Annotated in this window: 56 protein-coding genes (1 of these 56 cut by a window edge); 29 read left to right on the top strand and 27 right to left on the bottom strand. The window is 66.7% G+C overall.

Annotated elements, in window-relative coordinates; all coding sequences use genetic code 11:
* The 6 genes from IAE24_RS22985 to IAE24_RS22960 all read right to left on the bottom strand — a co-directional run.
* A protein-coding gene (locus IAE24_RS22985) for a YgiQ family radical SAM protein (protein WP_192366751.1) crosses the window boundary here: on the bottom strand, positions 1-1507 show its 5' portion. It extends 989 nt beyond the left edge of the window; the window shows 1507 of its 2496 coding nt (coding positions 1-1507); the start codon lies at positions 1505-1507; its stop codon lies off the left edge, out of view.
* Between the two features lie 75 nt (positions 1508-1582).
* Positions 1583-2575 (bottom strand): AraC family transcriptional regulator, encoded by a 993-nt coding sequence (locus IAE24_RS22980; protein WP_043822934.1) that lies wholly within the window; start codon positions 2573-2575, stop codon positions 1583-1585.
* Between the two features lie 67 nt (positions 2576-2642).
* Entirely contained in the window at positions 2643-2882 is a 240-nt protein-coding gene (locus IAE24_RS22975; protein ID WP_013802204.1) for a hypothetical protein, read from the bottom strand.
* Positions 2879-4615 (bottom strand): FAD-dependent monooxygenase, encoded by a 1737-nt coding sequence (locus tag IAE24_RS22970; RefSeq protein ID WP_199960354.1) that lies wholly within the window; start codon positions 4613-4615, stop codon positions 2879-2881. The genes IAE24_RS22975 and IAE24_RS22970 overlap by 4 nt, the downstream gene beginning before the upstream one ends.
* 101 nt (positions 4616-4716) lie before the next feature.
* Positions 4717-5583, bottom strand: a complete 867-nt coding sequence (locus IAE24_RS22965; RefSeq protein WP_013802202.1) for a helix-turn-helix transcriptional regulator — start codon at positions 5581-5583, stop codon at positions 4717-4719.
* A gap of 236 nt (positions 5584-5819) precedes the next feature.
* Positions 5820-5990 (bottom strand): hypothetical protein, encoded by a 171-nt coding sequence (locus tag IAE24_RS22960; protein ID WP_012205835.1) that lies wholly within the window; start codon positions 5988-5990, stop codon positions 5820-5822.
* A 196-nt stretch (positions 5991-6186) separates the two neighbouring features.
* Between IAE24_RS22960 and IAE24_RS22955 the strand changes: the two genes are divergently transcribed.
* Positions 6187-6786 carry an IMPACT family protein gene (locus IAE24_RS22955; protein WP_013802201.1) on the top strand — a complete coding sequence of 200 codons (600 nt, stop codon included), beginning with the start codon at positions 6187-6189 and terminating at the stop codon, positions 6784-6786.
* 21 nt (positions 6787-6807) lie between these two features.
* Here the strand turns inward: IAE24_RS22955 and IAE24_RS22950 are convergent, their stop codons facing one another.
* Entirely contained in the window at positions 6808-7986 is a 1179-nt protein-coding gene (locus IAE24_RS22950; RefSeq protein ID WP_199960355.1) for a M20 aminoacylase family protein, read from the bottom strand.
* A gap of 10 nt (positions 7987-7996) precedes the next feature.
* A complete protein-coding gene (locus tag IAE24_RS22945) occupies positions 7997-8980 on the bottom strand; it encodes a tripartite tricarboxylate transporter substrate binding protein (protein ID WP_199960356.1) in 984 nt (327 codons plus the stop codon).
* Positions 8981-9114: 134 nt separating this feature from the next.
* On the opposite strand from IAE24_RS22945, the gene IAE24_RS22940 reads away from it, so the two are divergent.
* Positions 9115-10065 (top strand): LysR family transcriptional regulator, encoded by a 951-nt coding sequence (locus IAE24_RS22940; protein ID WP_199960357.1) that lies wholly within the window; start codon positions 9115-9117, stop codon positions 10063-10065.
* Positions 10066-10619: 554 nt separating this feature from the next.
* On the opposite strand, the gene IAE24_RS22930 is transcribed toward IAE24_RS22940, so the two are convergent.
* Both IAE24_RS22930 and IAE24_RS22925 read right to left on the bottom strand, forming a co-directional pair.
* Positions 10620-10883: a hypothetical protein gene (locus tag IAE24_RS22930; RefSeq protein ID WP_141831769.1), complete on the bottom strand. Its 264-nt coding sequence runs from the start codon at positions 10881-10883 to the stop codon at positions 10620-10622.
* 40 nt (positions 10884-10923) lie between these two features.
* On the bottom strand, positions 10924-12138 hold the full coding sequence (locus tag IAE24_RS22925; protein ID WP_141831767.1) for an HAF repeat-containing protein: 1215 nt from the start codon (positions 12136-12138) through the stop codon (positions 10924-10926).
* A gap of 294 nt (positions 12139-12432) precedes the next feature.
* Between IAE24_RS22925 and IAE24_RS22920 the strand changes: the two genes are divergently transcribed.
* Complete coding sequence (locus IAE24_RS22920) at positions 12433-12927, top strand: hypothetical protein (RefSeq protein WP_199960358.1); 495 nt, start codon at positions 12433-12435, stop codon at positions 12925-12927.
* 235 nt (positions 12928-13162) lie between these two features.
* Entirely contained in the window at positions 13163-14587 is a 1425-nt protein-coding gene (locus tag IAE24_RS22915) for a dihydrolipoyl dehydrogenase (protein ID WP_199960359.1), read from the top strand.
* 28 nt (positions 14588-14615) lie between these two features.
* On the opposite strand, the gene IAE24_RS22910 is transcribed toward IAE24_RS22915, so the two are convergent.
* Entirely contained in the window at positions 14616-16436 is a 1821-nt protein-coding gene (locus tag IAE24_RS22910) for an ABC transporter ATP-binding protein/permease (protein ID WP_199960360.1), read from the bottom strand.
* Positions 16437-16721: 285 nt separating this feature from the next.
* On the opposite strand from IAE24_RS22910, the gene IAE24_RS22905 reads away from it, so the two are divergent.
* The 3 genes from IAE24_RS22905 to IAE24_RS22895 are packed head-to-tail and all read left to right on the top strand — an operon-like array spanning position 16722 to position 18965.
* The gene (locus IAE24_RS22905) at positions 16722-17333 is read left to right on the top strand and encodes a chromate transporter (RefSeq protein WP_097202225.1); all 612 of its coding nucleotides are present in this window, start codon (positions 16722-16724) and stop codon (positions 17331-17333) included.
* Entirely contained in the window at positions 17330-17938 is a 609-nt protein-coding gene (locus IAE24_RS22900) for a chromate transporter (protein ID WP_192366741.1), read from the top strand. The genes IAE24_RS22905 and IAE24_RS22900 overlap by 4 nt, the downstream gene beginning before the upstream one ends.
* 46 nt (positions 17939-17984) lie before the next feature.
* Complete coding sequence (locus IAE24_RS22895) at positions 17985-18965, top strand: aldo/keto reductase (protein WP_199960361.1); 981 nt, start codon at positions 17985-17987, stop codon at positions 18963-18965.
* A 44-nt stretch (positions 18966-19009) separates the two neighbouring features.
* On the opposite strand, the gene IAE24_RS22890 is transcribed toward IAE24_RS22895, so the two are convergent.
* Both IAE24_RS22890 and IAE24_RS22885 read right to left on the bottom strand, forming a co-directional pair.
* Positions 19010-19855: an SIR2 family NAD-dependent protein deacylase gene (locus IAE24_RS22890; RefSeq protein WP_043796117.1), complete on the bottom strand. Its 846-nt coding sequence runs from the start codon at positions 19853-19855 to the stop codon at positions 19010-19012.
* Positions 19855-20493: a TetR/AcrR family transcriptional regulator gene (locus tag IAE24_RS22885; protein ID WP_088164529.1), complete on the bottom strand. Its 639-nt coding sequence runs from the start codon at positions 20491-20493 to the stop codon at positions 19855-19857. Before IAE24_RS22885 ends, IAE24_RS22890 begins: the two co-directional genes overlap by 1 nt.
* A gap of 224 nt (positions 20494-20717) precedes the next feature.
* Between IAE24_RS22885 and IAE24_RS22880 the strand changes: the two genes are divergently transcribed.
* From IAE24_RS22880 to IAE24_RS22860, 5 genes are all read left to right on the top strand, one after another.
* Complete coding sequence (locus tag IAE24_RS22880) at positions 20718-21221, top strand: VOC family protein (RefSeq protein ID WP_013802188.1); 504 nt, start codon at positions 20718-20720, stop codon at positions 21219-21221.
* A 68-nt stretch (positions 21222-21289) separates the two neighbouring features.
* Positions 21290-21712 carry a VOC family protein gene (locus tag IAE24_RS22875; RefSeq protein WP_034394280.1) on the top strand — a complete coding sequence of 141 codons (423 nt, stop codon included), beginning with the start codon at positions 21290-21292 and terminating at the stop codon, positions 21710-21712.
* Between the two features lie 47 nt (positions 21713-21759).
* On the top strand, positions 21760-22143 hold the full coding sequence (locus tag IAE24_RS22870; RefSeq protein WP_013802186.1) for a VOC family protein: 384 nt from the start codon (positions 21760-21762) through the stop codon (positions 22141-22143).
* Positions 22144-22151: 8 nt separating this feature from the next.
* Complete coding sequence (locus IAE24_RS22865) at positions 22152-22628, top strand: SRPBCC family protein (RefSeq protein ID WP_199960362.1); 477 nt, start codon at positions 22152-22154, stop codon at positions 22626-22628.
* A gap of 25 nt (positions 22629-22653) precedes the next feature.
* Positions 22654-23055: a DUF1428 domain-containing protein gene (locus tag IAE24_RS22860; protein WP_199960363.1), complete on the top strand. Its 402-nt coding sequence runs from the start codon at positions 22654-22656 to the stop codon at positions 23053-23055.
* On the opposite strand, the gene rlmB is transcribed toward IAE24_RS22860, so the two are convergent.
* Positions 23052-23843, bottom strand: coding sequence for a 23S rRNA (guanosine(2251)-2'-O)-methyltransferase RlmB (gene rlmB, locus IAE24_RS22855; RefSeq protein ID WP_012205857.1), 792 nt, complete (start codon positions 23841-23843; stop codon positions 23052-23054). The genes IAE24_RS22860 and rlmB overlap by 4 nt on opposite strands.
* A 218-nt stretch (positions 23844-24061) precedes the next feature.
* Between rlmB and sstT the strand changes: the two genes are divergently transcribed.
* Positions 24062-25285: a serine/threonine transporter SstT gene (gene sstT / locus IAE24_RS22850; RefSeq protein WP_013802183.1), complete on the top strand. Its 1224-nt coding sequence runs from the start codon at positions 24062-24064 to the stop codon at positions 25283-25285.
* 24 nt (positions 25286-25309) lie between these two features.
* Here sstT and IAE24_RS22845 read toward each other — a convergent pair whose 3' ends face one another.
* Entirely contained in the window at positions 25310-26020 is a 711-nt protein-coding gene (locus IAE24_RS22845; RefSeq protein WP_199960364.1) for an ABC transporter ATP-binding protein, read from the bottom strand.
* Between the two features lie 16 nt (positions 26021-26036).
* Here IAE24_RS22845 and IAE24_RS22840 point away from each other — a divergent pair, with 16 nt between their 5' ends.
* Positions 26037-26702 carry an arylesterase gene (locus IAE24_RS22840; protein WP_034398647.1) on the top strand — a complete coding sequence of 222 codons (666 nt, stop codon included), beginning with the start codon at positions 26037-26039 and terminating at the stop codon, positions 26700-26702.
* 19 nt (positions 26703-26721) lie between these two features.
* Here the strand turns inward: IAE24_RS22840 and IAE24_RS22835 are convergent, their stop codons facing one another.
* The 5 genes from IAE24_RS22835 to IAE24_RS22815 form a co-directional block, all read right to left on the bottom strand.
* Positions 26722-26907, bottom strand: a complete 186-nt coding sequence (locus IAE24_RS22835; RefSeq protein ID WP_084027362.1) for a hypothetical protein — start codon at positions 26905-26907, stop codon at positions 26722-26724.
* A 64-nt stretch (positions 26908-26971) separates the two neighbouring features.
* Positions 26972-27781 carry a DUF2189 domain-containing protein gene (locus tag IAE24_RS22830; protein WP_199960365.1) on the bottom strand — a complete coding sequence of 270 codons (810 nt, stop codon included), beginning with the start codon at positions 27779-27781 and terminating at the stop codon, positions 26972-26974.
* Positions 27782-27893: 112 nt separating this feature from the next.
* Positions 27894-29645: an alkaline phosphatase D family protein gene (locus IAE24_RS22825; protein WP_199960366.1), complete on the bottom strand. Its 1752-nt coding sequence runs from the start codon at positions 29643-29645 to the stop codon at positions 27894-27896.
* Positions 29646-29743: 98 nt separating this feature from the next.
* Positions 29744-30973 carry a PLP-dependent transferase gene (locus IAE24_RS22820; RefSeq protein WP_013802177.1) on the bottom strand — a complete coding sequence of 410 codons (1230 nt, stop codon included), beginning with the start codon at positions 30971-30973 and terminating at the stop codon, positions 29744-29746.
* A 100-nt stretch (positions 30974-31073) separates the two neighbouring features.
* Positions 31074-31544, bottom strand: a complete 471-nt coding sequence (locus tag IAE24_RS22815) for a BON domain-containing protein (RefSeq protein ID WP_199960367.1) — start codon at positions 31542-31544, stop codon at positions 31074-31076.
* Between the two features lie 150 nt (positions 31545-31694).
* Here IAE24_RS22815 and IAE24_RS22810 point away from each other — a divergent pair, with 150 nt between their 5' ends.
* From IAE24_RS22810 to IAE24_RS22795, 4 genes are all read left to right on the top strand, one after another.
* On the top strand, positions 31695-33440 hold the full coding sequence (locus IAE24_RS22810; RefSeq protein WP_099733472.1) for a SulP family inorganic anion transporter: 1746 nt from the start codon (positions 31695-31697) through the stop codon (positions 33438-33440).
* Positions 33391-34254, top strand: a complete 864-nt coding sequence (locus IAE24_RS22805) for a GGDEF domain-containing protein (RefSeq protein ID WP_013802174.1) — start codon at positions 33391-33393, stop codon at positions 34252-34254. The genes IAE24_RS22810 and IAE24_RS22805 overlap by 50 nt, the downstream gene beginning before the upstream one ends.
* Positions 34241-35110 carry a MinD/ParA family protein gene (locus tag IAE24_RS22800; RefSeq protein WP_013802173.1) on the top strand — a complete coding sequence of 290 codons (870 nt, stop codon included), beginning with the start codon at positions 34241-34243 and terminating at the stop codon, positions 35108-35110. Before IAE24_RS22805 ends, IAE24_RS22800 begins: the two co-directional genes overlap by 14 nt.
* 65 nt (positions 35111-35175) lie before the next feature.
* Complete coding sequence (locus IAE24_RS22795; RefSeq protein ID WP_199960368.1) at positions 35176-35967, top strand: sulfurtransferase; 792 nt, start codon at positions 35176-35178, stop codon at positions 35965-35967.
* On the opposite strand, the gene IAE24_RS22790 is transcribed toward IAE24_RS22795, so the two are convergent.
* From IAE24_RS22790 to IAE24_RS22780, 3 genes are all read right to left on the bottom strand, one after another.
* Positions 35964-36518, bottom strand: coding sequence for a flavodoxin family protein (locus tag IAE24_RS22790; protein ID WP_043822976.1), 555 nt, complete (start codon positions 36516-36518; stop codon positions 35964-35966). The two genes, IAE24_RS22795 and IAE24_RS22790, sit on opposite strands and share 4 nt — an antisense overlap.
* Positions 36519-36678: 160 nt before the next feature.
* Positions 36679-37086: a DoxX family protein gene (locus tag IAE24_RS22785; protein WP_013802170.1), complete on the bottom strand. Its 408-nt coding sequence runs from the start codon at positions 37084-37086 to the stop codon at positions 36679-36681.
* A 44-nt stretch (positions 37087-37130) separates the two neighbouring features.
* Positions 37131-37832 carry a pirin family protein gene (locus tag IAE24_RS22780; protein ID WP_180319414.1) on the bottom strand — a complete coding sequence of 234 codons (702 nt, stop codon included), beginning with the start codon at positions 37830-37832 and terminating at the stop codon, positions 37131-37133.
* Positions 37833-37965: 133 nt separating this feature from the next.
* On the opposite strand from IAE24_RS22780, the gene IAE24_RS22775 reads away from it, so the two are divergent.
* From IAE24_RS22775 to IAE24_RS22755, 5 genes are all read left to right on the top strand, one after another.
* The gene (locus IAE24_RS22775) at positions 37966-38904 is read left to right on the top strand and encodes a LysR family transcriptional regulator (RefSeq protein ID WP_013802168.1); all 939 of its coding nucleotides are present in this window, start codon (positions 37966-37968) and stop codon (positions 38902-38904) included.
* A 134-nt stretch (positions 38905-39038) separates the two neighbouring features.
* Positions 39039-40166: an NAD(P)/FAD-dependent oxidoreductase gene (locus IAE24_RS22770; RefSeq protein ID WP_063325447.1), complete on the top strand. Its 1128-nt coding sequence runs from the start codon at positions 39039-39041 to the stop codon at positions 40164-40166.
* Between the two features lie 55 nt (positions 40167-40221).
* Positions 40222-41160, top strand: a complete 939-nt coding sequence (gluQRS, locus tag IAE24_RS22765) for a tRNA glutamyl-Q(34) synthetase GluQRS (RefSeq protein WP_199960369.1) — start codon at positions 40222-40224, stop codon at positions 41158-41160.
* Between the two features lie 64 nt (positions 41161-41224).
* Complete coding sequence (trmB, locus tag IAE24_RS22760) at positions 41225-41980, top strand: tRNA (guanosine(46)-N7)-methyltransferase TrmB (protein WP_233626174.1); 756 nt, start codon at positions 41225-41227, stop codon at positions 41978-41980.
* Positions 41981-42014: 34 nt separating this feature from the next.
* Positions 42015-43037, top strand: coding sequence for a GGDEF domain-containing protein (locus IAE24_RS22755; RefSeq protein WP_088164513.1), 1023 nt, complete (start codon positions 42015-42017; stop codon positions 43035-43037).
* 21 nt (positions 43038-43058) lie between these two features.
* Here IAE24_RS22755 and IAE24_RS22750 read toward each other — a convergent pair whose 3' ends face one another.
* The 3 genes from IAE24_RS22750 to alaS all read right to left on the bottom strand — a co-directional run bounded on the left by IAE24_RS22750 (position 43059) and on the right by alaS (position 48123).
* Positions 43059-44309, bottom strand: coding sequence for a GGDEF domain-containing protein (locus IAE24_RS22750; protein ID WP_199960370.1), 1251 nt, complete (start codon positions 44307-44309; stop codon positions 43059-43061).
* 9 nt (positions 44310-44318) lie between these two features.
* Positions 44319-45410, bottom strand: coding sequence for an ABC transporter substrate-binding protein (locus IAE24_RS22745; protein ID WP_199960371.1), 1092 nt, complete (start codon positions 45408-45410; stop codon positions 44319-44321).
* Between the two features lie 88 nt (positions 45411-45498).
* The gene (gene alaS, locus IAE24_RS22740; protein WP_199960372.1) at positions 45499-48123 is read right to left on the bottom strand and encodes an alanine--tRNA ligase; all 2625 of its coding nucleotides are present in this window, start codon (positions 48121-48123) and stop codon (positions 45499-45501) included.
* Between the two features lie 168 nt (positions 48124-48291).
* Here alaS and IAE24_RS22735 point away from each other — a divergent pair, with 168 nt between their 5' ends.
* Positions 48292-48492 (top strand): hypothetical protein, encoded by a 201-nt coding sequence (locus IAE24_RS22735; protein ID WP_199960373.1) that lies wholly within the window; start codon positions 48292-48294, stop codon positions 48490-48492.
* Positions 48493-48558: 66 nt separating this feature from the next.
* Positions 48559-48918 (top strand): hypothetical protein, encoded by a 360-nt coding sequence (locus tag IAE24_RS22730; protein WP_199960374.1) that lies wholly within the window; start codon positions 48559-48561, stop codon positions 48916-48918.
* A 56-nt stretch (positions 48919-48974) separates the two neighbouring features.
* Here IAE24_RS22730 and IAE24_RS22725 read toward each other — a convergent pair whose 3' ends face one another.
* Entirely contained in the window at positions 48975-50312 is a 1338-nt protein-coding gene (locus IAE24_RS22725; RefSeq protein ID WP_013802160.1) for an MFS transporter, read from the bottom strand.
* Between the two features lie 298 nt (positions 50313-50610).
* On the opposite strand from IAE24_RS22725, the gene cyoA reads away from it, so the two are divergent.
* The 4 genes from cyoA to cyoD all read left to right on the top strand — a co-directional run bounded on the left by cyoA (position 50611) and on the right by cyoD (position 54796).
* On the top strand, positions 50611-51657 hold the full coding sequence (gene cyoA / locus IAE24_RS22720; protein WP_012205882.1) for a ubiquinol oxidase subunit II: 1047 nt from the start codon (positions 50611-50613) through the stop codon (positions 51655-51657).
* A 66-nt stretch (positions 51658-51723) separates the two neighbouring features.
* Positions 51724-53730: a cytochrome o ubiquinol oxidase subunit I gene (cyoB, locus tag IAE24_RS22715; protein ID WP_013802159.1), complete on the top strand. Its 2007-nt coding sequence runs from the start codon at positions 51724-51726 to the stop codon at positions 53728-53730.
* On the top strand, positions 53723-54355 hold the full coding sequence (gene cyoC, locus IAE24_RS22710) for a cytochrome o ubiquinol oxidase subunit III (protein ID WP_199960375.1): 633 nt from the start codon (positions 53723-53725) through the stop codon (positions 54353-54355). Before cyoB ends, cyoC begins: the two co-directional genes overlap by 8 nt.
* Complete coding sequence (gene cyoD, locus IAE24_RS22705; RefSeq protein WP_012205885.1) at positions 54356-54796, top strand: cytochrome o ubiquinol oxidase subunit IV; 441 nt, start codon at positions 54356-54358, stop codon at positions 54794-54796.
* Positions 54797-54907: the final 111 nt, after the last annotated feature.

Raw genomic sequence — 54907 nt, 5'->3', positions numbered from 1 at the left:
TCTGGCAGATGCCGGGGAACACGCAGCTGGGCTTGCGGCAGGCGGCCTCGATCTCGGGGCTCTTGCAGCCCAGGCGGTACATGTTGGCCGTGGGGCCGCCCAGGTCGGAGATGGTGCCGGTGAAGCCCTTGACCTTGTCGCGGATGTCCTCGACCTCCTGGATGATGGACTCCTCGGAACGGCTCTGGATGATGCGGCCCTCATGCTCGGTGATGGAGCAGAAGGTGCAGCCGCCGAAACAGCCGCGCATGATGTTGACCGAGGTGCGGATCATCTCCCAGGCCGGGATCTTGGTCTCGCCCTCATGGCTGCCGCTGGCGTCGGCATAGCTGGGATGGGGGCTGCGTGCATAGTGCAGGCCGAAGACCCAGTCCATCTCGGCCGTGGTCAGCGGAATGGGGGGCGGGTTAAGCCACACATCGCGCGCGGTCACGCCCTCGCCGTGGGCCTGGACCAGGGCGCGGGCGTTGCCGGGGTTGGTCTCCAGGTGCAGCACGCGGTTGGCGTGTGCGTAGAGGATGGGATCGGCCTTGACCTGCTCGTAGCTGGGCAGGCGCAGCACGGTCTTGTCGCGCGGCGGCTGCTTGCCCTTGCCGCGCAGCGACGGATTGGGCACGAACTGGATGGTCTGAACGGCGGCGACCGAGGCACCGTCCGGCTTCGCGGCGGCATCACCCTCTTCCTTGGAGCAGGTCTGGCCCTGGGCCTCGGCCTGCTCGCTGGTGGTCATGTAGGGGTTGATGTGGGGCTCGACCACGCCGGGCTCGTCCACCACGGAGGAGTCCAGCTCGAACCAGCCCGCTTCCGACTCGCGGCGGAAGAAGGCCGTGCCGCGCACATCGGTAATGCTTTCCACGGGCTCGCGAGCGGCCAGGCGGTGGGCCACCTCGACCAGGGCGCGTTCGGCGTTGCCGTACAGCAGGATGTCGCACTTGCTGTCCACCACGATGGAGCGACGCACCTTGTCGCTCCAATAGTCGTAGTGGGCGATGCGGCGCAGGCTGCCCTCGATGCCGCCGAGCACGATGGGCACGTCCTTGTATGCCTCACGGCAGCGCTGGCTGTAGACAATGGCCGCGCGGTCGGGGCGCTTGCCGCCCACGTCACCCGGCGTGTAGGCATCGTCGGAGCGGATCTTGCGATCGGCCGTGTAGCGGTTGATCATCGAATCCATGTTGCCTGCCGTCACGCCCCAGAACAGGTTGGGACGGCCCAGGGCCTTGAAGGCCTCGGCGCTCTGCCAGTCGGGCTGGGCGATGATGCCCACGCGAAAGCCCTGCGCCTCCAGCACCCGGCCGATCACCGACATGCCGAAGCTGGGGTGATCCACATAGGCATCGCCCGTCACCAGGATCACGTCGCAGCTGTCCCAGCCAAGCTGGTCCATCTCGGCCCGGCTCATCGGCAGGAACGGGGCCGTGCCGAAGCGCTTGGCCCAGTACGGTCGGTAGCTGGTCAGCGGCTTGGCAGCGCGATGGAAAAAGGAAACGTCAACGGGGGCGTTCATGATGGGCGGTTCGGCTTCTGGGAGCCTGTGCGGAAGGAACCGGCCAGTGTACGTTTCGGCACTCAACCCTGCTGGCTAAGGGTCTTGCTCCAGCCCCCTGATACGGCCTTCCTGCTGCTGCCAGCCCGACCTCTTTGCGGCCTCCTGCGCCAGATAGGCCTTGGGCGTATGCCCGGACCAGCGGCGGAACGCCCGCGCAAACACCTTGGGAGAGTCGTAGCCCGCGTTCTCTGCGATGCGGGCCGATGACAGCCCGCCGGCCTCCATCTGCTGGGCGGCCAGCGCCATGCGGTGCGCCGTCAGGTAGCCGATGGGGGTGGCGCCCACCAGCTGCTTGAAACGCATGCTGAAGCGGGTGCGCGACATGCCGGCCTCGGCCGCCAGCGTCTCCACGCTCCAGCTGCGCTGCGGCTCCCGGTGCATGCAGACGATGGCGCGGGCAATGCAGGCATCGCCCAGGCCCCGCAGCCAGCCTTCACCCACGGCGGCCTCGCGCGCCAGATGCTCGCGCAGGATGTTGACCAGCAAAAGCTCGCCCATGCGCGCGGCCGACAGGCGCCAGCCAGGGCGCCGCGCCAGCGTCTCCAGCGTGAGCGACTGCATGGTGGCGGCCAGGCAATCGGCCAGCGGCAGATCGCTTGCACGGATGTGGATGAGCGGCGGCAGGATGCGAAACACCGAATGCCGGCAATAGGCTGAAAACCACAGCAGGGCCGAAAACATGTCGGTCGCCTCGCCCCCGCCGCCATGGCTGAAGACCAGCGGATTCTCGTCCTGCGGGCCTTCGGCATGGCGGGAGATCAGCCGCGAGAACAGCTCGCAGGCCATGCCCAGGTCCGAGGCCACCACATGTGCCGCGCCCATGGGCAGCATGACCAGATCGCCCGGCTCGACCCGCAGCGGCTGCATGCCCTCCACCTGTATCCAGTAGGGCGCGCCGCGCGCCATGCGGATCATGGCGCCCGTGACGCCAGTGGACTTCAGGCTCCACGGCGCGGTCAGCGCAAAACGCGCCGTCACGGCGCGCTCTGACCGGCAAATATCGAGAACTTCGCTCAGCACATCCATGGGGTCGTGGCATCCTTGATTCCGGGCCGATGTTAGCCAGCGCCGGCCACGCAACCACCCGGCAGGGCTAGCTGTTTACCCTAGGCTGAAGATCCTGCTGCGCCGCCTGCACCAGCTCGGAGAACTGCCGGGCGCTGCCCAGCCGCTCGGCCGCCAGCAGCGCCAGCTTGACCAGAAACAGCTCGGACTGCTGCGGGCCTGCCGCGTCAATGGCCGTGGCCAGTTGGTCGTAGACGGCCTCCAGACCGGCGATATCCAGGGTGCCGGGCGATTCAAGCGTGTCGGGCGATGTGTGTGCTTGGCTCATGCCTGGGCTCCTTGCGTGCAGGTGGCGTTGTCGAGTGCGGATTGCAGGCGCCGCGCATCCAGCGCCAGCCAGCGTGCGCAGACATGCTGGTCAGGCCGCAGCAGGTAGGCGGCGCCAGAAGGTGGATCGGCGGGCACGCCATGGCGTTCGCGGCAGCGGCCCTGACTATCGGAAAGGGTCAGGTCAGCGCCCTGAACTGGCTGCGGCTGCGCCTGGCTGGAGATGGCCACGATGCGCAGGCCCACGCCGCGGCCGCGCACCACGCGGGCAACCTCGCTCAACGCGGGCGGCACGGCCGAGCCATCGGTGAAATACAGCAGGTCGAAGCCGCCGCCCAGGTGGTCCAGCAGATAGTCGTCCGGCGCCAGGCACACGTTCTGCGGCGGCGCGCCATGGACGGGGCCGCCCTTGAACAAATGGTTGTCGTCGTCCCTGCTGTTGAGGGGCGAGCGGGCGTACTCATGGGGGCGTGATGTGCGCCAGTGGTACAGCGGGCGCACGAAGGCCTGGGTGAGCGACAGCGACAGCACGGCATCGCGCAGCAGCCGGAAGCCGCGCGAAGGCGGCGCCATGAAGCGCGTGCTCTTGCCGGCCTCTTCGACAATCTCGCGCGCAGCGCCCACGCGCTCGCTGCTGTAGCTGTCCAGCAAGCGGGCCGGCGCCACGCCGCGCGCCACCAGGGCCAGGCGCCAGGCCAGGGCCTGGGCGTCCTGGAAACCGGTGTTGGCGCCGCGCACCCCGAAGATGGGCAGCAGGTGGGCCGCATCGCCCGTGAAGACCACGCGGCCGTGCACGTAGTCCGGCAAGGTCAGCGCGCGCGCCGAGTAGACCGAGCTCCAGTCCATCTCCCAGGGGGTGCCGCCAAAGCCGATCATCTCCAGTTGCGCGTCGATGCGCGCCTTGAGCGATTCGGGCTGCAGTGCCTGCTGCGGATCTTCGCCCGCGGGCAACTGGTAGTCCACGCGCCAGATGCCGTGCGGCTCGCGGTGCATGAGGATGGTGTTGCCGGGGTTCCACACCGGATCGAAGAAAGCCAGGCGCTCGGTGGGCAGCGGCAGGTCGATGCGGATGTCGGCAATCACGAAGCGGCCTTCGTATGACGCCCCTTCCATGACCAGGCCCATGGCCGTGCGTATGCCCGAGCGTGCGCCATCGGCTGCGACCAGCCAGTCGGCTTCCAGCGCATACGGCCCCTCGGGCGTGTCCACCTGCAGCCGCGCTTTTGCAGCGGCGCCTTCGCCAGCCTGCTCCACCCGCTCCACGCGGTTGCCCCAACGCAACTCGATCAGCGGATGGGCCAGCACGGCATCGACCAGGTACTCCTCCAGGTACTGCTGCTGCAGGTTGGTCATGGGGAAGAAGCGGTCGTCCTCGCTGTGCGGTGCTTCCATGCGAAACACGCGCTGGCCCCGGTAGAAGGAGTTGCCAAAGCGCCATGGCAGCCCGCTGTCGCTGACCCGCCCGGCCACGCCCACCTGCTGGAGGATCTCCATGGAGCGGCGCGTGAAGACGATGGCGCGGCTGCCTTCGGATACCTGCAGCTCGGACTCCAGCAGCACGCATCGCTGCCCGTGGCGCGCCAGCTCCAGTGCCGTGGTCAGGCCTACCGGCCCCGTTCCGACAATGACGACGGGGTGCCGCTGCACCCCCGGATGCTCCGATGGCAGCCAGGGCCGATGCACCTGATAGCGGTAGTAGATGGACTGCCTGGGCTGGGCATGGGGCTGGTGCATGGGGGTCTCCGTCGTGCGTCTTGTTCAGGGCGCAGTGTAGGCAGCACCGGCCATTGCGATGTCCCCAGATGGGGACAGACTGCGGCGCCCGCTTCCGGGGCTCAGGACAGCGCCTCGGGCGCCATCAACAAGGCAAACAGCTCACGCTGCCCCTGCACGCCCAGTTTGGCGCAGACCCGCTTGAGATAGGTGCGCGCGCTGGACACGGTGATGCCCAGGCGCTGCGCCAGCCGCTCGGCATCAAGCCCCTCGATCACGCAGCGCACCACGTCCAGATCGCGCTGCGTGAGATGGGCAAAGCGCCCGGCCAGGCGCGCCAGCACCAGCCCCGCCAGATCGTCCTGCAGCGCCTGGCCCGCATAGTGCAGGCGCATGGCCTGCATGACCAGGGGCGCAAAGGCTTCGATGCGTGCGATGGACTGCGCATCAAGGCAGCCGTGCTCCTCGCCCCGGTACAGGTTCACCGCCAGCCACCGTGCGCCAGGCTGCAGGGTCAGCAGCGAGAGCCGCTCCACCAGGCGCGGCAACCCATAGCAGACATGGCGGTACTCGGGATGGCTGACATCGCAGGGGCGCTGGCGGTGCAGCCACACGCGCGCGGGAGCCTGGGGGTCGCGCTGCTGCCGCGCAAGTTCGGCCTGCATCACGCGCTGCGCGCCATCGAGCGGATAGAAGCGCTCGCTGTAGTCCTGCGAAATCATGGGCAGCGCCCCCGTGCGTGCCCGGTCGCCAAAACCCACGATGCGCGGCCGTGATCGGCCCTGGAACGAGAAGATGGTGCACTGCGCCAGCGGCACGTGCCGGCCCAGCAAATGCAGCAACTGCCCGGCCACCTCGTCGCTGCTGGCGCTGGAGCGGCCCACCTGCTCCAGCAGCGCCGTCACATCGCCCAGGGGCACGGGCAGGCTGGCGTCGCTGGCGGAGGCAGGCGCCAGCAGCCAATGGCTGCGCCCCGTGTCAGTGCTCATGGTTTCTGCAGGAATGCAAAAAGGCCGGCGCTTCGCGCAGCCGGCCTGGGTGGGTAGGTACGTGGAAATTGGAAACTGGAAATGATAAATCCAGCGCAGCGAGGCAAGAGCCTGCTGCGCCTGGTTCGCGGTCTGTTCGCTTGAGGGTCACCGCCTGTCGGCGGGCCGCTGCACGGTCCAGCCGGACCTGACAGTACTGACGCCGCTGCAGGCCCTTGGCCAGGCGGCACCTGCCATCACCATTCGCCGACGTTGCGGATGCGCTGGTCCAGATCCAGAGGAATGCCGCCGCCAGCGGCTTCATGGTCCTGACCAGCTTGCTCCAGCGCCATGGGCGGGGGACTGAAATGATCGCGGCCAAAGGTGTGTTCGGTGAGAACGGGATCGCGGGAAGGTGGGGTGTTCATGGTTGCGCCTCCTTGACAGAAAGCTTACTGCGAATCTTTCACGATTTCTGTAGGACAAACCTGGATGCAAACCTCTGAAGCTGAAATAACACAAGGTACGCATGCTCACAAATGTGTAGCGCTTCGTAATAAAGGCGTAATGAATCCATGCGCCAAACACCGGACCAGGGACGATCGGGTAAGCTTGCCGCCCTCCATGCCACAGACACTCCGCGCGCCCGCGCACAGCGAACTCATCATCAAGAAAAGCCGCTTCATCGGTTGCGTGCAGCCGATGGCCGACCGCGCCAGCGCCCAGGCGGTGGTCGATGCGCTATGGCGCGAGCACCCCGGCGCCGCCCATGTCTGCTGGGCTCTGCTGGCAGGCGGCCAGTCGGCAGCCGTCGATGACGGCGAGCCCAGCGGCACGGCAGGCCGCCCCATGCTGGACGTGCTGCGCCACCAGGACCTGGAAGGCGTGCTGGCCACCGTGGTGCGCTACTTCGGCGGCGTCAAGCTGGGCGCAGGTGGCCTGGTGCGCGCCTACACCGATGCCGTGGCCCAGGCCCTGCTGACCGCCGAGAAAGTGACACTGCAGCGCATGCAATCGCTGCGCTGCGCCGTGCCCTATGCGCTGGAAGGCCTGGTGCGCCGCGAGATCGATGCAGCAGGCGCCGAGCTGCTCCAGGTCGAGCATGGATCGCTGGTGCAGTTCGATCTGCGCCTGCCGCAGTCGCAGGCTGAAGGCTTTGTGAGCCGCCTCAACGAGAGCGGTCAAGGACGCGTGGGCTGGATGGAAGTCCACCCCGGCGAATGAGATGCGCCGGGCTCAAGCAGTTCAACCGGCCACCAGAAACCGCTGCGCCAGCAGCACCCAGTAGGCGGCGCCCACGGCGATGTTGTCGTCGTTGAAGTCATAGCCCGGGTTGTGCACCATGCAGGCGCCTTGCTCGCTTCCCTCGCCATTGCCAATCAGCAGATAGCTGCCTGGCACGCGCTGCAGCATGAAGGCAAAGTCTTCGCTGCCCGGCAAGGGCGGCGCCTGCAGCGTGACATGTTCCGGGCCCAGCAGCTCCAGCGCGATCTGGCGCGCGAAGTCCGTCTCCTTGGGCGTGTTGACCAGCACCGCGTAGCCGGGTCGCCACTCGAGTTGCGCCTGCACGCCGAAGCTCTCGGCCTGCGCACTCACCAGTTCGCGAATGCGCTGCTCCAGCAGCCTGCGCACATCGGCATCCAGCGCACGCACGCTCAACTCCAGCGCAGCGCTGTGGGCAATCACGTTGTTGGCCTTGCCTGCGTGGATGGCTCCCACGGTCACCACCGCCATCTGCAGCGGATCGATGTTGCGCGAGACGATGGTCTGCAAGGCCATGACGATGCTGGCGGCCGCCACGATGGGATCGGCCGTGCGGTGCGGCATGGCACCATGCCCTCCCACGCCGGTGAGGGTGAGCGTGGCGTAGTCGGAGGACGCCATGGCTGCGCCCTCGCGCAGCGCCAGCCGCCCCTGGGGCAGGCCCGGCATGTTGTGCATGGCAAAGATGGCATCGCAGGGGTGGCGCTCGAACAGCCCGTCTTCCATCATGCGCAAGGCCCCGCCGCCGCCCTCCTCCGCAGGCTGGAAGATCAGCGTGAGCGTTCCGTCGAAGCCGCCGTGCTCGGCCAGATGCCGGGCCGCCGCCAGCAGCATGGCGGTATGGCCGTCATGGCCGCAGGCATGCATGACACCGGCATGCGTGCTGGCGTGGGCGAAGGCATTGGCCTCGGTGATGGGCAGCGCGTCCATGTCGGCGCGCAGGCCCAGACGCCGGTGGCCGCTGCCGCGCACCAGCCGCCCCACCACGCCCGTGCCGCCCAGGCCACGCTCTACCTCGTAGCCCCATTGCTCCAGTTGCTGCGCGACCAGGGCGCTGGTGCGATGTTCCTCGAAGCCGAGTTCGGGGTGCCTGTGGATGTCGCGGCGCACATCGACGAAGGCTGCGGCCGAGCCGCGCAAAGTGTCCAGAAGGGTGTTCATGTGCGGCATCTCACTGGGGTTGCAGGCGGATGGAGCGGGCAATGCTGCGGTAGCGGGCGGTCTCGGCCTCATAGAACTGCGCGGCTTCGGCCAGCGACATGGGCGCCGCGGCCAGCTGCGTCTGCAGGGCCAGTTGCTCGCGCACGCCCGGGTCCTTGAGCATGGCGCCTATCGCCTGGTGCAGCCTTTGCACCACCTCCTGCGGCGTGTCCTTGCGCACCAGGAAACTGGTCCAGGTCTTGTAGGCGAAGTTTTTCAGCTCTCGGCCCTCACGCACCGTGGGCACATTCTTGAGCAGCTCCGATCGCTGCTCCCCCAGCTGGCCCAGGATCTTGAGCCGGCCCTGCTCGGCCAGCGCGCCCATGGCAGCGCTGTAGACGAGCACAGCGAAATCGACCTGCCCGCTGCCTATGTCCTGCAGCAGCGGCGCATTGCCCTTGTAGGGCGCATGCATGAGTTGTATGCCGGCGTCCTGCTGCACCTTCTCCAGAATCAGGTGGTAGAGCGCGCCAATCCCGACGCTGCCGTATGACAGCGGCCGGCTGGCGCTTTTGCGGGCCAGCGCGATCAGCTCATCCACATTGCCGGCCTCCAGGTCCTTGCGGGCGACAAACACCATCACGGCCTCGGCCACGGGATGGACCAGGCGGAAATCCTCGGCCTTGAGCCGCACGGCCGCGTTCGCCAGCGGCGACAGGATCACCTCGTTGGGCGAGCCCTGGAAGACGTAGTGCCCGTCGGGCGGCGCTGCCAGCACTTTTTGCGCGGCCATGGCGCCGCTGACGCCGCCCAGATTCTCCACAATGACCTGCTGGCCCAGCGCCTTGGCCAGCGGCACGCTGAAGATGCGGGCAATGGCATCCGAAGGGCCGCCGGCCGGATAGGGAACCATCAGGCTCACGGGCCTGGAGGACGGGCTCTGCGCACAGGCCAGGCCCGCGCTCAGCAACAGGCCGGCGCCCGTCAGCCAAACGCGCTGGAACAAAAATCTCATCATGTCTCCTTGGTGGATGGCTCCGGCTCGGTCGGCCGGATACGCGGCATCCTAGGAGCCGGGTCATCGAACGTCCAATGCATTGTTGGCTGCATTAGCATGAGTTTCATGCAGACTTCAGGGCGCGAAAAATCATGACGCTGGTGCAGCTCAGGCATCTCATATCGGTGGCGCAGACCGGCTCCTTCAGCCGCTCGGCCGAGGCCATGCATCTGACACAGCCGGCCCTCAGCCGCAGCGTGCGCGCGCTGGAGCAGGAGCTGGGCATACCCTTGTTCGACCGCATCGGCCGCCACAGTGAACTCACACCCTTCGGCCGCGAAATGCTGGGACGGGCGCGCGCCCTGGTGGCCGAAGCCGACGAGCTGCGTGACAGGGGGCGCCAATTGCGCGAGGGTGCGGCCGGCACCGTGCGTGTGGGCCTGGGATCGGGCCCCGGCGCAATATTGATGACGCCGTTCCTGCAGCACATGACCGTGCACCACCCCGGCGTGCGAACCGAGGTGGCGCGCGGCAGCACCGATCTGCTGGTGCACTCGCTACGCGAGCGCCTGCTCGACGCCCTGGTCGTGGACCTGCGCGCGCTGCGGCCCGCACCCGACCTTGCGTTGGACGTCGTGCACGAAATGCGCGCCGCCTTCATGTGCCGCACCGACCATCCACTGGCCCGCCTGCAGCGGGAGCTGCGCTTCGAGGATGTGCAGCGCTACCCCGTCGCCTCCACACCGCTGAGCGACCAGGTGGCCTGGCTGCTGGTGGAGACCTATGGCGCCACGGCCCACCCGGCGCGGTTCGTCACACTGCAGTGCGAGGAGTTGCCCAGCCTTGTGGACGTTGCTCGCAACAGCGACACCGTGCTGCTGGCCGTGCGCGCCGTCGCCCCGGACCTGGCCGAATTGCCCATGGACCCGCCCATGCGCAGCACCGCCCGCTTCGGGCTGGTCACGCTGCGTCAGCGCAGCGAGGCGCCGACGCTGGCAATCCTGCGAGGCCTGATGGGGAAGTTGATGGCCGACGATGCCCCTGCGCCGGAACGGGCGCCCAGCCATGGCGGAAGGCTGGGCCGCATGGCATTGCCAGACTGATTTGATGCTGATGATCACCCATCGAATACCCTCAATGCAAAATCGCAAGCCGGGACAACGAGTCACGTGAAATCAAATAGTTAGCACAGCCTGTTCTCAAGGTCCGATTAATGAAATTTCTTAAAGGAATGCCACAGGCAATAACCAACTTCCAGCTCGTCATTTCTCAATAGCAAAACAGCTTTACAATAATATTGGGAGACAGCTCTAACGAAACCACCATCCGCATGCAGGCTGCTATTTTCCAAATTTATTAGACCATCTTCCGAAAAATAAATATTATTCGCATGCAGCGCGGAGGAGGACATTAAAACACCAAATACCACCATAGTGGACAATGATTTTTCATATCGAACTCTCATTTCATCCCCTTTATCTCATCGTTTTTGAATTGATACTGACGAGCAGGAGTCCACAGATTCTGCACACAGCACGCGTTGTCTGTGGACGCCCAGATGATGGCGCGAAAGCTCTCATCGCCCAGTTCGCTGTAGCAAGCCACCATTGCGGTATCGCCTATATTCACCACAGGCGCATTCATACCGCAAAAATGCTCATATTCCTTTCACCATCAACTGAAATGGCAGTAGTCTGGTTTCACCTATATTCGCAGTCATCATTTCCATCAATTTCGACGACTCGCTCGTTTGCGCCATCATCATCAGTGGCGGCATACTATATGAGCAGCCAAAAGCCTGTGCCGCATTGGAGGAGGAAAAATTCTCGAATGAAATGCCGTTCGCTTGCACAGCAGGGACCCAGAGCCCACACACAACGATTGCCAGTGGGGTTGCAAGTCTTGGATATCGCATCTTCATGGTATTTCCTTTATGCACGGTGTGAGATGAGGCTCCGCCTTCATGGCGCGCACAGGTTCTGCACGAAGGCATGCGTGGCCAATTGCGCGACTTCGCTCCTTCCTGTCATGTAGCAGCCATCCTGGCTCAGTGCCGAGGCCGCACTGTTCTCGCCGCCTGCGAGGGTTCCCTGGTCCACGGTGCCGCCCAAGGGGGTCCAGGTGATGGCGTGCGAACTTCCGTCGGCCAGTTCGCTGTGGCCCGCCACCGTTCCGTTGTCACCGATATCCACCACACGTGCATTCATGCCGCCAGGCAGCGGAGGAATATCGCGGATGACACCGGTCTGGCTGTTCCAGTAATAGGGCATGCTGCGCCCGTCTGCCAACTGGTAGTGCCCAATCACCTCGCCGAGGATGTTGAGATCGACGCCGCTGTTTCGCGCGGGCGGGGACGATATGGACAGCACCTGCGGACTGGAGGACGAGTTGAGCCAGACGACGGTGCGTCCACCTTGGGCACCGAAATCGCAGTAGCCCATGATGCGGGTATTGACAACGGTCTTTGCGCGGCAGAAGACGGCATTGAGAGGCAGGTTCAGGGCCGTGGCCATATAGCCGCCCAGGACTGCGGCAGACCAATAGACAGGACGCGGATGCCCGCTGTTGTCGGGACAGTTGCCCACGATGCCCGGCATGTTGCCGCCCACCACGAAATTGTCCACATCGGACGGAATGCAGTTGGTGCTGTTCAGGCCCAGCAGACCCGCCGGCAGCGCGCGTGCCGTGGTTTCATTGTTGCGCCACATGACAGGGCGGGCAGTGTTGCTGCCGCTCAGGCTGACGCCTGCCACATAGCCGCCCTGGTTGAATGCCGTGGGCATGCTGCGCACATCGAGCGTCAGCGGCTGCAGTGTCTGCACCGTGGCGGGCGTGGCCGCATTCCAGAACACGCCCACGGACACCGAATTGCCGTCAAGGCAGCTGCCCACCACCTGGCCGCTGTTGGTGATGGCCGCCGCGTTGCAGTTGCGCCCCGGCGACAGGCGCACAAGGTCTGCCGCACTGCCCGGCGCCAGCGACACGAAGCCTGCGGACGAGCCGTCGCTCTCTGCACAGGCGCCCACGACATGGCCGCTGTTGTTGATGTCCAGGCCCACGCATTGCGGTCCTGCCGACGTGCCCACGTCCTGCATGGGCAGGGCCTGCGCGGCCGGCAGTGCCAGCAACGCAAGGCACGCAACGGAAAAATTCAAATGCTTTGGCTGAAGGCGCATGAAGGGTTCTCCTGAAAAAGCAAAGAAGTCATTCATGGAAATCGGGCGCCGAACAGGAAATCCGCATGGGGCTTGGCATATGCGCGCCGGTGCAGACGCTATTTCCGTGATCCGCATCCCGGCCCCACGATAGGTATCGCGGTATGGAGCCGTCCATCCGCGCAGCAATCAAAACAACAAAAACAATCAACAAAATCAAAAGCTTGCAAAAGAATCCCCCATCAATAATTGTCTCATCGGCATCCGGGATTCAGGCCATGCCACAGCGCAGCGCCATATGAATGGGAGCTTTCCATGGCAATCAAACACTGCCTGACATCCGACAGCGCATGGCCGAATGGCGCAATTCGCCGCCGCTGGAGTCCCGCAGAACTGCTTGCACTCGAACGCTGGGCCGGCGTCCTGCCCGTGCAGGTGATCTGCCGCCGGCTGAACCGCAGCGAGCGCTCCGTTCGCTGCCAGATGCACAGGCGCGGCCTGAGCACCCGGGTCCGCGAGGGCGTCGGGCTGCGGCAGGTCTGCGAGGACCTGCAGTTGTCCGCCCGGACGGTGAAGGCCTTCATCCTCGATGGCCGCCTGCGCCTGCATAGCGCACAGGTGCACGGCGGGGTGGTGGCGCAGCTTGATTGGTCCCTGCGCCGCTGGCTGCAGACGGCACAAAGCCGCTTGTGCCGTGTCAGCCATTTGAGGGTCACCGAGACATCCCTCAGGCGCTTTGCGCGGGAAGCGGATTTCGGCGCATCAGGCAGCCGCACGGACGCGGCATGGCAACACTGGGCATCCGGCTAGCCCCTGCGCGGCACGGGCCGGGCCTGAATGTCCAGCAGCGGTTTCGGCCCTTCGCCTACGACTGCCGCGAGCGCCAGCATGCAGACTGGCACGCATGTCCCATGGCAGGCGAGGCAGTCATCTCGACCATCTGTCGGCACTTCAGTCGGCACCCCGTCGGCACACCTTTCGGCACATCCACCGGCAGCGGAGACCTCCACGGGACCTGGTGCCACAGTCAAAGGAATCAGACAGCATGAAAAACCCACCCACCACCGCCCTAGACGTGATCATCGTCGGTGCCGGCTCGGCCGGACTGTCGGCGCTGCGCGAGGTGCGCAAGCACACGGAGCATTTCGCCATCGTCAACGACGGGCCCTGGGGAACGACCTGTGCGCGGGTGGGATGCATGCCGTCCAAGTTGCTGATCGAGGCGGCCAACGCCTTCCATGCGCGCCATCACTTCGATACCTTCGGCATACGCGGCGCGAGCGGGCTGCAGCTGGACCTGCCCGCCGTTTTGCGCCGCGTGCGCAAGCTGCGCGACGAGTTCGTGGCAAGCACGATCAAGGCCACGGAGGGCCTGGGCTGGCGGGCCATCGACGGGCGTGCCAGGCTGCTGGCAGCCAATCGGATCGAGGTCAACGGCAAGGTGCTGGCTGCGCGCAAGCTCATCCTCGCTCCGGGCTCCAGCCCCGTGGTGCCGGAGGAGTGGAAGCGCTTTGGCAAGCGCATCCTGACCACGGACACCTTGTTCGAACGCAAGACGCTGGGCCCGCGCGTGGCCGTCGTCGGCCTGGGTCCGCTGGGCGTGGAGATTGCACAGGCGCTGGCACGGCTGGGACTGGAGGTCACGGCGCTGGGGCGCGGCCCGAAGCTGGCGGGATTGTCCGATCCGAACGTTACCGATGCGTTGCGGCATCTGCTTGAGAAAGAGATGACGGTGATCACTGACCATGAAGTGCAGTTGAGCAAGGGCCCGGACAGCAGCATCGTCGTGCGTGCAGGTGACACCCGCATTGTCGTGGACCACGTGGTGGCCGCCATGGGCCGGCGCCCGCAGCTCGAAGGCCTGGGGCTGGAGACGCTGGGGCTTGAGCTGGACGAGCATGGGCAGCCGCCCGTGAGCCGGCAGACACTGCAGGTCGGCGAGCTGCCGCTGTTCCTCGCGGGCGATGCCAATGGCGACCGCCCCTTGTTGCATGAGGCCGTGGACGAAGGCCATATCGCGGGCACCAACGCCATGGCAGAGAACGTGGCCTGCTTCGAGCGGCGCACGCCGCTGTCCATCGTCTTCAGCTCGCCCCAGGCAGCCGTCGTGGGCCAGCCCATGAAGGCGCTGCTGGGTCAGGACTTTGTGGTGGGCCGTGTGGACTTTGCGCACCAGGGACGCGCACGTGCTGCGCAGCGCAACGCGGGCCTGCTTCACGTCTATGCGGACCCGGCCAGCGGCCTGCTGCTGGGCGCGGAAATGTGCGCACCGGGCGGCGAGCATCTGGCCCACCTGCTGGCCCTGGCCGTGCAGCAGCAACTGACCGTGCACGAGTTGCTGCGAACGCCTATCTACCACCCCGTGCTGGAAGAGGGCCTGCGCACCGCCCTGCGCGACGCGGTACGCCAGTTGCGCGAGCCGCCGCCGTCCGACCTGGGCAACTGTGACCCCTTGCCCATGGACGATTGATCGCGCGCGGCCCAGGGCCGCACGCGGATCAAGCCCGGGGCGCGCTCTGCGGTGCGCTTCCTTCCGACAGCGTCCACCCGCCATTGCCATCGACCGCCAGCGCATGGGTATGGAAACCCGCCAGCGTGCTGCGGTGGCCCACGCTCACCAGCATGGTCGAGCGCATCTGCTCGCGCAGCAGGGTGTACAGCGCATGCTCCAGGCCCTCATCCATGGCGGAGGTGGATTCATCGAGAAAGACGATGGCGGGCCGGTTGAACAGCACGCGGGCAAAGGCCAGGCGCTGCTGCTCGCCAATCGACAGGATGCGGGACCAGTCCTGGTTCACATCCAGCTTGTCAGCCAGGTGGGCCAGGCTGACCTGGCGCAGCGCCTGCTGCAGCCGCTCGTCGTCCTGCGGCGATGCATCGGCGGGATAGGCAATGGCTGTGCGCAGGTCACCCAGCGGCAGATACGGACGCTGAGACAGGAACAGCGCCTGGTGGCCGCCCGGGCGGCCCACCGTGCCTTCGGCGTGCGGCCACAGGCCGGCAATGGACCGCAGCAAGGTGGTCTTGCCGCTGCCCGAAGGCCCCTTGATCAGCAGCGCCTGGCCGGGAATGAGCTTCAGTTGCAGGCCGCTGAGCAGGTGGTGGCCATCAGGGCGGCTGACCTGCAGGCCCTCGATGTCCAGGGCGCCGGGCTGCTCTCTGTGGACGACCTGGGGCAGTTCGCGGGTCTGGGCATTGGCATCCAGAAAGCCGCACAGGCGGTCCAGGGCAGCGCGGTACTGGGCGAAGGTGTCGTAGGAGGTTCGGAAGAAGGACAGCGCATCCTGCACCTGCCCAAAGGCCTGCGAGGTCTGCATCACATCACCGAGCTTGATGGCACCGCTGAAAAAGCGCGGCGCCTGCAGCAGAAAGGGAAAGACCACGGCCACCTGGTTGACGGTGAGGTTGAAGCCGTCGAACTTCAGGCTGCGGTAGACCAGGGCCCAGACATTGGCGATCAATGCCGAGAAGCGCGTCAAAAGCGTGTTGCGTTCGATGGCCGCGCCCTGGTAGAAGGCGATGTTCTCCGCATATTCACGCACGCGCACCAGGGCGTAGCGGAAGTTGGCGGTGAGCCTCTCGTTCAGGAAGTTCAGCCGGATCAGCGGCTGGCCCAGGCGAAAGGCGATCAGCGTGGCGATGATCACATAGACGTAGACCGCAAAGACCATGGCCCGCGGAACCTCCACGCCCGCCACGGCAATGGGCGCGGACAGCCCCCAGAGAATGCCCGTGAACGCCACCAGCGAGACCACGGCGCTGACGGCGCCCAACGCCAGGGTCAGCGAGTTCGAGACAAAGGTGTTCACATCCAGCTCGATGCGCTGATCGGGGTTGTCCACGGGCTCGTCCAGGAAGTGGCTGCGGTAGTAGGCATCGCCGCGCATCCAGTCGGTGGTCACGCGCTCGTTGAGCCAGACCCGCCAGCGGATGCGGAACGCCTGGTTCACGTAGTAGTTGAACAGCTCGCGCATCACATGGATGGTGGCCAGCACCGCGAAGATGCCCAGGAATCGCCAAAAGCCCTTCTGGTCCAGTTCCTGCAGCGCGCTGTAGAACCCGTTGTACCAGTAGGAAAACAGCACGTTCATGCGCACCGAGACCAGGGCCAGCACCAGCAGCAGCGTGAACACCAGCAGCGGCCACCAGCTGTTTCTGGGGTGCAGGAACGGGCCGGCCAACTGCCAGAACTGCCGCCCCCAGCGGGTGAATCGAACCAGCAGCAGCGCCACGGCCGCGAAAGCCACGACGGTGATCACTGAGGCCGCCGCCAGCCAGACCAGGCTTTCCTGCAGCGCCTTGCTCCAATCCATGTCCATGCCGGAGATCCTCGGGTTGTGTGGGTGGAGAGAATCTACTCCTGTTCAGGCAGGCCGGCGGGCAGGCCCGGGTGCATGCCGGCAGCAAGCCATCTGCGCTTGCAATGCCCCCATCGCCGTTGCCGATGGGGCCGCTGCCGACGAGGCCGCTGCGCAGGATTAATATTCCGTGCGTGCCACCCCGAGGCAGGCACGGAGACAGGATCGGCCCGCACGGTTCCACCCCATGACAACAGCGATGCCGTCCCCGGGCCCTGCCCGGGCGGCCCAGACACAAGCCAGAACATGCCCGCATCGCCGCCCCAGGCTTCCCCGCCACACGACACCGCCGATGCGCCTGCCCAGCGCCCCGCCCCCTCCAACCTGCGCGACCTGTTCTGGTCCTTCACCTGGCTGGCCCTGCAGGGCTTTGGCGGCGTGCTGGCCGTGGTGCAGCGCGAGCTGGTCGAGAAAAAGCGCTGGCTGACCAACGACGAGTTCGTGGAGGACTGGGCCGTGGCCCAGATCATGCCCGGGCCCAATGTGGTCAACCTGTCCATCACCATTGGCGAGCGCTACTTCGGCTGGCGTGGCGCCGTGGTCGCCGTGTGCGGGATGCTGTGCTTTCCCATGCTGCTGGTGCTGACGCTGACCGTGATCTATTCGCAGCTGGCCGACCACCCCGCCATGGCCGGGGCGCTTCGCGGCATGGGCGCCGTCGCGGCCGGCCTCGTGGCGGGCATGGGGCTGAAGCTGACCAGCACGCTGAGCCGCCACCCGCTGGGGCGCTGGTGCAGCGCGGCCCTGGCGCTGGCCTCGTTCATTGCCATGGCCGTGCTGCGCGTGCCGCTGGCCTGGGTGCTGCTGGTGGTCGGCGGTGCCGGCTGCGTGCTGACCTGGAGAAAGCTCGCCCCATGAACGCCGCCCACCAGATCGCCCTGAACCTGCAGCCTGCCGACTGGCTGCAGTTGCTGCTGTATTTCCTGACGCTGTCGCTGATGGCCGTAGGCGGCGCCATTGCCACGGCGCCCGACATGCACCGCTTCCTGGTCGATGGCCACGGCTGGCTCAGCGAGGCGCAGTTCAGCAGCTCCATCGCCATCGCCCAGGCGGCGCCCGGGCCCAATGTGCTCTTCATCGCCCTGCTGGGCTGGAACCTGGGCCTGAACGCGGGCGGGGGCACCGGGCCGCTGGCATGGACCTTTGGCGCGCTGGGCGTGACCATCTGCATGGTCGGCATCCTGCTGCCAAGCTCCGTGCTGGCCTGGCAGGCCTCGCGCTGGGGCCAGCGCAACAGGAACCGGCGCGGCGTGCGTGCCTTCAAGCAGGGCATGGGGCCGCTGGTCATCGGGCTGCTGCTGGCCACGGGCTGGCTGCTGGGCAGCGCCAGCGGCCGCCCGGCCCAGGACTGGCGCCTGTGGCTGCTGACCCTGGCTTGCGCCCTGCTGGTGTGGCGCACGCGCATCCACCTGCTGTGGCTGCTGGGCGCGGGCGCGCTGCTGGGTGCGCTGGGCTGGATCTGAGAGGTCCTGAGGACTACCCTGGTTTTTTCGTCAAAAGGAGCCGTACATGGCGCAAGCCCCTTCCCTCCGTTCCCTGGGCCGCAGCGGCCTGCAGGTCTCGCCGCTGTGCTTTGGCGGCAATGTCTTCGGCTGGACCGTGGACGAGGCCACGTCGTTCTCGCTGCTCGACGCCTGGCTGGATGCCGGCATGAACTTCATCGACACCGCCGACGTGTACTCGCGCTGGGCGCCGGGCCATGCGGGCGGCGAGTCGGAGACCGTGATCGGCAAATGGCTCAAGCGCAGCGGACGGCGCGCCGACATCGTGCTGGCCACCAAGGTCGGCAAGGACATGGGCGAGGGCCGGGTGGGCCTGCGCCCCGAGTACATCCGCCAGGCCGTGGATGCCTCGCTGCAGCGCCTGCAGACGGACTACATCGACCTGTACCAGTCGCATGACGACGACGCCAGCGTGCCGCTGGCCGATACCCTGGGCGCCTTTGCCGACCTGATCGCCGCAGGCAAGGTGCGGGCCATCGGCGCCTCCAACCACAGCGCGCCGCGCCTGGCCGAGGCCCTGCGCACCAGCGCCGAGCTGGGCCTGCCGCGCTACGAGAGCCTGCAGCCGCTGTACAACCTGTACGACCGCGCCGTGCTGGAGCGCGATCTGGCGCCGCTGTGCGCGGCCGAGCAGGTGGGCATCATCAACTTCTATGCGCTGGCAGCGGGTTTTCTGACGGGCAAGTACCGCAGCAGCGAAGACGCAGCCAAGAGTGCGCGCGGCGGCAAGACCGTGGCCACCTACCTGAACCCGCGCGGCCTGCGCATTGTGCAGGCCCTGGACGCTGTGGCCGCGCGCCTGAACAGCCAGCCCGCGTGCGTGGCCCTGGCCTGGCAGATGCAGCGCCCGTTTGTGACTTCGCCCATCGCAAGCGCGACCTCGCTGGCCCAGTTGCAGCAACTGGTGGAGGCCACGCGCCTGCAGCTGTCGGCTCAGGACGTGGCCGAGCTCAACCAGGCCAGTCAGGAAGAAGGCGCAAGGGACTGACCTGCGCAGGCCAGGGCAGCCTGCCCGCCCTGGCCCGGGGCCTCTCAGCCCGCCAGCAGCGCGGGCAGGATCTGGGCCGATGGGCCGCGCAGGCACTGGTGCGCTGCGTCATCCAGCTCGGAAGGTGCCGGGTTGATGACGGCCACGTGCGCGCCTGCCCGGCGCGCGATTCGGGCCAGCCCCGCTGCCGGATACACGGCGCCCGAGGTGCCGACCACCAGCAGTACCTCGCAGCGCTGCACGGCAGCCTCGGCGGCCTGCCATACGCCCATGGGCAGGGACTCGCCGAACCAGACCACGCCCGGGCGCACCAGGTTGCCGCAAACAGGGCACTGCGGAGGCTCGCCAGGGTTCTGCCCGGCCAGGTCGCAGCAGGCGCGGGGCCGCTCGAGCCAGCGGTCGCGCATCAACTCGCCATGCAGGCACAGCACGCCGGGGCTGCCCGCGCGCTGGTGCAGGCCATCCACGTTCTGCGTGACCAGGGTCATGCGGCCCGGGTGCTGCAAGGCCCACTGCGCCAGCGCATGGTGGCCTGCATTGGGCTGCACTGCCGCCACGGCCTCGCGCCGGTGCGCATACCACTGCCACACGCGCTGCGGATGGGCGCGAAAGCCCGCCTCGCTGGCCATGTCCTGCGGGTTGAACTGCGCCCAGTAGCTGTTCTTGTCATCGCGGAACGTGGGCACGCCGGACTCGGCACTGACGCCTGCGCCCGTGAGCACGGCGATGTGCGCTGCATGCGCGATGCGCTCGCGCAGCTCGTGCAGCTCACCCTGGCCGGGCAGTTCGGCGGCAGCCGCAGGCAGCGAAGTGGGGGAAGGTTCGTCGGGCATTGGAGGGCGAAGGAAAAAAAGCAGGCCATTGTGCGGCAGCGCCGCCCCAGGGCGCATCAAATGCCTTTTTCCACCATCTCCAGCAGGCGCAGCGCCAGCGCACGCCGCTGCTCGGGTGTGGCACGGCGCAGCGGGCCGTCGATCACCAGCAAGGCCATGCCGTGCACGGCCGACCAGGCCAGGAACTCGGCCTGGGGACGGCGCTCGGGCGGCAGCACGCCGGCCTCGGCCATGCTGTCCAGCGCGTAGCCCAGCAGCTCGAACGGGTTCAGGCCCATGGCCGCCGCACGCGTGGTGTCGGGCGGCAGGTCCACGTCGTACTCGACGGAGGCAAAGGCCGTGCGGAACCAGCCGGTCTCCGTCTGGGCAAAGCCCAGGTAGCCCCGGCCCACGGCGGCCAGCAAGGCGCGTGAGCGCAGCAGCACATCGGGCAGGGTATGGGCCTGGGCCATTTCGGCCTCGATGGCTGTGGCCAGTGCGCCCAGGGCGGCGGCGCGCACGGCGTCAAACAAGGCCTGGCGGTTGGCAAAGTGGCGATAGGCGGCATTCGGCGCCACGCCCGCCCGGCGCGTGGCCTCGCGCAGCACGATGGCCTGGGGACCACCTTCGCGCGCCAGTGCCAGGCCAGCCTCGACCAGGGCCTGGCGCAGGTCGCCGTGGTGATATGACTCACGCCTGACACGTCGCTGCGTCACTGTTTTGGTTCCTTTTTTTTTCTGCATGACCACGTCACACGCAAGGGACGACAGCCCTGCCCCGCCGATTTACAGCTTGACACCGAAGCTGACAGCGCCTGATGTGGACAGCGTCCATTTTAGTCCCTAGCATATGTGAACGGCGTACACACGCCGGGCAGAAATCGATAAAAAGCCGGCATCGAACGGCAAAAACGGTTTTCACCGTCACCAAGGAGACAAGCATGGCTTTGCACACCGGCCGCATCCAGCCCTGCCTCTGGTTTGACAACCAGGGCGAGCAGGCGGCGCGCTTCTATACGGAAGTCTTTCCCGATTCCCGCATCACGGCCATTGCCCGCTATGGCGAAGCCGGCCACGACATCCACGGCAGGCCGGCCGGCAGCGTGATGACGGTGCAATTCGAGCTGGACGGCCAGCCCTTTCTGGCGCTCAACGGCGGCCCGATGTTCCGCTTCAACGAGGCCGTCTCGCTGATGGTCAGTTGCGATACGCAGGACGAGATAGATCACTACTGGGGCGCCCTGTCCGAGGGCGGCGACCCGGCGGCGCGTCAATGCGGCTGGCTCAAGGACCGCCATGGCCTGTCTTGGCAAATCGTTCCGGCCCAGATGGCCGGCTGGATGGGGGGGCCCGACATGGCCGCCGCCCAGCGCGTGATGCAGGCCCTGCTGGGCATGCAAAAGCTGGACATCGCCGCTCTTGAGCGCGCGCATGACGGCCGCTGAGGCCTCCGGCGCCCATCCTCCCACTCCTCTCCCCCTCCCCTCGCCACCATCCACTTCAGGAGCGTTCCATGCAATTCATCCCCTATCTGAACTTCAACGGCAACTGCGCCGAGGCCTTTGCCTTCTACGCCAGGCTGTTCGGCGGCACCATCGTGCACCAGAGCACCTTTGGCGAGACACCGGGCATGGAGCAGATGCCCGATTCCGCCAAGGGGCTCATCATGCATGCCCACCTGCAGATCAAGGACCAGGCGCTGATGGCCTCGGACGCCACCGACAACTGCGGTGGCGGCGGCTACCAGCAGGCCCAGGGCATGTGGATCTCGATCGGCGTGGACGACGCCACCGAAGGCGGCCGCATCTTCAACGCGCTGGCCGAAGGCGGCAAGGTGACCATGCCCTTCCAGGCCACGTTCTGGTCGCCGGGCTTTGGCATGGTGACGGACCGCTTCAACACACCCTGGATGGTCAACGTCAAGGGCGAGGCCTGAACAAGGCCGGCCGACACATTGCCTCTGTCACCCAAGAAGGAGTCTTCATGAACGCCAACCCAGTCGTCTGGTTCGAGATCCATGTGCAGGACATGGCGCGTGCGCGCCGGTTCTATGAAACCGTCTTCCAGGGCAAGCTGGAGCATCTGCCCGCGCCAGATGGCTCCGACAGCCAGGAGATGCTGTCCTTTCCGATGGACATGACAGGCCCCGGCGCGGGCGGAATGCTGGTGCGGATGGACGGCGCACCTTCCGGCGGCGGCGGCACCCTGGTCTATTTCGGCTGCGAGGACTGCGCCATCGAACAGGGCCGCGTCGAGGCCGCAGGCGGGCGCATCGAGCAGGCCAAATTCTCCATAGGCCCCCACGGGCACTGCGCCGTCGTGGTGGACACAGAGGGCAACCGAATCGGCCTGCATTCCATGCAATGAGGAGTGCCATGACAGCACAAGACATTCCCGACCATGCCAATGACCTGGTGCTCACGCGCCTGCTGGACATTTCCGCCGACAGGCTCTACCGCTGCTGGACCGAACCCGCGCTGATCCAGCAATGGTTTGCGCCCAGCCCCTGGAGCGTGTCCTGCGTGGACAACGATGTGCGGCCCGGCGGCCACAGCCTCATCGTCATGCGCAGCCCTGAAGGCCAGGAGATGCCCGGCAGCGGCGTCTATCTGGAAGTCATTCCCAACCGCCGCCTGGTCTTCACCGACGCATTCACCCAAGGCTGGGTGCCAGCCGACAAGCCCTTCATGACGGGCATCGTCAGCTTTGACCCCGAAGGCAGCCAGACCCGCTATACCGCCCGGGTGCGGCACTGGAGTGCTGCCGACCGCGCCCAGCACGAAGCCATGGGTTTTCACACCGGCTGGGGCCAGTGCACTGACCAGCTGGCCGAGCTCGCAGCCCGGCTCTGAAGCCGGATTTCACCAGGAGAGAGCCATGCACTACATCGACGGATTCGTGCTGCCCGTTCCCCGGGCCAACCTGCAGGCCTACCGCGAGGTGGCGCAGGCCGCAGGCAAGGTATGGATGGAGTACGGCGCGCTGCAGTACTGGGAATGCGCGGGCGATGACGTGCCCATGGGCAAGCTGACCTCGTTTCCCCAGGCCGTGCAGCTCAAGGAAGGCGAGGTCGTGTTCTTCTCATGGATCATCTATGCGTCGCGCGCGGAGCGCGACCGCATCAATGCCGCCGTCATGAAGGACCCGCGCATTGCCTCCATGGACCCGGCCACCATGCCCTTCGACGCCAAGCGCATGTTCTGGGGCGGCTTCGAGAGCGTGGTGGAACTGGGCACGGGCGAGGGTGCAAGTGCGGGCGCCATCGGCGCGCCGGCCTAGATCTGGTCAGCCGGGGCGGCAGACACGGCAGGCGTGGTGCCCTGGCCGCGCTGGCGCAGCGCTTCGTACAGGCACACGCCGCTGGCCACGGACACGTTGAGGCTGGAGACGGCGCCCATCATGGGGATGCCGATCAGCTCGTCGCAGGTCTTGCGCGTGAGCTGGCGCATGCCGTCGCCTTCGGCGCCCAGCACCAGGGCCGTGGGGCCCGTGAGGTCCACCTCGTACAGGGTCTTGGGCGCATCGTCGCTGGTGCCGATGATCCAGATGTCGCGCTCCTTGAGCTCATTGAGCGTGCGCGCCAGGTTGGTGACCATGAAATAGGGCACGGTCTCGGCCGCGCCGCTGGCCACCTTGGCCACGGTGGCGTTCACGCCCACCGCATGGTCCTTGGGCGCAATCACCGCATGGGCTCCGGCGCCATCGGCCACGCGCAGGCAGGCTCCCAGGTTGTGCGGATCGGTCACGCCGTCCAGCACCAGCAGCAGCGGCTTGCTGATGCCGTCAGCCTCCAGCTGCTCCAGCAATTCGTCCAGCGAATGCACCTGGGCCACCGCCTCCACGCGCGCGGCCACGCCCTGGTGGCCATGGCTGCCGGCCAGCTTGGCAAGGCGTTCGCCGTCGGCCTCGATCAGCCGGACGCCGGCCGACTTGGCACGGTCGAGGAACTGGCGCATGCGCGCATCGCGGCGCGTGGCCTCGTAGTAGACCTCGATGATGGATTGGGGCGCGGTCTTCATGCGCACGCCGACGGCGTGGAAGCCGAAGAGAACTTTGGGGGACGACATGGGGCGCAATTATCCCGCCAATTGAGCGGTGCCCCGGGCCCCGCCTTGCGAAGTCCGTCTGCGCGCAACGGCTCCTGTGGTTTTTACGTAGCCGCTACACTGCGCGGCTTGGCCGCCTTCCAGCAGCCCCTGCACATTGCGGCATGCACCGTAGCCACGGGCATGCCGCTTTGCATTTTTCCATCGCTTGAGTTTTTTCCTTTTCTTTGCCAACCATCATGCTCAAAGCCCTCTTCGCCCGGCTTGCCCGCACCAGCCTGGTCGGCCAGATCGCCATCAGCCTGGTCGCTGGCGGCCTGCTGGCCTGGCTCTGGCCCGAGGCCGCCCAGTCCGTGTCCCTGCTGGGCACGCTGTTCATCTCCGCCCTCAAGGCCGTGGCGCCCGTGCTGGTGCTGCTGCTGGTGGTCTCGGCCACCAGCAACCACCGGCCTGGCCAGGCCACGCAGATCCGCCCCATCCTGTGGCTGTATGTGCTGGGCACCTTTGCGGCGGCCGTGGTCGCCGTGGCGGCCAGCATGGCCTTCCCTTCCACCATCCAGTTCAAGGATGCCGCCCCGGCCCAGGGCGCGCCCGGGCGCATTGGCGAAGTGCTGATGGCCCTGGTGCAAAGCGCCTTCGACAACCCCGTGCGTGCGCTGATGAATGCCAACTACATCGGCATCCTCGCCTGGGCACTGGCCATGGGCATGGCCCTGCGCCATGCCTCGGAGTCCACGCGCACCGTGATGCAGGACCTGGGCCAGGCCATCACCCGCGTGATCCAGGGCGTGATCCGTCTGGCGCCGCTTGGCATCTTCGGCCTGGTGGCCGGCACCTTTGCCCAGTCGGGCCTGGAAAAGCTGCTGGACTACGCGCACCTGCTGGCCGTGCTGCTGGGCTGCATGCTCTTCGTGGCCCTGGTGGTGAACCCGCTCATCGTCTGGACACAGACGCGCCGCAACCCCTATCCGCTGGTGCTGACCTGCCTGCGCGAGAGCGCGGTGACGGCCTTCTTCACGCGCAGCTCGGCCGCCAACATTCCGGTGAATCTGGCGCTGGCCAAGCGCCTGGGCCTGGATGAGGACACCTACAGCGTCTCCATCCCGCTGGGCGCCACCATCAACATGGCCGGCGCCGCCGTCACCATCAGCGTGCTCTCGCTGGCTGCGGCGCACACGCTGGGCATCGAGGTCGATCTGCTGACCGCCATCTTGCTGTGCGTGGTGTCCGCGGTCTGCGCCTGCGGCGCCTCGGGCGTGGCCGGCGGCTCGCTGCTGCTGATTCCGCTGGCCTGCAGCCTGTTCGGCATCTCCAACGATCTGGCCATGCAGGTGGTGGGCGTGGGCTTTGTGATCGGCGTGATCCAGGACTCGGCCGAAACCGCGCTGAATTCCTCGACCGACGTGATCTTCACGGCAGCTGCCTGCGAGGCAGCCGGGCGCCGTGAGGCCGTGGCGGCCTGAGCGCCACCCCTTGCTGGCGTCCGATCAGGCCGCCAGCGCCTGCCCATCTTCGATGCTGGCGACGCGGCCGGCCTCGATGGTCACGCGGCGCTCGCAGCGCGCGGCGATGGCTCGGTCATGGGTGACCATGACCAGCGTCGTGCCGCGTTCGCGGTTGAGCGCGAACATCAACTCCATAATGGTTTCGCCGGTCGCAAAGTCCAGGCTGCCCGTGGGCTCGTCGGCCAACAGCACGGCGGGCTCGACCACGAAGGCGCGGGCCAGCGCCACGCGCTGCTGCTCGCCGCCCGACAGCAGCTTGGGATAGTGACCCAGGCGCTGGCCCAGGCCCACGCGCTCCAGCATCTCGGTGGCGCGGCGGCGGGCCTCGCGGCTGCCCGCCAGCTCCAGCGGCAGCATCACGTTCTCCAGCGCCGTCAGATTGCCCAGCAGCTGGAAGCTCTGGAACACAAAGCCGAGCTTTTGCGCGCGCACGGCGGCGCGTGCATCCTCATCCAGCGCGAACATGTCCTGGCCCTGCAGCCGCACCGTGCCGCGCGTGGGCGTATCCAGGCCGGCAAGAATGGACAGCAGCGTGCTTTTGCCCGAGCCCGAGGCACCGACGATGGCCACGGTTTCCCTTGCGGCAAAACGCAGATCGATATCCCGCAGAATATCCAGTGTTCCGGTCGAATCGCTGACCGACTTGAAGACATGCTCGACTTCGATCAGGGGCTGGGCAGTGCTTTGTGACATGGAGGATGGGAAGACGATGCAAGACAAGCTGCGCGCAATGCGCCGACGCCGCCACTTTATATCGGCCGGCTTGGCCTTCGGCCTGCTGGGTACTTGGACGGCCACGTCCACATGGGCAGCCGAGACGGGCCCGCTGCTGGTGCTGGGCGACTCGCTGAGTGCCGAATACGGACTGGCCCGTGGCACGGGCTGGGTGGCACTGCTGCAAAAGCGCCTGCAGGAGAGCCCAAAGAATGTGCCGCTGGTCAACGCCAGCGTGAGCGGCGAGACCACCTCGGGCGGCCGCTCTCGCCTGCCTGCCTTGCTCAAGCAGCACAAGCCATCGGTGGTGGTGATCGAATTGGGTGGAAACGATGCGCTGCGGGGTCTGCCGCTGCAAAGCACGCAGGGCAATCTGGACGCCATGGTGCGCGCGGCCCGGGATGCCGGAGCCAAGGTGCTGCTGGTGGGCATGCAGGTGCCGCCCAACTATGGCAGCGGCTATACGCGCCAGTTCGAGCAGTTGTTTGCCAAGGTTGCGCAGGAGCAGAAGGTGCCGCTGGTGCCCTTCCTGCTGGCCGGCATCGGTGATGCGGCCGATTCGGCCCAGTGGTTCCAGGCCGACCGCATCCACCCCACGGCCAAGGCCCAGCCGCGCATGCTGGACAACGTCTGGCCCCAGCTCAGCAAGCTGCTGCCCTGAGCTCAGGGCAGGCAGGGTGTCAGTTGCTGCGGCCTTCCTCGCCGGGACGGGCTGCTGCAGGAGATGCCTGCGCATTACCTTCTGAGCCGCCGCCCTCATGGTCGTCGGGTCTTTTTTCAGCCTTGGCCTTCTCCTTCTCTAGCTTCTTCTGCTTCTTGGCCAGTTCGCGCTGGCGTTTTTCATAGGCGTAATTGGGTGTCGCCACAGGTGGACTCCTCTGTTGTTGCAAGCCCCACTGTAGCCGCAAGACGGGGCATGCCAGGAAAACCTCAGGATATGGTGGACGCAGGCACGGCGGAATCGCCCACGCTGCAACGGTATGCATGCCAACTGGCACAACCCAGCAAAGGCCCCACCAGCAGCAGGCCCGCGCCATGCCACCACAGGGCAACCGCTACCAGCACGGTGATGATCGCGGCCCACTGCAACATGACGGCCAGGTTCAGGCCGACCACGCGCATGCTGGTGATGCAGGCCGTGAGCGCATCGCTGCCCCGGTCCAGCATGGCCGGCAGCGCCATCACCATGCTGGCGAACACTAGGGCCGCGAAGGCGCCGCCGACCAGCAGGTAAATGGCCAGGAATTCCCAGTTCTCGGGCCGCGCCACGGCCTGCAGCATGCCGGCCGTGGTCGGCATGCCGGTATCGAAGAACACGGCAAAGACCACCATGGACGCGCGCGCCCAGAGCATCTCCAGCACCAGCAGCACCATGACCAGCATGCCCATGCTGCCCATCTGCGTGTCCCAGCAGGTCAGCGAGCTGCTCAGTTGGGGCGGCAAGCCCCGCTCCAGCCTGCGGCTGGTGTCGTACAGGCCCATGGCCAGGAAGGGGCCGATGAGCAGGCAGCCGCTGGCCATGGCCATGCTGTATTCCGGGCTGGCGCGGAACACCCAGCCGATCAGCAGGGCCATGGCCCAGAAGCACAGGCCGTAGAACAGCGCCACGCCAGGCGCACGCCGCAGATCGCGCCAGCCCAGGGCCAGCCAGCGCCAGGGATCGGCCATGCGCAGCGGTTGCACCTGCAGCATGCCGGCCGGGTTGTCGGAAGCTTTCTCGGGAGCGGGGGATGCCTGCATGCCTGGACCTCCTGGATCAGCGAGTCCAAAGTTATCGCAGCCATGGCACTGCTGCCATGGCGGAAACTACCGAGGCCCGCCCAGACCCCCAGGTCTGTACCCGAGTCTGCACTCAGGCCTGGACCAGCTTGCCCGGCTGGCCGGGCAGCACCTTCCAGGCCGCATCGCGCACAGCCTGGTATTGGCGGCTGAACACGGTGTCCACGTAGATCCACTCGGCCTGGCAGGCCTGCGGCGTGGCCGTGACGATCATGTAGCCACGGCGCGAGGTATCGCAGTACTTGAGCGTGGAGATGAATTGCAGCAGCGCGCCACGCAGCTGGGCCGGGTCCTGGCCCGACAGGTATTCCTCGAAACCCGGCGAGCTGACGGACGAGGTCGCGAACTCCACGCCCACGCCCTGCCCGCTGCGGTCGCGCAGTTCGCTGGCCCAGGCATTGTGGGTGTCGCCCGCCAGCACGACCAGGTTCTTGCCCAGCCTGCGCGCTGTGGCCAGCACGGTCTCGCGTGCCACGGCATAGCCGTCCCAGGCATCGAGGTTGTACGGAATGCTGGGCTGGGCCAGGATGGCCTTTTCCGCCGCCGTCAGGCTGGCCGGGTTCGCCTGCGCCTTGGCCAGCAGCGCCGCGTAGGCCGGCAGCGAGACACCGCTGCCGGGGCTGAGTATGTCCATCAGCAAGGGCGCCGGCAGCTCCATGCGCCCCATCAGCACCTGCTGGCCCAGCACCTGCCAGGTGGCCTGCGAGGCCGCCAGCTGCTGGCCCAGCCACTGGGTCTGGGTGGCGCCCATGAGCTGGCGCGCAGGATTGGCCATGTCGGAGGTGAAGCGTGCCGCGTCCAGGCCCTGGGCGGTGAAGTAGTCGGCGTAGTCCAGTTGTCTGTCGCGGCCGATGACGCGCGTGTCCAGCATGTGCAGCGCCAGCAGGTCGCCGAAGGCGAAGCTGCGGTAGATGATCTCGGGCTGCGCGTTGCGCGTGGGCATCCACTCGTGATAGGCCTTGAGCGCGGCCACCTTGCGCAGTTCGAAATCGCCCTCGGTGGCCGGCTGGTGGTTTTCGGCGCCGTGCATCCAGGTGTCGTTGGAGATTTCGTGATCGTCCCAGACGGCAATCATGGGAGCCGCCGCATGCAGGGCCTGCAGGTCGGCATCGCTCTTGTACTGGGCATGGCGCTGGCGGTAGTCGGCCAGGCTGACGATTTCGTTGGCCGGCAGGCTCTGGCGTTGCATGGCTTCGGCCTTGCCATTGGCATAGCCTCCGCGTGCGTACTCATAGATGTAGTCGCCCAGGTGCACGGTGGCATCCAGGTCGCCCTGGCGCGCGGCATGCGCGTAGACGTTGAAGTAGCCCGCCGGGTAGTTGGCGCAGGAGAACACGGCCAGCTTGACCTGCTGCACGGCGCCCACGGGCAGGGTGCGCGTGCGGCCCGTGGCGCTGGTCATGCCCTGACAGCGAAAGCGGTAGTGGTAGCGCGTGGCCGGCTTGAGGCCCGTGGCGTCGGCCTTGAAGGTGAAGTCCTGGGTGGCGCGCGCCATGGCCTTGCCCGACACCACGATGGTCTTGAAGTCGGCGTCCGAGGCCAGCTCCCACTCCACCTCGATGTCGCTGGAATGGCCCTGGGGTGGCGTCACGCGGGTCCAGAGGATGACGCGGTCGCTCAACGGGTCGCCGCTGGCCACGCCGTGGCGGAACTCGACGGGAATGCTGCTGTCGCCATCGGAGCCGCCGCAGCCGGCCAGTGGCAGCGCCAGGGCCGATGCGCCCATGCCGCGCACGAAATGGCGGCGGCTGGCCACGATGCCGGGCCCATTGGACGCGGTTTTCGCGTGCTGCAGGATATTGGTGATGCTCTCTTTGTGCTTCATGCTGGACCAGGGCCTGGAGGCCCCCGTGGGATGGTATGAAGCCAACGAGCATCGGTGCTGCCGGTGACAGGCGCATGTCACCGGCGCCTGGCGCTCAACTATGCGAACGCAGCGGCCAGGGCCTGCTCCAGGTCGGCACGCAGGTCCTGCACGGCCTCCAGGCCGATGGCAAAGCGCACCACGGTGCCGCTGCGCAGCTGGGGCGTGGGGCAGCTGCGCATGGACGGCAGCTCATAGGGCACGACCAGGCTGATGGGGCCGCCCCAGCTGTAGCCGATCTTGAACAGGCGCAGGCTGTCGCAGAAGCGGTCCACGGCCTGCTGGCCGTGGCGCGGGTCGATGACCACGCTGAACAGGCCGGCCGCCACGCCCTCGCCGCCGCCGGCGGCTCCGCACAGGGCCTTCCAGTTCTCGTGGCCCGGAGCTCCTTCGAGCGCGGGATGCAGCACCTGGACCACGGCCGGCTGCTGCTGCAGCCAGCGCGCCAGCTCGCGCGCGGCGCGGTCCTGTGCGTGGTAGCGCAGCGCAATGCTGGGCAGCGAGCGCAGCACGGCCTCGGTGTCGTTGCCGCCCACGCCCAGGCCCAGCCGCATATGGGCCAGCTTGATGCGCATGTGCAGCGCCTGGTCGCGCGTGATGATGCTGCCCATGAGCACATCGCCACCGCCGCTGGGGTACTTGGTCAGCGCATGGACGGTGGCGTCCACGCCCAGGCTGTGCGAGCCGTCGCCCAGCAGGTCGAAGGGATTGAAGGCCAGGCCCGCACCCCAGGTGTTGTCCAGCACGGTGGTGATGCCGCGTGCGCGGCACAGGCGCACCATGGCGATGAGGTCAGGGAACTCCATGGTCACCGAGCCCGGCGCCTCCAGCCAGACCAAACGCGTCTTGGGCGTGATTTTGGCTTCGAGGTCGGCAACATCCATGGCGTCGTAGCACTGGTGGCGCACGCCGAAATGGGCCAGCTCGCCCTCGCTCAGGGTCTTGTTGGGACCGTAGGCGTTGTCGGGCAGCAGCATCTCGTCGCCGGTGCGCAGCAGGGCCAGGGAGGTGGTGGCGATGGCCGCCAGGCCGCTGGGCACCAGCAGGCATTGCAGGCCGCCTTCCAGCGCGCTCAGGCGCTCTTCCAGCAAGAACGTGGTGGGCGTGCCGTGCAGGCCGTAGGTGTAGCTGCTCTTGTCCAGCCACTGGCGGCGGCGCATGGCCGCCACGTTCTCGAAGATCACCGTCGAGGCCTTGTGCACCGGCGGCTGCGGTGCGACAAAGCCTTCGGGCGGCTGGTAGGGATGGTGGATGAGATGGGTGCTGATCTGCAGGTCGGGTGTGCTCATGCAGCGCATCTTATGCGCTGGGCCACGGCGTTCAGGCATAAAAAAACCAGGCGGACATAGCGCCTGGTTTTCATTGGGGGAGCAAAGCCGGTGGCTGCGATCAGCTGGCCTTGATCTCCAGCATGTTGCTGACGTTGTTCACGCCCTTGACGGCCTTGGCAATGTCGCCGGCGCGCATCTTGAGCGCATCGCTGGGCACCGAGCCGGTCAGCGTGACGGCGCCGGCCTTGGTGTCCACGTCGATCTTGAGCGCGGAGATATCGGGTTCCTTGATCAGGTCGGCCTTGATCTGGGCGGTGATGCCTGCATCGTCGAGCGCGGCGCCCGCCTGGCTCATGGCGTTGTTGGTGGCCGTTTCGGCCTTCATCGCGCCTTCCTCGATCTTGGTGCCGGCGCTGCTCATGGCGCTGTCGATCTTCTGGCCTGCGCTTTGCGCGGCCTGCTGGGACTGCTGGACGGCGGAGTCGAGCTTCTGGCCGGCAGTGTCTTCGGTCTTGCCGCATGCGGCGAGGCCGAAGGCCAGGGCGGACACGGCGAGGATGTGGCAGCAGCGTTGGGTGATGAAAGTCATGCGGTTACTCCTTGAATAGTTGTGAGGCGGTCAACACAGGCCTCGACTTTATTTATGGCCCTGGGACAAACCCATACGACGCCGACGCAAGCGCCTGTAGGACAAGCCCGAACATCCCGGCACCATCCAGTTAGCATGACAATAGCGGCCATGCATTCCCTGGCGCGCTGGTTTCCCTTCCTGGCATGGCCCAAACCCTCGGCAGCCGTGCTGCGCGGGGAGTTCTGGGCAGGTCTCACCGTTGGTCTGATGCTTCTGCCCCAGGGCGTGGCCTATGCGGCGCTTGCCGGCATGCCGCTGATCACCGGCATTTACGCCTCCATCGTCCCTGCCCTGGTGGCCGTGATGTTCAGCGGCTCGCCGCGCCTGGGTGTGGGGCCCACGGCCTTGAGTGCACTGCTGATCGGCGCCTCCCTCACGGGCCTGGCCGAACCCGGCTCCGCGCACTGGGTGGCCCTGGCCGCCTGGATGGCGATTCTTTCGGGCCTGGTGCAGTGGTCGCTGGGCCTGATGCGCGCCGGCTGGCTGCTCAACCTGGTGACCTCGCCCGTGCTCACGGGTTTCACACAGGCGGCAGCGCTGCTGATCCTGGCCTCGCAGTTGCCCACCCTGCTGGGACTGCGTTCGACCTGGAGCGCGGTCTGGAACACGCCTTCGCTGCAGCTTTTCGACTGGCAGTCCATCCTCTACGGCCTTGCCAGCATTGCGCTGCTGGTGCTGGCCAAGCGCTGGCGCGCGGCCTTTCCCTCGGCCATCTTCATCATTGCGCTGACCGGCGTGATCAGCTGGGCCACGGACTTTGCCGATGACGGTGGCGCCGTGGTCGGCCACCTGCCGGCAGGCCTGCCCAGCTTCCAATTGCCGGGATTGCTGAGCTGGGACGAGTTCGGCGCCCTGGTGATGCCGGTGCTGGTGATCTCGCTGGTGAGCTTTCTGGAGACGGCCTCCAGCGCCCAGGTGGAGCACCAGCAGGCCGGCACGCGCTGGAACGAGAACCAGGACCTGGTCGCCCAGGGGCTGTCCAAGATCAGTGCGGGCCTGTTCGGCAGCTTTGCCACCAGCGCCTCGTTCTCGCGCTCGGCCGTGAACCTGCTGGCCGGCGCCAAGACGGGCTGGTCCAACGTGTTCTCCATCCTGCTGGTGGTCATCGTGGTGCTGTGGTTCATCCCGGCGCTGTACCACGTGCCCAAGGCGGCGCTGGCGGCCATCGTGATCACGGCCGTGGTCAACCTGGTCAAGCCGCGCGTGCTGCTGCAGTTGTTCAAGGTGTCGCGCGTGGAGGGCAGCATTGCGCTGGCCACGCTGCTGCTGACCATCGTCACGGCGCCGCGCATGTACTGGGGCGTGTTCGCGGGCATTGTGCTGAGCCTGGGCTACTTCCTCTACCAGCGCCTGCATCCGCGCATCATCGAAGTGGGCCAGCATCCCGACGGCAGCCTGCGCGACCGCAACCTCTGGCAACTGCCGCCGCTGGCGCCGGGCCTGCTGGCCCTGCGCATGGATGCCGAGCTGGACTTCGGCTCGGCCTCGGCACTGGAGCGTCGTATCGGTGACGAATGGGCGCTGCGCCCGGAGACACACCATCTGTGCCTGCTGGCCCAGCCCATCAACCGCATCGACGTGACGGGCGTGGAGACCTTCGTGCGCCTGCAACTGCTGGCGGCCAAGCGCAGCGGCGTGCTGCATGTGGTGGGCCTGAAGCTGCCGGCCGAACAGGTGCTGCTGCGGGCGGGCGCCCTGCACCGCGGACCGCACCTGCGGCTGTACCGCACCGATGCGGAATTCCTCGCCGCCCTTGCCCTGCCGCCGTTCGTGCCTGCACCAGGATCAACATCTGTTACCTCCGATGGTGCAAAAGTCGATGCCGGCGCGGCGACAATCGAGCCTACACACTGATACACTTCACTGGCTTTTCATTCAGCCCTCCGTGACTGCCCCCGCATCCCACCAATCCGTATACCTGCGCGACCTGCGCCTGGCCACAGCCCACGCGCTGGTTACCCACGCTGGTGGGGCGGTCCATCTGCCCACGGATTCGCCGACGCGATATCTGCAGGCGCTGATCGATGAACTGTGCTCGCTGTCGCTGCGCGACCCGCTCACGGGGCTGGCCAACCGCCGCCATTTCCGCACCATTGCCGAGCGCGAGATCGACCGCGTGGCGCGGTCTGGCGAAGCGGCCCTGATGCTGATGCTGGACATCGACCATTTCAAGCAGATCAACGACCAGCACGGCCATATCGTGGGCGACCGGGTTCTGCAGTCGGTGGCCCGTACCCTGACCAATTGCGTGCGCCCCATGGACACGCTGGCCCGCTACGGAGGAGAGGAATTCGCCATCGTGCTGCCCGCCTGCCCTGCGACCTTCGGCGTCTCCGTGGCCGAACGCATACGCAGCGCCATCGAGCGCATGCCGGTCGTCATCTCACCCACGCTGACACTGCAGATCACCATCAGCATCGGCGGCGCCTATGCGCTGCAGTGGATACGCAGCACCACAACCCTGTGGACCGAGCGTGCCGACAAACAGTTGTACCTGGCCAAATCTGCCGGCCGCAACCGCGTGCACATTGAAGAACAACCTGACAGTACGGTAAGCGCGGAGGAAAAAAGCCTGCTTTTCGGACCTTTGTATGCCCCGTCCCCGTTTGACAATGGGCTGAATCCAGATATTGCAACCGATGTGGACCCCGAAGATGGACTCCGCTGATAGCCAGGTGGTAAGCGACAACGCCATTCCCCACCCCTCCCTGCCCGCTGCCGTTCCGATGAGCGATGCCGTGCGCGCCAAGCCGCGCGGACACATCATCGCCGTGACCAGCGGCAAGGGCGGCGTGGGCAAGACCTTCGTTTCGGCCAATCTGGCCGCAGCGCTCACACGCCATGGCCTCAAGGTCCTGGTGCTTGACGCCGACCTGGGTCTGGCCAACCTGGATGTGGTGCTCAACCTCTACCCCAAGGTCACGCTGCACGATGTATTCACCGGCCGTTCCTCGCTGGAGGAAGCCATCCTGCCCGCGCCCGGCGGCTACTCGGTGCTGCTGGCCGGCTCCGGGATGATCGAGTACTCGCGGCTCACGCCCGAGATCCGCCAGCAGTTCACGCACACCATCGAGACACTGGCCCCGCGCTACGACATCGTGCTGCTGGACACCGGCGCAGGCATCTCGGACGTGGTGCTGTTCTCCGTGTCCATGGCCACCGAGGTGCTGGTCATCGCCACGCCCGAGCCCACCTCGCTGACCGATGCCTATGCGGCCATCAAGGTGCTGGCCATCCAGCAAAAGCGCCAGCAGATCCGCCTGGCCATCAACCAGGCGGCACGCCCCGGAGATGGCCGCGCAATCACGGGCCAGCTGCAGCAGGTGCTCAACCGCTTTGTCAACACGGCCTCCGGCGAGCCATTGCGGCTCACGCACCTGGGCGATATTCCGTCCGACCCGGCCGTGCGCGAGGCGGTGATGCGCCGCCAGTTGCTGCTGCAGTCCATGCCCGGCGCACCGGCTTCGCTGGCAGTGGCCCAGCTGGCCAATAAAATCAAGGCCCTGCTGGTGTCGGGCGGCTGATCGGGCCGCCTCTCGCCGGCGCCCCGATCCAACCCGCGGCCTGTGCCGCACCCGCCTGCCTGCCCGTGTCCGACATCCTCAATATTTCCTGCTACAAGTTCACGCCGCTGCCCGATGCAGCGGCGCTGCGCGACACCCTGGCCGAACGCGCCCAGGCCCTGGCGCTCAAGGGCACCATCCTCCTGGCCGAGGAAGGCATCAACTTCTTCCTGGCCGGCCCCGCCCAGGCGGTGCACAGCTTCGTTGACCAGCTGCGCACCGATGAGCGCTTTGCCGACCTGGCCCCCAAGGAAAGCTGGTCCGACACCGTGCCGTTTCGCAAGATGCTGGTCAAGGTCAAGCGCGAGATCATCCGCATGGACCACCCCACCATCCGCCCGGCAGAGGGCCGCGCGCCATCGGTCAGCCCCGCCACGCTGCGCCGCTGGCTGGAACAGGGCCACGATGACGAGGGCCGCGAGGTGGTGACACTGGACACGCGCAACGACTTCGAGGTCGATGCCGGAGCCTTCAAGAACACCATCGACTGGCGCATCACCAAGTTCACCGAATTCCCGCCCGCGCTGCGCGCCCACAAGGCCGAGCTGGCCGACAAGACCGTGGTCAGCTACTGCACGGGCGGCATACGCTGCGAGAAGGCCGCCATCCTGATGCGGGACGAGGGCCTGGAGCATGTCTACCAGCTGGAAGGCGGCATCCTCAAGTACTTCGAGGAAACCGACGGCGCCTTCTATGACGGCGGCTGCTTCGTCTTTGATGAGCGCCGGGCCGTGGGTGCAGACCTGGCCATCACGCCCTTGGCTCCGGCAGAGCCGCTGGAGCCGATACAGCCCACAAGCCCGCTAGGCAAGGCTTAGGCCTTCAGTCGCAGAGCCTGCTGCGCCACGCGCTCGCCGAACACGCGCGCCGTCTCCAGGTCGCCCGGCAGCATTTCGGCGGCCGAGGCATCCGAGGCCGATTGCGCCATGGCGCCGCTGAAGGCGCCTATCCAGTTGAGGTCATTGCGCTGCGCGGCGCGCGCGTTGGACGGCAGCATGCCGCTGCCCACCCACAGGCCGCCATGCTGCATGGCCAGCTGGAACAGGTAGTCCAGCGTGGTCTGCTTGTTGCCGTTGACGCTGGCACTGTTGGTGAAGCCGGCGAACAGCTTGTCCTTCCAGGCCTGCACGAACCACGGCTTGGAAGAGGCATCGGCAAAGCGCTTGAACTGCCAGCTCGGCCCGCCCATGTAGGTGGGCGATCCAAAGATGATGGCGTCTGCCGCCGCCAGCAACTCCCAGCCACCCGCAGGCAACTGGCCGTCGCTGTCGATCGACAGCATGCGCGCGCCTGCGCCGTCTGCCACGGCCTGGGCCATGCGCTGGGTGTGTCCGTAACCCGAGTGGTAGACCACCACGATATCTGCCATACAAGAAATCCAATCCTCGGACGCCCTGCGCAGCCACAGGCCAGCCAGCGCCGCATTCATCAATCCATCCACGCCAAAGGGCCCCGCAGCGCTGCTGCGGGGCCCACTCAAGGCAGTAGCCTAACAAAAATCAGGGCATGGCCAACGCTGCCCGACCCACTCAATGGCGGCGCGCATCCACGCTCCAGCCGCCGGCACCGTGGGCGGCAAAGCCCAGCAGGCCGCCAGTCACGGCGATGTTCTTCCAGAACAGCAGCTGCTGCATCATGGCCGCGTCGGCCGGCACGCTCCAGTAGGCATGGAAGAAGAAGCTGGCCACCAGCGTGAAGAACGCCAGCACCAGGGCCGCCCAGCGCGTGCACCAGCCCAGCAGCAAGGCCAGGCCGCCGACGATCTCCACCACCAGGGCAATGGCCACGCCGATCTGCGGCATGGGCATGCCTACCGATGCGGCATAGCCCACAGTCCCGGCGAAGCCTCCGATTTTCTGAAAGCCCGCAGGCACGAACATCAGCGCGATCAGGATGCGGCCGGCCAGCGCCAGCGGGTTGCTCAGACGGTTCAACATGATGGGTACTCCTCGTGAATCTTCAGAGCGTGCTGCGCACGCTCTCAGGCTTGCAGATCGAAGACCAGGACCTCGGACTGTTCCCCGTCGTGCAGGCGCAGTCGCGGTTCATTCTCCACAAGGGCCGCATCGCCCGTTGTCAGCCGTTGCCCATTGACGCTCAGCGCGCCGCGCACCAAGTGCACATAGGTCTTGCGGCCGGCGGGCAGCTCCAGCTCGGCCTGCTCATCGCCGTCGAACAGCCCGGCATACAGCCGGGCATCGGCATGGACGCTGACCGAGCCCTCGGCGCCATCGGGCGAGGCCACCAGGCGCAGGCGGCCGCGCTTTTCATCGTCGGCAAAGGCTTTTTGCGCATAGCTGGGCGCAATGCCCGTTTCGCTGGGCAGCAGCCAGATCTGCAGGAAATGCGTGGTCTGGCCCGGCGCATGGTTGTGCTCGCTGTGGACCACGCCCGAGCCGGCGCTCATGCGCTGCACCTCGCCGGGCGAGATGGTCTGCTCGTTGCCCATGCTGTCCTTGTGCGAGAGCCGGCCTTCGAGCACGTAGCTGATGATCTCCATGTCCTTGTGGCCATGGGAGCCGAAGCCCGTGCCCGGGGCGATGTGGTCCTCGTTGATCACGCGCAGGTTGCCAAAGCCCATGTGGCGCGGATCATGGTAGCCCGCAAACGAGAAGCTGTGGTGCGAGCGCAGCCAGCCATGGTCGGCATGGCCGCGTTCCCGGGATTTGCGCAGGGCGATCATGTTTTTGTCCCTTTCCAACGTATCAGATCTTCGAAACTCTTGCGTCGATGGCTCCACTGTAGAAGCCGCTGCCGCAGGCAAGGCGCAGCAGGATTGATGGCATCATTCAAAGCTTTTGAAGCCATAACGCCCCATGCCCAGCCCCCGTGACGTGCTCACCCCCGACAGCCTGGCCATGCTCCAGGCCATTGCCGAGGCCGGCAGCTTTGCCGCCGCTGCACGCCAGCTGGGCCTGGTGCCCAGTGCCCTGACCTACCGTGTGCGCCAGATCGAAGATGCGCTGGACGTGCTGCTGTTCGACCGCCGCTCGCGCCACGCCCAGCCCACCGAGGCCGGCCGGGAGCTGCTGCGCGAGGGGGTGCGCCTGCTGCATGAGATCGACACCGTGGCGCATCGCGTGCGCCGCGTGGCCACGGGTTGGGAGCCGCACCTGACCATCGTGGTCGATGGTGCCGTGGCGCGCACGCCGATGCTGGAGCTGGTCGAGGCCTTCTACGCCATGCAGCCACCCACGCGGCTGAAGCTGCGCGACGGCATCCTCACCGGCACGCTGGAGACACTGACCTCGGGCCGGGCCGACCTGGCCATCGGCGTGGCGGTCAACTCCAGCAACGTGGCGGGCCTGCAGGCCTGCGAGCTGGGCGAGCTGGACTTTGTCTTTGCCGTGGCGCCCCACCATCCGCTGGCCACGGCGCCCGAGCCCATTACTGACGCGACGCTGCTGCAGCACCGCATCATCGCCGTGGCCGATTCAGGCCTGCGCGACAGCGCCAGCATGGGCCTGCTCAGCGGCCAGGACATCTTCACCGTGGACTCCATGCAGGCCAAGATCGAGGCCCAGGTGCGCGGCATAGGCTGCGGCTTCCTGCCCCATTTCATGGCCGATGTGTATGTGCAGGCCGGCCTGCTGGTGACGCGCCAGGTCGCCCGGCCCTCGCGCAATGTGCGCGTGCACTACGCATGGTCCGGCGCGCCGCAGCAGGTTCCGCCACGTGCGCTGCAGTGGTGGCTGCAGCAGTTGGAGAGCCCCGCCACGCGCCGCGCTCTCATGGAAAATCATCACCGACATTGAGCTGGCGCACGCCGCCGGGCGGTCTTCGCGGGTGTAGAGTGGTTACAGGTCCCGGCCTGCCACGCCACTGCGGTGCAACAGGCCGGAAAGGACATGCTTCCCGGAATCTGCCACTGCCCGCAAAGGTCTGCTCCATGAACGCTTCCCGCGCTGCCTCCAAGTCCACGGTCAAGAAAAAGGCCACCAAGCCCCCCGAAGCCTCCAAGGCGCGCCCCAAGGCCGGCGCACGCCGCATTGCCGTGATTGGCGCCGGCATGGCGGGCCTGGCCTGCGCACGCACGCTGATGCAGGCCGGCCACGATGTCCATGTCTACGAGCGGCTGCCCCAGGTGGGCGGGCGCATGCGCTCTGTCAACGCCGCGCATGGCGCCTTCGACATCGGCGCGCAGTATTTCACCGTGCGCGACAAGCGCTTCGAGCTGGCCCTGCAGACCGTGCCCGGCCTGTGCCGCCCCTGGAGCGTGAGCACGCTGCGCGTGCTGGATGCGCAGGGCCGCCAGTCCAGCGCTGCACCCGCACCCACCGAAGCCCATTGGGTGGCCACGCCCGACATGCAGGCCCTGCCGCTGGCCTGGGCCGCGCCGCTGTGGGATGCCGACCGCCTGCACCTGGGCCAGCGCGTGACCAAGCTCGAACGCCAGCCCGGATCGCATGGCTGGAGCCTGCATGTGGAGACGACCGAGCCGACCACGCAGATCCGCGCAGGCTTCGATGAAGTGATACTCGCCCTGCCCGCGCCCCAGGCGCGCCAGCTGCTGCAGACCACGCCCCTGGCCCTGTCGCTGGTGCAGGGCATGGCGGCCGTGGAAATGGCGCCCTGCTGGGCGCTGACGCTGTCCTACCCCATGGCCACCGAGGCCGGCCTGTCCACCCTGGGGCCGCAGTGGAATGCGGCCCGCACCACGCATGAGCGCGCGGTCTGGGTGGCACGAGAATCCTCCAAGCCGGGCCGCTCCCAAAGCGAACGCTGGACCGTGCTGGCCAGCCCCCAATGGTCGCAGGAGCACCGCGCCGACGACGCCCCGCGCGTGCTGGCCAAGATGCAGAAGGCCTTTGGCGAGATCACGCGCATCCGCATCCCTCCCCGCCATGCCAGCGTCTACCTCTGGCCCCATGCGCAGACCCTGTCGCCGCTGGGCCGCAGCCATTTGCGAAACAAGGATGCGGGCCTGGGCCTGTGCGGCGACTGGTGCATTGGCCGCCGCGTGGAGGATGCCTTTGTCTCGGGACTGGAAATGGCCCTGGCGTTGGTTGCAGACTGAACCAGGCCACCAGGTCCTGGCAGGGGGCGGCGCAAGGCCTTAACATCCGGCCCCGATGATTCCCGCCGCCCCTGAATCCGCCGAAACCGGCTCCGCACCCGCCCCATCCCCGTATGTCGGCCGCTTTGCGCCCTCACCCACGGGCCTGCTGCATGCCGGCTCCCTGGTGGCGGCGCTGGCCAGCTGGCTGGATGCACGCGCCCATGGCGGCCGCTGGCTGGTGCGCATCGAGGACATAGACCCTCCGCGCTGCCAGCCCGGTGCCGACACCGCCATCCTGAACCAGCTTGCCACCTGCGGCCTGCTGCCGGATGAAGAGCCCGTCTGGCAGTCCCGCCGCCACACCTTCTACGAAAGCGCACTGGAGCGGCTCAAGGCCCGCGGCCTGGCCTATCCCTGCGGCTGCACGCGCAAGGACATCGAGGCAGCCTGGGAAAACCTGGGCTGGGCCCATGAGCGCCATATGGAGCGGCCCTACCCCGGCACCTGCCGCGACGGCCTGCACGGCAAGAGCGCCCGGGCCTGGCGCTTTGCGCTGGACCGCTTCACCCGCCACGACCCCGTGCTGCACTGGCAGGACCGCCGCTTGGGCGCCCAGCAGCAGGATGTGATCCACGGCGTGGGCGACTTTGTCCTGCGCCGGGCCGACGGCCTGTGGGCCTACCAGCTCGCCGTGGTCGTCGATGACGGCCTGCAGGGCATCACCCATGTGGTGCGCGGCGCCGACCTCGCCGACAATACGCCCCGCCAGATGCTGCTGCAGCGCGCCCTGGGCATAGGTCACCCGCAGTACCTGCACACGCCTCTGGTGCTCATGCCCGACGGCGAAAAGCTTTCCAAGCAGCACGGCGCCCCTGCACTGGACCTGAGCGCCCCTGTGACCGCGCTGCGCACCGCAGCCGCCCACCTGGGACTGCCCCAGCCATCACCCCAGGCCGCATTGGGCGAAGCGCTGCAGTTCTGGGTCAGGGGCTGGCGCCATACATACAATTGAGCCCGTGAACCCAATTTCTTCCCCCCAAGCCGAGCAGTCCATGGACGGCGATACCCCGAACACCATGTCCGCTGCCCCCGGTGCGCCGCACGATTCCTCTTCGCCCTCCAAACCTGCGGCCGCCCGTACCGGCCAGCCGCCAGAGGGCGTGGCCCATCCCAAGACCATCAAGAGCTATGTGCGCCGCGCCGGCCGCACCACGACAGGCCAGGCCAAGGCCTTCGAGGAGCTGGGTCCGCGCTTCGTGCTGAACTACCAGGCCGCGCCGCTGGATGCCTCTGCCGCCTATGGCCGCCAGGCACCCCTGATCCTTGAGATCGGCTTCGGCATGGGCGAGGCCACGGCGCACATCGCGCGCGTGCGCCCCGATGACAACTTCCTGTGCTGCGAGGTGCACGAGCCCGGCGTGGGCGCCCTGCTCAAGCGCATTGGCGAGCAGGACATCTCCAACATCCGCATCCTGCAGCACGACGCCGTCGAAGTCATCGACAACATGCTGCCCGAGGCCAGCCTGGACGGCATCCACATCTTCTTCCCCGATCCCTGGCACAAGAAAAAGCACAACAAGCGCCGACTGATCCAGGAGCCTCTGGTGGCCAAGCTGGCGCGCCGGCTGCGTCCCGGTGGCTACATCCACTGCGCCACCGACTGGGAGCCCTATGCGGTGCAGATGCTGGAAGTGCTGAGCGCGGAACCCCTGCTGGCCAACACGGCCGAAGGCTATGCCGCCAAGCCCGACTACCGGCCGCTGACCAAGTTCGAGAACCGTGGCATCCGCCTGGGCCACGGCGTGTGGGATCTGGTGTTTGAGCGCCGCTGAGCCGGTCGCGCCCTCTTCCAATACAAGGCCTCGCATGCAGCCATTGCTACAGAATCTGGTCGAGATGACGGCCCACAGGGACCATCTGCGATTGGAAATCTCGGTGCTGTCCACCCTGTTCAAGCTCAATGGCGTGGTGCAGGTGCGGGCGCTGGAGCTGTTCGCCATGCCCGACGGCAGGCACTGCGTGCGTGCGCGCACCTGGAGCCAGGGCGATCAGGTTATGTCCACCGATGCCGAGGCCTTGTATGACCCGCAAAGCGTGGAGCTGGCCTCCATGCCCGCGCTGCAGCAGGCGCTGCAGCAGCGCGCCCTCATCGCCTCGGCCGTGCAGCCCGATGGCCAGCACGTGCTGTGGCTGCCGCTGTGGCGCCAGGAGACGGCCTACCACTGCCTGGAGATCACGCAGTCCACGGCCTTCTCGCCCAGCCGGCTCGATGTGATCCAGGGCATCTTTGGCGTCTATCACAACTACCAGAGCCTGCTGGACTACAGCGAACGCGATGCGCTGACCGGCCTGCTCAACCGCAAGACCTTCGACGAGCAGTTCCTGCGCCTGTCGCTGCAGGAGCCGCCGATGGCCATGCCCGGCGTGGCCACAGAAGACGTTCCCGGCCAGTGGCTGGCTGCCATCGACATCGACCATTTCAAGCGCATCAACGACCGCTTTGGCCACCTGTATGGCGACGAGGTGCTGATCCTGGTGGCCAACATCCTGCGCAGCTGCTTCGACGCCAAGGACCGTGTGTTCCGCTTCGGCGGCGAGGAATTCGTGGTGCTGCTGCGCTCGGTCAGCCTGGTCAACGCCCGCAAGGCGCTGGAGCGCCTGCGCCACGACGTGGAGAGCTACGAATTCCCCCAGGTCGGCCGCATCACCGTGAGCACGGGCTTTGCCGCCATGGGCACGGGCGCACCCGTGGAGGTGCTGGGCCATGCCGACCAGGCCCTCTACCACGCCAAGGAGCACGGCCGCAACCAGACCTGGTACTACGGCGATCTGATCACCCAGGGGCTGCTGGCACCCCAGGTGAACAGCAACGACATCGAACTGTTCTGAGCCGGCCCGGCGCCGTGCCGTTCAGGTGAGGCCGGCCACGCGCACGCAGTCGCGCCCGGCGTGCTTGGCCTCGTAGAGCATGGCATCGGCGCGCTGCAGCAGTTCCTGCGCGCTCTCGGCGCCCTGCAGTTGCGCCACGCCAAAGCTGGCCGTCGCCGCCAGCGCCAGGCCATGGACCTGTATGGGCGTGGAGCGTATGGCCTCGCGCAGCTGCCCGGCCAGCGCCCAGGCCTGGGCCGCAGCCACACCGGGCATCACGATCAGGAACTCCTCCCCGCCATAGCGCGCCATCCATTGCGCCGAAGGCTCCCGCTCCAGTGCGTGCCGGCAACGCAGCGCCACCTCGCGCAGCACGGCATCGCCTGCGGCATGGCCGTGCCTGTCATTGACCTGCTTGAAGCGGTCCACGTCCACGAACATCACGCTCAGGGCCGCACCCAGGCGCTGGCCCTGGGCGACCTCGGAGGCCAGGCGCTCGTCCATGGCGCGGCGGTTGAGGCATCCGGTCAGCGCATCGGTCAGCGACATGCGCTTGACCTCTTCCACCAGCTCCTCCAGCTGGGCCGTGCGCTGGGCCACCAGCAGGTCCAGATGCTCGATGTGGCCGCGCAGGTCATGCTGCAACTGGCCAAAGCCCTGCACCACCATGTCGATCTCGTCGCGCTGCCCGCGCCGCGCCCGCTCCAGCACCAAGGGCCTCGACAACTCATTGGGCTTGAGGTTGGCCGCAAAGCCCGCAATCTGCTGCAGCGGCTGGCGCAGCTCCCTGCGCATCACCCAGGCCACCATCAGACAGACCAGGGCCGTGAACAGCGCATAGCCCAGCAGCACGCGCAGCGTGGAGTCGCGCAGCACCTCCAGGTAGTGGCCCCGGTTCTCCCAGACCTGCAGTTCGCCCAGCGGCAGGCTGGACTGGCTGTGACGCGGTGCCGGAATGAGCATGGACACGGCGGGCGCGCGGCCATCCCTGGGCTCGCCCGCCTCGTACATCTCGCCCGTGGAGGTGACGCGCAGCTGCACATGCCCCACCAGGGGCAGCTTGCCCAGCCACTGCACCTGCTCGCGCACCAGGGCCGGCTCGATGTCCCACAGCGCGGCGGACAGCGAGATCATGCTGTTGGCCACCAGCGTCTCCATGGAGCGGCGAAACTCCTGCTGCCCCTTGCGGTACTCCCACCAGGCGTGGGCGCCGCCAAACACCAGCATGCAGGCCACGGCCAGCAGCATGATGCGCAGGATCAGCAGGGAGGCGATCGAACGGAAGCGGGGCATGGAAGGCGCTCAGCGCAGCAGGTGCTTGAGCTCGAATCCGTAGCGCCGCAGCCGGGGATTGAGGTGCTTGCTGTAGCTGCGAAAGTCCAGAGGGGCCAGCGGCGCGCTGATCCTGTGCTCGTAGCGGTCGATCTGGGACTTGTCCAGCAGCGTGAACATGGGCCGCACCTGCTCCAGCCCTTCGGAGGCGAAATCGGCGCCGTGCGCATGGTCGTAGAGCATGACCAGGGCCCAGGCGCCGGTCAGGAAATGGCCGCCCGCCAGTGCCGACAGCTCGCCCGTGCGCAGCGCCGTCATGGCGGCGGCCGATGAATTGATGGCGCTGAAGAAGGCATCACGCCCCGGCGAGCCGCCCCGCGCGCGCCAGGCCTGCATGGCGCCAAAGGCCATCTCATCGTTGCCCGCCCAGACCAGGCGAACCTCGGGATAGCGCTGGAACAGCACGGCCGCCTGCTGCTCGGCGCGTTCGCGGCGCCATTCGCCAAAGACTTCCTGCTGCAGCACCACGTCGCTGGCCTCGGCCGCCGCGCGGCGCATGCCGGCATTGCGTTCCACCGAGGAGGGCGTGGAGCGGTCCCCGGCAATGGCCACCATGTGCAGCCGGCCATCGGCCGCACGCGCCTGGCCCGATGCCCGCGCAGCGGCGAACAGTGACTTGGCGGTCAGGTAGCCGGCCTCCTCGGCGCCCGGCTCCAGGCTGCCCAGCCAGTGGCGATAGCGCTCTCGCGCCACGCCGGTCTGGCCGCGCAACGTCTCGGGCACGCCGCTGAAGGCCATGAAGCTGTCGATGCCTGCGGCCTCCAGCGTGCGCAGGATTTCAGGCGCCACGCTGTAGTCGTTGGTAAACATCACGTAGCGGGGCCGCTGCGCCTTGGGCAAGGCGGCAATCTGGCGCGCAATCTCGATGGGGCGCAGGTGGTCGCGCTGGGCATAGCGGACCTGCAGCTGCATGCCCAGGCTGCTGGCCGCGTCCTGCATGGCCTCACTGACCGTGGTCCAGTAGCGCTCGTCGGACCGGCCGGGGTTGATGAAGACCACGCTTTGCGCGGCGGCAGCGGCCGATTGCGCCAGCACGCCCATCACCCAGGCCATGTAGGTCATACGCAGCGCCCACGGCAAGACGCCCCGGTGGAGTCCACCGGGGCGTCCCGAAGAAGGGGCAGCAGGAATCATCTGCCGCGCAGCTGGGTCAGACGCGCTCTGCCACCCAGGCCTGCACACCGGCCAGCGCCGCGGGCAGGCCCGAAGCGTCCGTGCCGCCGGCCATGGCCATGTCGGGCTTGCCGCCGCCCTTGCCGCCGACCTGGCTGGCCACGAAGTTCACCAGATCGCCAGCCTTGATGCGCGAGGTCTCGGCCTTGGTCACGCCTGCGGCCAGCTGCACCTTGTCGCCATCGACGGCGGCCAGCACGATGGCTGCGGCGCCCAGCTTGTCCTTGAGCTTGTCCATGGTGTCGCGCAGGGTCTTGGCGTCGGCGCCTTCCAGCCTGGCGGCCAGCACCTTGATGCCCTTGACGTCCACGGCCTGGCCGGCCAGCTCGTCGCCCTGGCTGGAAGCGAGCTTGCCCTTGAGCGCAGCCACTTCCTTCTCCAGCGCGCGGATCTGCTCCAGCGCACCGCCGATGCGGGTGTTCAGCTCGGCCGTCGGCGCCTTCAGCGCGGCGGCGGCCTGGTCCACCGTGGATTCCAGCGATTGCAGGTAGGCCAGCGCGTTCTCGCCGGTCACCGCCTCGATGCGGCGCACGCCAGCAGCCACGCCGCCTTCGCCCACCACCTTGAACAGGCCGATGTCGCCGGTGCGCTGCACGTGGGTGCCGCCGCACAGTTCGCGGCTGCTGCCGATGTCCAGCACGCGCACGGAGTCGCCGTACTTCTCGCCGAACAGCATCATGGCGCCCGTGGCCTTGGCCGATTCGATGTCCATCACGCGCGCATCGGTGGGCGTGTTCGCCAGGATCTCGGCGTTCACGCGGCGTTCGATCTCGCGGATCTCTTCAGCGGTCACGGGCTGGTTATGGGCAAAGTCGAAGCGCGTGCGCTCGGCGTTGACCAGCGAGCCCTTTTGCTGTACGTGGTCGCCCAGCACTTCGCGCAGGGCCTTGTGCATGATGTGCGTGACCGAGTGGTTGCGCATGGTGGCGGCACGCAGCTGCGTGTCCACCTCGGCCTGCACGGCATCGCCCACCTTGAGGCTGCCGGACTCCAGCATGCCGTGGTGGCCGAACACATCGGCCTTGATCTTGAGCGTGTCCTCGACCGCAAAGCGTGCGCCCGCAGTGCTGATCACACCCTGGTCGCCCACCTGGCCGCCGGACTCGGCGTAGAAAGGCGTGGTGTCGAGCACGACCACGCCGCTCTGGCCGGCCTTGAGTTCCTGCACGGCGCTGCCTTCGGCATACAGTGCCACCACCTTGGCGGCCTCGGCCAGCTTCTGGTAGCCCGTGAAGGCATTGGCATCGCCCGTGTATTCCAGGGCGCGGTCCATCTTGAACTTGCCTGCTGCGCGGGCCTTGTTCTTCTGCTCTTCCATGGCGGTCTGGAAGCCCGCCTCGTCCACGCTCAGGCCGCGCTCGCGGCAGACGTCGTTGGTCAGGTCCAGGGGGAAGCCATAGGTGTCGTGCAGCTTGAAGGCCACGTCGCCGGGCAGCACCTTGGCGCCACCGGCCAGCGCCGCGTCCAGGATTTCCATGCCGTTGGCCAGGGTCTCGAAGAAGCGCTCTTCCTCGACCCGCAGCACTTCGGTGATGCGCGCTTCCTGCTCGCGGATCTTGGGATAGGCATCGCCCATCACGGCCACCAGGTCCTTGACCAGCTTGTGGAAGAACGGCGTCTTCTGGCCCAGCTTGTAGCCGTGGCGGATGGCGCGGCGCACGATGCGGCGCTGCACGTAGCCGCGGCCTTCGTTGGAGGGGATCACGCCATCGGCCACCAGGAAGGCGGTGGCGCGGATGTGGTCGGCGATCACCTTGAGCGAGGGGGTCTCGATGTCGGTGATGTGCGTCTCGCGCGCAGCGGCCTTGATCAGCGCCTGGAACAGGTCGATCTCGTAGTTGCTGTGCACATGCTGCAGGATGGCGGCCAGGCGCTCCAGGCCCATGCCGGTGTCCACGCAGGGCGCGGGCAGCGGCTTGACGTTGCCCTGCTCGTCCATGTCGAACTGCATGAACACGTTGTTCCAGATTTCGATGAAGCGGTCGCCGTCTTCGTCAGGGCTGCCCGGAGGGCCGCCGGCCACGTGCGCGCCGTGGTCGTAGAAGATTTCCGAGCAGGGGCCGCAGGGGCCGGTGTCGGCCATCATCCAGAAGTTGTCGCTCTTGTAGCGGCCGCCCTTGTTGTCGCCGATGCGGATCACGCGCTCGGGCGGCAGGCCGATTTCCTTGGTCCAGATGTCATAGGCCTCGTCGTCCTCGGCGTAGACCGTGGCCAGCAGGCGTTCCTTGGGCAGCTTGTAGACCTCGGTCAGCAGCTCCCAGGCCCACTTGAGCGACTCGCGCTTGAAGTAGTCGCCGAAGGACCAGTTGCCCAGCATCTCGAAGAAGGTGTGGTGGCGGGCCGTGTAGCCCACGTTTTCCAGATCGTTGTGCTTGCCGCCTGCGCGCAGGCAGGTCTGCACCGAGGTGGCGCGCTTGTAGGGGCGCTTGTCGGTGCCCAGGAACACGTCCTTGAACTGGACCATGCCCGAGTTGGTGAACATCAGCGTCGGATCGTTGCCGGGCACCAGGGGGCTCGACTCCACGATGGTGTGGCCCTTGGATGCGAAAAAGTCCAGAAAGCTCTTGCGAATGTCGGCAACGGTGAAAGTGGGTGTGCTCATGGTGTCTAGGAGTTCGGAGCGCGCACGCGGGGCGCTGCCCCTGGCGGGAGGGTGTCCCGTCGGGACCAACGCGCATTATAGGTTTGCCCCATGGTTGCAGCAGCGAGCCCTGCCTGGCCTCCATCACGCACGTGGCCAAAGAAGGCCTCTCCTCCCATTTGCCCGCCCTTGAGCACGATCTCCAACCCGTCACTGACCGGATCGCTGACATGCGCGCGCAACAGCGGCACGCGACTGGCCGGTCCACGGCGCCTGCAGCTGCGGGTGGCGCCCCATCCGGGCCGCAGGGCCGACATTCTTGCGCTGGAGAAATGGCTGGTGCAGGAGATGGGGGAGATGGCTAGCACAGGCGATCTCGCCGTTCCCTGATCCCGCTCAGACTGCGCGCGATGGGCGCCCTGGATAATCGCCAGCCGGAACCACAGCAAGCACACCATGGCGCAACCACAGACACCCGAGCCCCATTCCAGCGAACCGGCCCCCGCTGCCAGCGCCAACGGATCCGATCCGGCCAAACCGCCAACACCGCCGAAATCGCCCAAGCCGCCAAAAAGCCGCATCGTGCCCTGGCTCATCGGCCTGCCCGTGGCCTTCTTCGCTGTGCTCATGCTGGCTGGCCAGTTGCTGTCCACGCCCGAAGGCGAGGCGCGCTGGGTGGAGCGCGAAACCATCAAGATCTGCCGCAAGGAAACCGCGCGGCCAGAGGCCGAGCGCAAGACGCAGCAGTTTGAATCGGTGCAGGACTGCGACAGGCTCGAATTCGACTTCAAGCAGCGCTACGGTGAAAACCCCTGAGGCGGAGGCGCAACGAAAAAGGCCGGCAGAGCCGGCCTTTGATTTGCTGCGCCCGTTCAGTCGCGCGTCTCGATGGCGCGGTTGATGCCCAGCGCCGCCAGCGTGCACAGCGCACCCGACAGCAGATAGATCCCCAGCGCCACCAGTCCGAAGCGCGAGGACACGCCCAGGGCCACCAGCGGAGCGAATGCCGCGCCCACCAGCCAGGCCATGTCCGAGGACAGCGCGGCACCCGTGTAGCGATAGCGTGAGGGGAAGTTGGACGTCACCGTGCCTGCCGCCTGGCCATAGGACAGGCCCAGCAGGATGAAGCCGACGATGATGAACACGTTGTTCCCCATCGTTCCGCTGCCCAGCAGCCAGGGCGCCAGGAAGCTGAAGATGCCGATCAGGCAGGCCATGGTGCCCAGCGTGTTGCGCCGGCCCACACGGTCGGCCAGCCAGCCCGAGACCATGATGGCGGCAGCCGCACAGAAGGCACCCACGATCTGCACCCCGAGCACATGGGTCACCGACTGGTCCGAATACAGCGAGATCCAGGACAGCGGGAAGATGGTCACCAGGTGGAACAGCGCAAAGCTGGCCAGGGCGGCAAACGCGCCGATCACCACGTTGCGACCCTCGTCGCGCATCAGCGGCAGCACGCCCATGGGCTCCAGCTCACGCTGCTGCAGCAGTTCGGTGTAGGACTGGCCCACGACCAGGCGCAGCCGGGCAAACAGTGCCACGACGTTGATGGCAAAGGCCACGCAGAAGGGATAGCGCCAGCCCCAGCTGAGGAACTCGTCGGCTCCCACATGGGCGTAGATGAAGGCAAACAGCCCTGCCGCGAGCACGAAGCCCAGCGGCGCGCCCAACTGGCCCATCATCGAATACCAGCCGCGCCGGTTCTTGGGCGCCGACATGGCCAGCAGCGACGGCAGGCCGTCCCACGAGCCGCCCAGCGCAATGCCCTGGCCTATGCGCAGCAGCGCCAGCACGATGATGGCGTTCACCCCCGCCTGCTGGTAGCTGGGCAGGAAGGCCATGCCCACGGTGCACACGCCCAGTAGAAACAGCGCCAGCGTCAGCTTGGTCGCCCGCCCCCAGCGCCGCTGCACGGCCATGGACAGCGCCGTGCCCAGCGGCCGGGCCACGAAGGCCAGCGAGAAGATGGCGAACGACATCAGCGTGCCGTCGAGCTTGGAAAGGTAGGGAAACAGCAGTGCCGGGAAGACCAGCACGCAGGCGATGCCGAACACGAAGAAGTCGAAGTACTCCGAGGATCGCCCGATGATCACGCCGACGGCGATTTCGTTGGGCGTGACATCTTCGTGGGTGTCGGCGCGGGACAGAGATTCTTTGCTCTCATAGCTTCCGCCGGGGAAGCTTGCAGTTGTGTCGAGGCCGCTCATAGATGGATGCTCCTTGTCTCGTCTCACTGACAGCTCTGTTCTACGCCCTCGCTTGATCTGGCGCAAGGCGGTTTCCACCTCGACCGGCCTCGGTGTTTGTCCTGCTGCGCGCGACGCGAAAATGCGGCCTCCGGACCGCCAGGCACATGCCGTGCACCCGCCCAGGTAGCAGAAAGTTCCCGGGTTCTCCTTGACGTTGGACAAAATGTCCAATGGACAAATTTATACTTCGTAATACATTTGCCCGGATCTTGTAATCCGCGTTTCTATGTAAACGCGCTCTTGTTGCGCCCCTAGCATGCTAAAAATCAAGGAACTCCGTGGGCCTGCGTGGCTCACCGCGGCCGCTTTGACAGCCAGTCTCACTGGCTGCAGCAAAGCCGTCGTGCTCAACCCCGCCGGCGACATCGCCGCGCAGCAAGGCAACCTGGTGGTCACGGCCACCTTGCTGATGCTGATCATCATCATCCCGGTGATCATCCTCACGCTGCTTTTCGCCTGGAAATACCGCCAGTCGAACACCGAGGCCCACTACGACCCCGAATGGCACCACTCCACCACGCTGGAGCTGGTGATCTGGTCCGTGCCGCTGATGATCATCATCGCGCTGGGCGCCATCACCTGGATCAGCACCCACAAGCTCGACCCCTACCGTCCGCTGGACCGCGTCTCGGCCACCAAGCCGCTGAGCACCGATGTCAAGCCGCTGGAGGTGCAGGTCGTGGCCATGGACTGGAAGTGGCTGTTCTTCATCCCTGAAAAAGGCATCGCCACCGTCAACGAGCTGGCCGCTCCCGTGGATCGTCCCATCCACTTCAAGCTGACCGCCACCTCGACGATGAACTCCTTCTACGTGCCTGACCTGGCCGGCATGATCTATGCCATGCCCGGCATGCAGACCGAGCTGAACGCCGTGATCAACAAGCCCGGCGTGTTCCACGGCCTGGCATCGCACTACAGCGGCGCCGGCTTCTCGGGCATGACGTTCAAGTTCCATGGCCTGAGCAACGAAGAGTTCGATCAGTGGGTTGCCAAGGCCAAGTCCGAAGGCAAGGCCCTGACGCGCGATACCTACCTGAACCTGGTCAAGCCCAGCGAGCGCAACCCGGTCGAGCGCTTCGCCACGGTGGACGAAGGCCTGTACGACAAGGTGCTCAACCGCTGTGTCGAAGAAGGCAAGATGTGCATGCATCACATGATGGCCATCGACGCTGCCGGCGGCGAAGCCTATCTCAAGGCCGTGGGCATGAACCTGCCCCAGGATGTGTGCACGGTGCAAAACGCCGACCGCGTCGTGGCCTTCCTGGACCAGCGCGACGGCTCCGCAGCCGCTGCGCAGCAATAAGCAGTTAGCGGACGCGGACGACGGCCAGACCGCCGCCCGCTCCCATCACGACCTAAGAGACTCGATATGTCTGAACATACCTCCCCGGCACAGGCCCACTGGCTGCTGGGACGCATCACTTGGGACTCCATCCCGATGGCGCATGAGCCCATCGTGCTGGCGACCTTCATCGCCGTGGTGCTCGGCGGCCTTGCCGTGCTGGGCCTGCTCACCAAGTTCCGCCTGTGGGGCCCGCTGTGGCGCGACTGGCTGTGCAGCATCGACCACAAGAAGATCGGCATCATGTACATGATCCTCGGTCTGGTCATGCTGCTGCGCGGCTTTGCCGACGCGCTGATGATGCGCCTGCAGCAGGCCATGGCCTTCGGCGACAACCTGGGCTACCTGCCTCCGCACCACTACGACCAGATCTTCACGGCACACGGCGTGATCATGATCTTCTTCGTGGCCATGCCCTTCGTGACCGGCCTGATGAACTATCTGGTGCCGCTGCAGATCGGCGCCCGCGACGTGTCCTTCCCGTTCCTGAACAACTTCAGCTTCTGGATGACCACGGGCGGCGCCGTGCTGGTGATGATCTCGCTGTTCCTGGGCGAGTTCTCCACCTCCGGCTGGCTGGCACTGTCCAACCTGGGGGCGCAGAACCCCGGGGTCGGGCTTGACTACTACATCTGGGGATTGCAGGTGGCCGGCGTCGGCACCACGCTGTCAGGCATCAACCTGATCGTGACCATCATCAAGATGCGCGCACCCGGCATGAACCTGATGAAGATGCCCGTCTTCACCTGGACCGCCCTGTGCACCAACGCGCTGATCGTGGCCTCGTTCCCCATCCTGACCGCAGCCCTGGTGCTGATGTCGCTGGACCGCTACGTCGGCACGAACTTCTTCACGAACGAGCTGGGCGGCAACCCCATGCTGTACGTGAACCTGATCTGGATATGGGGCCACCCCGAGGTCTACATCCTGATCCTGCCCTGCTTCGGCATCTTCTCGGAGATCGTCTCCACCTTCAGCCGCAAGCGCCTGTTCGGCTACACCTCCATGGTGTACGCGACGGTGTGTATCACCATCCTGTCCTACCTGGTCTGGCTGCACCACTTCTTCACCATGGGCTCCGGCGCCAGCGTGAACACCTTCTTCGGCATCACGACGATGATCATCTCGATCCCGACGGGCGCCAAGATCTTCAACTGGCTGTTCACCATGTACCGCGGCCGCATCCGCTTCACGGTGCCGATGCTGTGGACCGTGGGCTTCATGTGCACGTTCGCCATCGGCGGCATGACCGGCGTGCTGCTGGCCGTTCCCCCGGCCGACTTCGTGCTGCACAACAGCCTGTTCCTGATCGCCCACTTCCACAACGTGATCATCGGCGGCGTGGTGTTCGGCGTGTTCGCCGGCATCAACTTCTGGTTCCCCAAGGCCTTCGGCTACAAGCTCGACGAGTTCTGGGGCAAGTGCTCGTTCTGGTTCTGGCTGGTCGGCTTCTGGGTCGCCTTCACTCCGCTGTACGTGCTGGGCCTGATGGGCGTGACACGCCGTGCCAACCACTTCGAGGACCCCTCGCTGCAGATCTGGTTCGTGATCGCCGCCCTGGGCGCCGGTCTGGTGGCACTGGGCATCGGCAGCTTCCTGATCCAGCTGGTGGTCAGCTACTTCAAGCGCGACCAGCTGCGTGACGTGACCGGCGACCCATGGGAAGGCCGCACGCTGGAGTGGGCCACCTCCTCGCCCCCTCCCCAGTACAACTTCGCCTTCACGCCCGTGGTGCATGAGATCGATGCCTGGTGGGACATGAAGAAGCACGGCTACCAGCGTCCGCTGACCGGCTTCAAGCCCGTCCACATGCCGTCCAACACCGGCGCCGGCGTCGTGATCGCAGCGCTGTCCACGGTCTTCGGCTTCGCGATGATCTGGCACATGTGGCCCCTGGCCATTGCGTCGTTCGCCGCCACCGTGCTGGCGTCGATCATCCACACGTTCAACTACAAGCGCGACTACTACATCCCCGCCGCGGAAGTCGCGGCCACGGAAGAACTGCGCACACAACAGCTGGCACGTCATGTCTGATACCCGTTACACCGCAGGCGGCGCTGCCGCCCTGGCCCCGCGCGAGTACCACCTCGCCGAGGAGCCCCATCCCGAAAACGGCACCGCTCTGGGCTTCTGGCTCTACCTGATGAGCGACTGCCTGATCTTTGCAGCGCTGTTCGCCACCTATGGCGTGCTGGGCCGCAACTACGCTGCAGGCCCCACGGGCGCCCAGCTGTTCGACCTGCCCCTGGTGGCGATGAACACGGCCTTCCTGCTGCTGTCGTCCATCACCTTCGGCTTCGCCATGCTGCAAAAGCAGCAGGGCAAGCTGGGCGGCACCCAGCTGTGGCTGGCCATCACCGGCCTGTTCGGCCTGTGCTTCCTGGGCCTGGAACTCTATGAGTTCTCCCACCTGCTGCAGGAGGGCGCAGGCCCGCAGCGCAGCGCCTTCCTGTCCTCGTTCTTCACGCTGGTGGGCACCCACGGCCTGCACGTGAGCTTCGGCCTGATCTGGCTGGTCACGCTGATGATCCAGATCAACAAGCACGGCCTGACGCACGAGAACAACCGCCGCCTGATGTGCCTGTCGATGTTCTGGCACTTCTTGGACGTGGTCTGGATCGGCGTCTTCACTTTTGTTTACCTGATGGGGGTGCTGTAAATGGCTGCACACGACATCCACGCCGGCCATGGCCACGGTCACCACGACCATCATGGCCATGACGATCACCACCACGACGCAGGCCCGCACAGCACGTTCTCGGGCTATATGTGGGGCTTCGTGCTCTCGATCATCCTGACGGCCATCCCGTTCTGGCTGGTGATGAGCAATGTCATCTCGGACCGTGCAACGGCCGTGATGGTGCTCGGCGGCTTCGCCGTGGTGCAGATCCTGGTCCACATGGTCTTCTTCCTGCACATGAACGGCAAGATCGAAGGCGGCTGGACCTTGCTGTCCACCATCTTCACGGTGGTCTTCGTGGCCATCGGCATTGCGGGCACGCTGTGGGTCATGTTCCACATGAACACCAACATGATGCCCCAGCACACCATGCCGGCCGACCCCGCCGCTCAGACGGCTCCGGCCTCGGTCACGCCTTGACCGCATCCGGAAACTCCGGGCCCTCCAGCCACGGCCGGGCCGAGCGCCGGCGGGGGCCCCCCGCGGCCGCCCGGGGGGGGGGGGGGGGGGGAGGAAGGACGCACCGAGCGC

It is taken from the genome of Delftia sp. S65, from assembly GCF_016516495.1.
In the GTDB taxonomy this organism is placed as follows: Bacteria; Pseudomonadota; Gammaproteobacteria; order Burkholderiales; family Burkholderiaceae_C; genus Comamonas; species Comamonas acidovorans.
The sequence above is the reverse complement of the archived record's forward strand: the minus strand, read 5'-3'. Positions and strand labels throughout refer to the sequence as shown.

Excerpts from the sequence above, each read along its gene's own strand:
- IAE24_RS22980 (WP_043822934.1), bottom strand. The coding sequence starts at position 2,575 with ATGGATGTGCTGAGCGAAGTTCTCGATATTTGCCGGTCAGAGCGCGCC.
- IAE24_RS22975 (WP_013802204.1), bottom strand. The coding sequence starts at position 2,882 with ATGAGCCAAGCACACACATCGCCCGACACGCTTGAATCGCCCGGCACC.
- IAE24_RS22970 (WP_199960354.1), bottom strand. The coding sequence starts at position 4,615 with ATGCACCAGCCCCATGCCCAGCCCAGGCAGTCCATCTACTACCGCTAT.
- IAE24_RS22965 (WP_013802202.1), bottom strand. The coding sequence starts at position 5,583 with ATGAGCACTGACACGGGGCGCAGCCATTGGCTGCTGGCGCCTGCCTCC.
- IAE24_RS22960 (WP_012205835.1), bottom strand. The coding sequence starts at position 5,990 with ATGAACACCCCACCTTCCCGCGATCCCGTTCTCACCGAACACACCTTT.
- IAE24_RS22955 (WP_013802201.1), top strand. The coding sequence starts at position 6,187 with ATGCCACAGACACTCCGCGCGCCCGCGCACAGCGAACTCATCATCAAG.
- IAE24_RS22950 (WP_199960355.1), bottom strand. The coding sequence starts at position 7,986 with ATGAACACCCTTCTGGACACTTTGCGCGGCTCGGCCGCAGCCTTCGTC.
- IAE24_RS22945 (WP_199960356.1), bottom strand. The coding sequence starts at position 8,980 with ATGAGATTTTTGTTCCAGCGCGTTTGGCTGACGGGCGCCGGCCTGTTG.
- IAE24_RS22940 (WP_199960357.1), top strand. The coding sequence starts at position 9,115 with ATGACGCTGGTGCAGCTCAGGCATCTCATATCGGTGGCGCAGACCGGC.
- IAE24_RS22930 (WP_141831769.1), bottom strand. The coding sequence starts at position 10,883 with ATGAAGATGCGATATCCAAGACTTGCAACCCCACTGGCAATCGTTGTG.
- IAE24_RS22925 (WP_141831767.1), bottom strand. The coding sequence starts at position 12,138 with ATGCGCCTTCAGCCAAAGCATTTGAATTTTTCCGTTGCGTGCCTTGCG.
- IAE24_RS22920 (WP_199960358.1), top strand. The coding sequence starts at position 12,433 with ATGGCAATCAAACACTGCCTGACATCCGACAGCGCATGGCCGAATGGC.
- IAE24_RS22915 (WP_199960359.1), top strand. The coding sequence starts at position 13,163 with ATGAAAAACCCACCCACCACCGCCCTAGACGTGATCATCGTCGGTGCC.
- IAE24_RS22910 (WP_199960360.1), bottom strand. The coding sequence starts at position 16,436 with ATGGACATGGATTGGAGCAAGGCGCTGCAGGAAAGCCTGGTCTGGCTG.
- IAE24_RS22905 (WP_097202225.1), top strand. The coding sequence starts at position 16,722 with ATGCCCGCATCGCCGCCCCAGGCTTCCCCGCCACACGACACCGCCGAT.
- IAE24_RS22900 (WP_192366741.1), top strand. The coding sequence starts at position 17,330 with ATGAACGCCGCCCACCAGATCGCCCTGAACCTGCAGCCTGCCGACTGG.
- IAE24_RS22895 (WP_199960361.1), top strand. The coding sequence starts at position 17,985 with ATGGCGCAAGCCCCTTCCCTCCGTTCCCTGGGCCGCAGCGGCCTGCAG.
- IAE24_RS22890 (WP_043796117.1), bottom strand. The coding sequence starts at position 19,855 with ATGCGCCCTGGGGCGGCGCTGCCGCACAATGGCCTGCTTTTTTTCCTT.
- IAE24_RS22880 (WP_013802188.1), top strand. The coding sequence starts at position 20,718 with ATGGCTTTGCACACCGGCCGCATCCAGCCCTGCCTCTGGTTTGACAAC.
- IAE24_RS22875 (WP_034394280.1), top strand. The coding sequence starts at position 21,290 with ATGCAATTCATCCCCTATCTGAACTTCAACGGCAACTGCGCCGAGGCC.
- IAE24_RS22870 (WP_013802186.1), top strand. The coding sequence starts at position 21,760 with ATGAACGCCAACCCAGTCGTCTGGTTCGAGATCCATGTGCAGGACATG.
- IAE24_RS22865 (WP_199960362.1), top strand. The coding sequence starts at position 22,152 with ATGACAGCACAAGACATTCCCGACCATGCCAATGACCTGGTGCTCACG.
- IAE24_RS22860 (WP_199960363.1), top strand. The coding sequence starts at position 22,654 with ATGCACTACATCGACGGATTCGTGCTGCCCGTTCCCCGGGCCAACCTG.
- rlmB (WP_012205857.1), bottom strand. The coding sequence starts at position 23,843 with ATGTCGTCCCCCAAAGTTCTCTTCGGCTTCCACGCCGTCGGCGTGCGC.
- sstT (WP_013802183.1), top strand. The coding sequence starts at position 24,062 with ATGCTCAAAGCCCTCTTCGCCCGGCTTGCCCGCACCAGCCTGGTCGGC.
- IAE24_RS22845 (WP_199960364.1), bottom strand. The coding sequence starts at position 26,020 with ATGTCACAAAGCACTGCCCAGCCCCTGATCGAAGTCGAGCATGTCTTC.
- IAE24_RS22840 (WP_034398647.1), top strand. The coding sequence starts at position 26,037 with ATGCAAGACAAGCTGCGCGCAATGCGCCGACGCCGCCACTTTATATCG.
- IAE24_RS22830 (WP_199960365.1), bottom strand. The coding sequence starts at position 27,781 with ATGCAGGCATCCCCCGCTCCCGAGAAAGCTTCCGACAACCCGGCCGGC.
- IAE24_RS22825 (WP_199960366.1), bottom strand. The coding sequence starts at position 29,645 with ATGAAGCACAAAGAGAGCATCACCAATATCCTGCAGCACGCGAAAACC.
- IAE24_RS22820 (WP_013802177.1), bottom strand. The coding sequence starts at position 30,973 with ATGAGCACACCCGACCTGCAGATCAGCACCCATCTCATCCACCATCCC.
- IAE24_RS22815 (WP_199960367.1), bottom strand. The coding sequence starts at position 31,544 with ATGACTTTCATCACCCAACGCTGCTGCCACATCCTCGCCGTGTCCGCC.
- IAE24_RS22810 (WP_099733472.1), top strand. The coding sequence starts at position 31,695 with ATGCATTCCCTGGCGCGCTGGTTTCCCTTCCTGGCATGGCCCAAACCC.
- IAE24_RS22805 (WP_013802174.1), top strand. The coding sequence starts at position 33,391 with ATGGTGCAAAAGTCGATGCCGGCGCGGCGACAATCGAGCCTACACACT.
- IAE24_RS22800 (WP_013802173.1), top strand. The coding sequence starts at position 34,241 with ATGGACTCCGCTGATAGCCAGGTGGTAAGCGACAACGCCATTCCCCAC.
- IAE24_RS22790 (WP_043822976.1), bottom strand. The coding sequence starts at position 36,518 with ATGGCAGATATCGTGGTGGTCTACCACTCGGGTTACGGACACACCCAG.
- IAE24_RS22785 (WP_013802170.1), bottom strand. The coding sequence starts at position 37,086 with ATGTTGAACCGTCTGAGCAACCCGCTGGCGCTGGCCGGCCGCATCCTG.
- IAE24_RS22780 (WP_180319414.1), bottom strand. The coding sequence starts at position 37,832 with ATGATCGCCCTGCGCAAATCCCGGGAACGCGGCCATGCCGACCATGGC.
- IAE24_RS22775 (WP_013802168.1), top strand. The coding sequence starts at position 37,966 with ATGCCCAGCCCCCGTGACGTGCTCACCCCCGACAGCCTGGCCATGCTC.
- IAE24_RS22770 (WP_063325447.1), top strand. The coding sequence starts at position 39,039 with ATGAACGCTTCCCGCGCTGCCTCCAAGTCCACGGTCAAGAAAAAGGCC.
- gluQRS (WP_199960369.1), top strand. The coding sequence starts at position 40,222 with ATGATTCCCGCCGCCCCTGAATCCGCCGAAACCGGCTCCGCACCCGCC.
- trmB (WP_233626174.1), top strand. The coding sequence starts at position 41,225 with ATGTCCGCTGCCCCCGGTGCGCCGCACGATTCCTCTTCGCCCTCCAAA.
- IAE24_RS22755 (WP_088164513.1), top strand. The coding sequence starts at position 42,015 with ATGCAGCCATTGCTACAGAATCTGGTCGAGATGACGGCCCACAGGGAC.
- IAE24_RS22750 (WP_199960370.1), bottom strand. The coding sequence starts at position 44,309 with ATGCCCCGCTTCCGTTCGATCGCCTCCCTGCTGATCCTGCGCATCATG.
- IAE24_RS22745 (WP_199960371.1), bottom strand. The coding sequence starts at position 45,410 with ATGACCTACATGGCCTGGGTGATGGGCGTGCTGGCGCAATCGGCCGCT.
- alaS (WP_199960372.1), bottom strand. The coding sequence starts at position 48,123 with ATGAGCACACCCACTTTCACCGTTGCCGACATTCGCAAGAGCTTTCTG.
- IAE24_RS22730 (WP_199960374.1), top strand. The coding sequence starts at position 48,559 with ATGGCGCAACCACAGACACCCGAGCCCCATTCCAGCGAACCGGCCCCC.
- IAE24_RS22725 (WP_013802160.1), bottom strand. The coding sequence starts at position 50,312 with ATGAGCGGCCTCGACACAACTGCAAGCTTCCCCGGCGGAAGCTATGAG.
- cyoA (WP_012205882.1), top strand. The coding sequence starts at position 50,611 with ATGCTAAAAATCAAGGAACTCCGTGGGCCTGCGTGGCTCACCGCGGCC.
- cyoB (WP_013802159.1), top strand. The coding sequence starts at position 51,724 with ATGTCTGAACATACCTCCCCGGCACAGGCCCACTGGCTGCTGGGACGC.
- cyoC (WP_199960375.1), top strand. The coding sequence starts at position 53,723 with ATGTCTGATACCCGTTACACCGCAGGCGGCGCTGCCGCCCTGGCCCCG.
- cyoD (WP_012205885.1), top strand. The coding sequence starts at position 54,356 with ATGGCTGCACACGACATCCACGCCGGCCATGGCCACGGTCACCACGAC.